General features: G+C 61.0%; 47 protein-coding genes and 1 rRNA gene. 36 read left to right on the top strand and 12 right to left on the bottom strand.

Annotation, left to right across the window (positions count from 1 at the left end; genetic code table 11):
* From rrf to OKC40_RS11905, 7 genes are all read left to right on the top strand, one after another.
* Positions 1 to 110 (top strand): 5S ribosomal RNA (gene rrf, locus OKC40_RS11935); the annotation flags it as partial.
* 183 nt (positions 111 to 293) lie between these two features.
* Positions 294 to 797, top strand: a complete 504-nt coding sequence (locus OKC40_RS11930) for an NUDIX hydrolase (RefSeq protein ID WP_182938159.1) — start codon at positions 294 to 296, stop codon at positions 795 to 797.
* A gap of 151 nt (positions 798 to 948) precedes the next feature.
* Positions 949 to 3,111 (top strand): AsmA family protein, encoded by a 2,163-nt coding sequence (locus OKC40_RS11925; protein ID WP_270795337.1) that lies wholly within the window; start codon positions 949 to 951, stop codon positions 3,109 to 3,111.
* A gap of 145 nt (positions 3,112 to 3,256) precedes the next feature.
* Positions 3,257 to 4,639: an ATP-binding protein gene (locus OKC40_RS11920; protein ID WP_182938157.1), complete on the top strand. Its 1,383-nt coding sequence runs from the start codon at positions 3,257 to 3,259 to the stop codon at positions 4,637 to 4,639.
* The gene (locus OKC40_RS11915) at positions 4,636 to 5,283 is read left to right on the top strand and encodes a response regulator transcription factor (protein WP_182938156.1); all 648 of its coding nucleotides are present in this window, start codon (positions 4,636 to 4,638) and stop codon (positions 5,281 to 5,283) included. The genes OKC40_RS11920 and OKC40_RS11915 overlap by 4 nt, the downstream gene beginning before the upstream one ends.
* A gap of 50 nt (positions 5,284 to 5,333) precedes the next feature.
* Positions 5,334 to 6,080, top strand: coding sequence for a DUF2861 family protein (locus OKC40_RS11910; RefSeq protein ID WP_232093571.1), 747 nt, complete (start codon positions 5,334 to 5,336; stop codon positions 6,078 to 6,080).
* A gap of 107 nt (positions 6,081 to 6,187) precedes the next feature.
* Positions 6,188 to 8,389, top strand: a complete 2,202-nt coding sequence (locus OKC40_RS11905) for a glycoside hydrolase (protein WP_182938154.1) — start codon at positions 6,188 to 6,190, stop codon at positions 8,387 to 8,389.
* A gap of 90 nt (positions 8,390 to 8,479) precedes the next feature.
* Here the strand turns inward: OKC40_RS11905 and glnE are convergent, their stop codons facing one another.
* The 3 genes from glnE to OKC40_RS11890 form a co-directional block, all read right to left on the bottom strand.
* Positions 8,480 to 11,353, bottom strand: a complete 2,874-nt coding sequence (gene glnE, locus OKC40_RS11900; protein WP_182938153.1) for a bifunctional [glutamate--ammonia ligase]-adenylyl-L-tyrosine phosphorylase/[glutamate--ammonia-ligase] adenylyltransferase — start codon at positions 11,351 to 11,353, stop codon at positions 8,480 to 8,482.
* A 158-nt stretch (positions 11,354 to 11,511) separates the two neighbouring features.
* Entirely contained in the window at positions 11,512 to 11,958 is a 447-nt protein-coding gene (locus tag OKC40_RS11895; protein ID WP_182938152.1) for a GNAT family N-acetyltransferase, read from the bottom strand.
* Positions 11,959 to 12,040: 82 nt separating this feature from the next.
* Positions 12,041 to 13,291, bottom strand: coding sequence for a methyl-accepting chemotaxis protein (locus tag OKC40_RS11890; RefSeq protein ID WP_182938151.1), 1,251 nt, complete (start codon positions 13,289 to 13,291; stop codon positions 12,041 to 12,043).
* Positions 13,292 to 13,392: 101 nt separating this feature from the next.
* Here OKC40_RS11890 and OKC40_RS11885 point away from each other — a divergent pair, with 101 nt between their 5' ends.
* The 11 genes from OKC40_RS11885 (at position 13,393) to OKC40_RS11835 (ending at position 27,439) form a co-directional block, all read left to right on the top strand.
* Positions 13,393 to 14,145 carry a potassium channel family protein gene (locus OKC40_RS11885; protein WP_232093570.1) on the top strand — a complete coding sequence of 251 codons (753 nt, stop codon included), beginning with the start codon at positions 13,393 to 13,395 and terminating at the stop codon, positions 14,143 to 14,145.
* 146 nt (positions 14,146 to 14,291) lie between these two features.
* Entirely contained in the window at positions 14,292 to 14,897 is a 606-nt protein-coding gene (locus tag OKC40_RS11880; protein WP_005335443.1) for a TIGR04211 family SH3 domain-containing protein, read from the top strand.
* A 324-nt stretch (positions 14,898 to 15,221) separates the two neighbouring features.
* On the top strand, positions 15,222 to 18,386 hold the full coding sequence (gene putA / locus OKC40_RS11875; RefSeq protein WP_270795334.1) for a bifunctional proline dehydrogenase/L-glutamate gamma-semialdehyde dehydrogenase PutA: 3,165 nt from the start codon (positions 15,222 to 15,224) through the stop codon (positions 18,384 to 18,386).
* A gap of 220 nt (positions 18,387 to 18,606) precedes the next feature.
* Positions 18,607 to 19,386 (top strand): NAD(+) diphosphatase, encoded by a 780-nt coding sequence (gene nudC, locus OKC40_RS11870; protein WP_270795333.1) that lies wholly within the window; start codon positions 18,607 to 18,609, stop codon positions 19,384 to 19,386.
* 182 nt (positions 19,387 to 19,568) lie between these two features.
* Entirely contained in the window at positions 19,569 to 20,636 is a 1,068-nt protein-coding gene (hemE, locus tag OKC40_RS11865) for a uroporphyrinogen decarboxylase (protein ID WP_270693499.1), read from the top strand.
* Positions 20,637 to 20,747: 111 nt separating this feature from the next.
* Complete coding sequence (locus OKC40_RS11860) at positions 20,748 to 21,677, top strand: ROK family protein (RefSeq protein ID WP_042062074.1); 930 nt, start codon at positions 20,748 to 20,750, stop codon at positions 21,675 to 21,677.
* A gap of 60 nt (positions 21,678 to 21,737) precedes the next feature.
* Complete coding sequence (epd, locus tag OKC40_RS11855) at positions 21,738 to 22,748, top strand: erythrose-4-phosphate dehydrogenase (protein WP_270693498.1); 1,011 nt, start codon at positions 21,738 to 21,740, stop codon at positions 22,746 to 22,748.
* A 61-nt stretch (positions 22,749 to 22,809) separates the two neighbouring features.
* Positions 22,810 to 23,973, top strand: coding sequence for a phosphoglycerate kinase (locus OKC40_RS11850; protein ID WP_270795331.1), 1,164 nt, complete (start codon positions 22,810 to 22,812; stop codon positions 23,971 to 23,973).
* Between the two features lie 115 nt (positions 23,974 to 24,088).
* Positions 24,089 to 25,168 carry a class II fructose-bisphosphate aldolase gene (gene fbaA, locus OKC40_RS11845; protein ID WP_042062080.1) on the top strand — a complete coding sequence of 360 codons (1,080 nt, stop codon included), beginning with the start codon at positions 24,089 to 24,091 and terminating at the stop codon, positions 25,166 to 25,168.
* 159 nt (positions 25,169 to 25,327) lie between these two features.
* Positions 25,328 to 26,632 (top strand): NAD(P)/FAD-dependent oxidoreductase, encoded by a 1,305-nt coding sequence (locus OKC40_RS11840; protein WP_270795317.1) that lies wholly within the window; start codon positions 25,328 to 25,330, stop codon positions 26,630 to 26,632.
* Between the two features lie 216 nt (positions 26,633 to 26,848).
* Complete coding sequence (locus OKC40_RS11835; RefSeq protein WP_270795316.1) at positions 26,849 to 27,439, top strand: hypothetical protein; 591 nt, start codon at positions 26,849 to 26,851, stop codon at positions 27,437 to 27,439.
* A gap of 54 nt (positions 27,440 to 27,493) precedes the next feature.
* On the opposite strand, the gene OKC40_RS11830 is transcribed toward OKC40_RS11835, so the two are convergent.
* From OKC40_RS11830 to cutA, 3 genes are all read right to left on the bottom strand, one after another.
* Positions 27,494 to 27,907 (bottom strand): hypothetical protein, encoded by a 414-nt coding sequence (locus tag OKC40_RS11830; RefSeq protein WP_182938147.1) that lies wholly within the window; start codon positions 27,905 to 27,907, stop codon positions 27,494 to 27,496.
* A 132-nt stretch (positions 27,908 to 28,039) separates the two neighbouring features.
* The gene (locus tag OKC40_RS11825) at positions 28,040 to 29,830 is read right to left on the bottom strand and encodes a protein-disulfide reductase DsbD (RefSeq protein WP_182938146.1); all 1,791 of its coding nucleotides are present in this window, start codon (positions 29,828 to 29,830) and stop codon (positions 28,040 to 28,042) included.
* The gene (cutA, locus tag OKC40_RS11820; RefSeq protein ID WP_139407258.1) at positions 29,827 to 30,144 is read right to left on the bottom strand and encodes a divalent-cation tolerance protein CutA; all 318 of its coding nucleotides are present in this window, start codon (positions 30,142 to 30,144) and stop codon (positions 29,827 to 29,829) included. The genes OKC40_RS11825 and cutA overlap by 4 nt, the downstream gene beginning before the upstream one ends.
* Positions 30,145 to 30,387: 243 nt before the next feature.
* Here cutA and OKC40_RS11815 point away from each other — a divergent pair, with 243 nt between their 5' ends.
* The gene (locus tag OKC40_RS11815; protein ID WP_005362699.1) at positions 30,388 to 30,744 is read left to right on the top strand and encodes a hypothetical protein; all 357 of its coding nucleotides are present in this window, start codon (positions 30,388 to 30,390) and stop codon (positions 30,742 to 30,744) included.
* A gap of 149 nt (positions 30,745 to 30,893) precedes the next feature.
* Here the strand turns inward: OKC40_RS11815 and OKC40_RS11810 are convergent, their stop codons facing one another.
* A complete protein-coding gene (locus OKC40_RS11810) occupies positions 30,894 to 31,340 on the bottom strand; it encodes a PACE efflux transporter (protein WP_182932906.1) in 447 nt (148 codons plus the stop codon).
* A gap of 128 nt (positions 31,341 to 31,468) precedes the next feature.
* On the opposite strand from OKC40_RS11810, the gene OKC40_RS11805 reads away from it, so the two are divergent.
* A complete protein-coding gene (locus OKC40_RS11805; RefSeq protein ID WP_042080104.1) occupies positions 31,469 to 32,350 on the top strand; it encodes a LysR family transcriptional regulator in 882 nt (293 codons plus the stop codon).
* A gap of 6 nt (positions 32,351 to 32,356) precedes the next feature.
* Here OKC40_RS11805 and ygfZ read toward each other — a convergent pair whose 3' ends face one another.
* Positions 32,357 to 33,265, bottom strand: coding sequence for a tRNA-modifying protein YgfZ (gene ygfZ, locus OKC40_RS11800; protein WP_182938144.1), 909 nt, complete (start codon positions 33,263 to 33,265; stop codon positions 32,357 to 32,359).
* A gap of 111 nt (positions 33,266 to 33,376) precedes the next feature.
* Here ygfZ and OKC40_RS11795 point away from each other — a divergent pair, with 111 nt between their 5' ends.
* Positions 33,377 to 33,646: an FAD assembly factor SdhE gene (locus OKC40_RS11795; RefSeq protein WP_033136300.1), complete on the top strand. Its 270-nt coding sequence runs from the start codon at positions 33,377 to 33,379 to the stop codon at positions 33,644 to 33,646.
* Positions 33,647 to 33,665: 19 nt separating this feature from the next.
* Positions 33,666 to 34,058, top strand: coding sequence for a protein YgfX (locus OKC40_RS11790; protein WP_270795339.1), 393 nt, complete (start codon positions 33,666 to 33,668; stop codon positions 34,056 to 34,058).
* A gap of 169 nt (positions 34,059 to 34,227) precedes the next feature.
* On the opposite strand, the gene nadB is transcribed toward OKC40_RS11790, so the two are convergent.
* Positions 34,228 to 35,835, bottom strand: a complete 1,608-nt coding sequence (gene nadB, locus OKC40_RS11785) for an L-aspartate oxidase (RefSeq protein ID WP_042062095.1) — start codon at positions 35,833 to 35,835, stop codon at positions 34,228 to 34,230.
* A 182-nt stretch (positions 35,836 to 36,017) separates the two neighbouring features.
* On the opposite strand from nadB, the gene rpoE reads away from it, so the two are divergent.
* The 11 genes from rpoE (at position 36,018) to cysQ (ending at position 45,749) form a co-directional block, all read left to right on the top strand.
* Complete coding sequence (rpoE, locus tag OKC40_RS11780) at positions 36,018 to 36,599, top strand: RNA polymerase sigma factor RpoE (RefSeq protein ID WP_042062096.1); 582 nt, start codon at positions 36,018 to 36,020, stop codon at positions 36,597 to 36,599.
* A gap of 22 nt (positions 36,600 to 36,621) precedes the next feature.
* On the top strand, positions 36,622 to 37,224 hold the full coding sequence (locus tag OKC40_RS11775) for an RseA family anti-sigma factor (protein WP_182938143.1): 603 nt from the start codon (positions 36,622 to 36,624) through the stop codon (positions 37,222 to 37,224).
* Positions 37,225 to 37,245: 21 nt separating this feature from the next.
* Positions 37,246 to 38,226, top strand: coding sequence for a MucB/RseB C-terminal domain-containing protein (locus OKC40_RS11770; protein WP_042657248.1), 981 nt, complete (start codon positions 37,246 to 37,248; stop codon positions 38,224 to 38,226).
* Positions 38,227 to 38,326: 100 nt separating this feature from the next.
* Positions 38,327 to 38,788 (top strand): SoxR reducing system RseC family protein, encoded by a 462-nt coding sequence (locus OKC40_RS11765; protein ID WP_058053241.1) that lies wholly within the window; start codon positions 38,327 to 38,329, stop codon positions 38,786 to 38,788.
* A 116-nt stretch (positions 38,789 to 38,904) separates the two neighbouring features.
* Positions 38,905 to 40,698, top strand: coding sequence for a translation elongation factor 4 (lepA, locus tag OKC40_RS11760; RefSeq protein WP_182938142.1), 1,794 nt, complete (start codon positions 38,905 to 38,907; stop codon positions 40,696 to 40,698).
* Between the two features lie 3 nt (positions 40,699 to 40,701).
* On the top strand, positions 40,702 to 41,625 hold the full coding sequence (lepB, locus tag OKC40_RS11755) for a signal peptidase I (protein WP_182938141.1): 924 nt from the start codon (positions 40,702 to 40,704) through the stop codon (positions 41,623 to 41,625).
* Positions 41,626 to 42,297, top strand: coding sequence for a ribonuclease III (rnc, locus tag OKC40_RS11750; RefSeq protein ID WP_058058543.1), 672 nt, complete (start codon positions 41,626 to 41,628; stop codon positions 42,295 to 42,297).
* Entirely contained in the window at positions 42,294 to 43,193 is a 900-nt protein-coding gene (gene era, locus OKC40_RS11745) for a GTPase Era (protein WP_005335393.1), read from the top strand. Before rnc ends, era begins: the two co-directional genes overlap by 4 nt.
* A complete protein-coding gene (recO, locus tag OKC40_RS11740) occupies positions 43,194 to 43,901 on the top strand; it encodes a DNA repair protein RecO (protein ID WP_182938140.1) in 708 nt (235 codons plus the stop codon). It abuts the gene before it with no gap.
* Between the two features lie 140 nt (positions 43,902 to 44,041).
* A complete protein-coding gene (gene pdxJ / locus OKC40_RS11735; protein WP_005335389.1) occupies positions 44,042 to 44,779 on the top strand; it encodes a pyridoxine 5'-phosphate synthase in 738 nt (245 codons plus the stop codon).
* A gap of 202 nt (positions 44,780 to 44,981) precedes the next feature.
* A complete protein-coding gene (gene cysQ / locus OKC40_RS11730; RefSeq protein ID WP_420000829.1) occupies positions 44,982 to 45,749 on the top strand; it encodes a 3'(2'),5'-bisphosphate nucleotidase CysQ in 768 nt (255 codons plus the stop codon).
* An 80-nt stretch (positions 45,750 to 45,829) separates the two neighbouring features.
* Here the strand turns inward: cysQ and OKC40_RS11725 are convergent, their stop codons facing one another.
* The 3 genes from OKC40_RS11725 to OKC40_RS11715 form a co-directional block, all read right to left on the bottom strand.
* Positions 45,830 to 46,126, bottom strand: a complete 297-nt coding sequence (locus OKC40_RS11725) for a YciI family protein (RefSeq protein ID WP_005335344.1) — start codon at positions 46,124 to 46,126, stop codon at positions 45,830 to 45,832.
* 24 nt (positions 46,127 to 46,150) lie between these two features.
* Complete coding sequence (locus tag OKC40_RS11720) at positions 46,151 to 46,714, bottom strand: septation protein A (protein ID WP_182938139.1); 564 nt, start codon at positions 46,712 to 46,714, stop codon at positions 46,151 to 46,153.
* 90 nt (positions 46,715 to 46,804) lie between these two features.
* The gene (locus tag OKC40_RS11715; RefSeq protein WP_182938138.1) at positions 46,805 to 48,328 is read right to left on the bottom strand and encodes an aminotransferase class V-fold PLP-dependent enzyme; all 1,524 of its coding nucleotides are present in this window, start codon (positions 48,326 to 48,328) and stop codon (positions 46,805 to 46,807) included.
* Between the two features lie 174 nt (positions 48,329 to 48,502).
* On the opposite strand from OKC40_RS11715, the gene trhA reads away from it, so the two are divergent.
* From trhA to OKC40_RS11700, 3 genes are all read left to right on the top strand, one after another.
* On the top strand, positions 48,503 to 49,138 hold the full coding sequence (gene trhA, locus OKC40_RS11710) for a PAQR family membrane homeostasis protein TrhA (protein WP_182938137.1): 636 nt from the start codon (positions 48,503 to 48,505) through the stop codon (positions 49,136 to 49,138).
* Between the two features lie 127 nt (positions 49,139 to 49,265).
* Positions 49,266 to 50,927, top strand: a complete 1,662-nt coding sequence (locus OKC40_RS11705) for a putative transporter (RefSeq protein ID WP_021229463.1) — start codon at positions 49,266 to 49,268, stop codon at positions 50,925 to 50,927.
* A 231-nt stretch (positions 50,928 to 51,158) separates the two neighbouring features.
* Positions 51,159 to 53,029: retention module-containing protein (locus OKC40_RS11700; protein ID WP_270795310.1), on the top strand; the 1,871-nt coding region annotated here is incomplete at its 3' end.

Below are 53,029 nucleotides of genomic sequence, written 5' to 3'. Positions count from 1 at the left end.
CGGCCATAGCGCCGTGGAACCACCTGATCCCATGCCGAACTCAGAAGTGAAACGCGGTAGCGCCGATGGTAGTGTGGCATTCGCCATGCGAGAGTAGGACACTGCCAGGCACCCAATCCAAGAAACCCCGCTCGATGAGCGGGGTTTTTTATTGCCTGATATTCAGAAAGTCGTCTGATAATTGACCTGTTTTACCCCTATTTCCCCTGAACTCTTTATCTTCCCTTCTGTTTTACTCATAAAAATCGGCGTTAGCGGCGTAAAATGGCGCTTTATTTCGTCGGAGATAGCCCATGTTTTGTCCAAAATGCGGCGGTCAAACCCTGCTGAGCATCAGTCATAAAGAGTGTCGTTGTGACTGCGGTTTTCATTTTTTCCAGAATGTTGCAGCGGCTGTGATGGTGGCGATCTGCTGGCAGGACGAGGTGCTGGTTGCGGTGCGCGCCCGCAATCCGGGCAAGGGGTTACTGGATCTGCCGGGGGGATTCGTCGACCCCGGCGAGTCGCTGGAAGTCGCGCTGCGTCGCGAGTTGCAGGAGGAGTTGGGGTTCGATATGGTCGGTCAGCCATGCCGTTATCTTGGCTCGTTCGCCAATACCTATCCCTATGACGGCATCATATACCACACCTGTGACACCTTTTTCGCCATCAGGCTGAGCGAAAAACCGGTTATCCAGCCCGCCGATGATGTAGCTGATTGTCAGTGGGTGAAGCTCGATACGCTCTGCTTGTCCCGTTTTGCTTTCACCTCGACCCGCTCTGCCGTGACGCTATTGCAGCAGTCTGCTCATCCCTGAACTTGAGGGCCTTCGGGGCCTCTGTTGAGCGCAGATGCCAGAGTTCGCGACTATCCCTGTCCGGTGCTCTCGTCCTTTTTGCCGCCATGCCCCCTCTGCATTGCCCCGGGTGATATAGTCACGGTCAGGATCCCTATTCAAGGAGTTCATCGTGAAGAAGATCATCTACATCTTGCTGGGCCTTGCCGTGGCGGCAGTGGTGGCCATTGTGGCGCTGGTCAGCCTTATCGACCCCAATCAATTCAAGCCCCAACTGGCTGAACAGGTGCGCAAGAGCACGGGCCGCGAACTGGTGATGGCGGGGGAGATTGACTGGCGCTTCTGGCCGAGTCTCGGTCTCTCGCTGGAGCAGGTCGCCCTGCGCAATCCGACCGGTTTTGCCGAGCCGGATCTCGTTCGTTTCGATCAGGGGGAGGCCTCAGTGGCACTGTTGCCGCTGCTCTCCCATCGACTGGAGATCGGCAAGGTGACCCTGAGCGGTGCCCATCTCTTTATCCAGACCAAAGCGGATGGCAGCTCCAATCTGAGTGGACTGATCAAGGATACCACTGCTGATACAAGCGAACCGGTCATCCCTGCAACCCCTGCGCCAGCCGCTGATAGCAAGCCTTGGCAGATCAGTTTGCAGGGTGTGGCGCTCTCCCAGGCCAGTGCGCTGGTGCAGGATGATCGCAGCGGCGCCTCGTTGCGGCTGGAGCGCCTCGATCTCGATATGGGGCAGCTGGCTACCGGTGAGTGGGTGCCCGTGACGCTTGCCGCCAAGGGGAGTGCCGACAAGCTCGCTTTCGATATCAAGGGACAAACCCAGATCAAGCTGGCGCAGGAGACCATGGCCAGCGAACTGAAAGATCTGAGCCTCAGTGGCAGCCTGAGTGACTCGTCCCTGCGACTCGAGAGTTTCTCCATCAAGGGAGACCGACTGGCCCTAGGTGAGTGGAGCAACCTCACGCTGGCACTCAAGGGGGCCAAAGGCGAGGGGCAGCAACCTTCACTGGCTGGTTCGCTGGAAGGAACGCTCAAGGGGCGGCTCGATAAAGAGATGAAGCTGGCCGAGCTCTCCGATATGGTGCTGACCGCCGCGTTGGAAGGTGATGCGCTGCCGCGCCCGCAAATGAAGCTGAAACTGGCCGGTTTTGCCCGTGCCGAGCTCGACAAGCAGTTGATTACCCTGAGCAAGCTGGTGATGAGTGCCGATGAGGCGCTGTTGAGTGGTGATGGAACCGTGCAGCTTGGAGCTGTTCCCGCGATCACTTTCGATCTCAAGGGTGAGAAGCTGGATCTCGACAGCTGGCACGCCAAAGCGACACCGACCACGACCGCACAGGCGAAAGAGAGCAAACCGGCGACCGGTGCCTCCAATGCCGCGGCAAGTGGCAATAAAGCAGTAAGCGGCAAGAGCGAAGCCCTCTCCGCGGTTGAACCGGATCTGGGCGCGCTCAAAGGGGTGGATCTGGATGGTCGGCTGCAACTCGGCAGCTTGCGCCTGAAAGGGCTGGATCTCGGCGCTGTCGATCTTCAGGTGGTTCTGGCCAAGGGGCTGCTCACGCTCAAGCAGTTCAGCGCGACCGTGGCTGGCGGTCAGGTCAACGCGAACGGGGTACTCGACGCGCGCCAGCAACCCGCCACCTACAAGGTGCACAAGCAGGTGGCCGGAGTGAACATTCGTCCCTTGCTGCAGACTCTGGCCCAGAGTGATCTGCTGGAGGGCAAGGGCGATCTGGATGTGCAGGTGCAGGGCCGTGGTCTCTCCGCGCTGGCTCTGCGCAACGGGATGCAGGGCAAAGTCACATTGAAGCTGAGCGATGGCGCCCTGCACGGCATCAACCTGCCGGAGATGATCCGCGAGGCGCGGGCTACCCTCACCGGCAAGGGGGCCGAGCAGGTGAAGGAGGCGCGCAAGACCGACTTCAGCGCCCTGACCGCCAGCTTCCAGATTGCCGACGGCATCGCTCGCAGCAACGACATCCAGCTCTTTGCCCCGGCCTTGCGGGTCAAGGGGGAGGGGCAGACTGCGCTGGTGCCGGAGAGCCTCGACTTCCTGTTCCTCACCTCCATCGTCGAGAGCAGCAAGGGGCAGGGGGGCAAGGATGTGGACGAGCTGAAGGAGATCACCATTCCGGTACGGATCGGCGGCCACTGGCAGGCGCCGAGCTATCAGCTTGACGTAAAGGCGCTGCTCAGCAACAACAAGCTGCTGGAGGAGAAGGCCCGCAAGGAGGCCGAGCGCGGACTCAAGAAGCTGCTGGGTGACAAGGCCGACAACGAGGCCGTCAAAGGGGTGGCTGACCAGCTGCTCAAGGGACTGTTCAAATAGGTGACGGTTCATATGGGCTGGCGCGAGCCGCGCCAATGCCGTTAGCGGTTGACCGGATGTCAGCGCCATTGAAAAATGGCGCTGACATTTTTTATGGCGCAGTGATCTGCTGTGCCTTGATCCGGAGTCATCTCGAGTTGAACCCATGCGCCTGATCCTGCTGCTCTGCTCCCTGATCTGCTACGGCATGGCTTCTCCCGTGCTGGCCGGGTCGCTGGCGGATCGCCTGGCGGGTGAGCTGGCCAAACAGGCACCCGAACAGGCGCTGCCTCTTGACGAGGTGCAGCGGCTCGACCGTCGCCTGATTGCTCCCGACTCCCTTCATCCTGCCTGGCAGAGCTACCCGCTGCGCCAGTTGCAGGCTATCTATCGCTATCAGCAGGAGTGCGGGACAGATAACGCCTTGCCCGCCGAGTGGCTGCCGCTGCTGGGGGCGCTTTGCAAAGAGGGGCCTGTGCCCTCGGCCAGCTGGTTTGCCGCTCACCCCGTCTATCCGCTGGGGGGAAGTAGCGCCGCCCGCTGGCAGGCTGGCCATCCGGCGGCTGGGCTCGACGCTCTGCTCCATGTGCGGGAGCGGCGCGATCAGCTGGGGCAGCTTGGCGAGCTTGATGATGACAACCTCGATGCCCTGCTGCGGGGTGAGCGCTGGTTGCTGCAATCCGGCCAGCTCTGGCTGCTCGCAGATCAGCAGTGGCGTCGTTACAGTGCCGGGCAGTGGCAACCGCTGGCCGAGCGGCTCGGCGTGATGCTGGATAGTCGGGTCGATGGCCCCTGTCAGGAACGGGTCGGCGCGCTCTGCATCAACGAGCGCCCAACGATCCATTGGCAGTGGCTGGCGCTGGCCAGCTCGCTTGGTTTCATCTCGCTGCTGGGGTGGGCCAGTTGGCAGCGCTGGCGTCTGCTGCAGGAGCGGCGCGTCGCATTGCAGATGCTGACCCACGAGCTGCGCACTCCCATCATGGCGCTCTCCGGCATCAGCGAGGAGCTGCGCCACGATTTCGACCGGCTGCCCCCTTCCGCCCAGCAGAGCGTGGGGCAACTGCTGGGCAGTGTCGCCCGTCTGCATCAACTGGCGCAGGCCAGTCGCCACTATCTGGCGGCAGAGGCTCTCGAAGATGAGCGGGTGGCGGTCAGTCTGGCCGAGTGGCTCACCCTGGCTTGCGGGCGCCATGGCGCCACCTTCTGCCTTGAGCGTGAGATAACTCTGGCGCTCCCCTTCTACTGGCTCGATCTCGCCCTCGACAACCTGCTGCGCAACGCCAGCCAGCATGGCCGCGCACCGGTTCGCGTCTGTGCCAGCTGGCAGGCGGGGCGCTTGATCCTCGCGGTCAGCGATGGTGGCGAGCTGTCGGGTTACCGGCTCGCCACCCTGCTGCGCCGCGGTGCCCGTGCCGATGGGCTGGGGCTGGGGCTTGCCATAGTGCGCCATCTGTTGCGCCGTCTGGGCGGGCACTTCACCCTTTCCGGCCCGCCCACCACCTTCACCCTGACGCTGCCCTGCCAACTCTGGAGCGACACCGAATCATGAAGACCATCCTGCTTGTCGAAGACGAGGCGCTGCTGGCGGAGAATCTGCAACGCTATCTGACCCGCGAGGGGTATCACTGCCTCTGGTGCGACACCCTCACTGCGGCGGAGCGACAGTGGCTGGCGGCGGATCTGGTGCTGCTGGATCGCACCATGCCAGAGGGGGATGCCCTCGACTGGTTGCCCCAGTGGCTGGCGCGCAAGGCACTGCCGGTGATCGTGCTGACCGCCCGGGTGGAGGTGAGCGATCGGGTGGCCGGGCTCGATGCGGGGGCGCGCGACTACCTCACCAAGCCCTTCTCCCACGACGAGCTGCTGGCGCGGATCCGGGCCCAGCTGCGCCAGTTGGGGGATGGCACTCAGGCGGTGGGCGGCTTGCAGCTTCATCCCGCCCGGATGCAGGCGAGCTGGCAGGCTGCGGAGGTGAGCTTCACCCCCACCGAGTTTGCCCTGCTCACCCTGCTGGTGCGGATGGCGGGGCGGGTGCTGAGCCGGGAGGAGATCCTCAATCGGGTGTGGGGCTATCAGGCGTTCCCCTCCACCCGCACGGTTGATACCCATATTCTGCAACTGCGCCAGAAGCTGCCCGGGCTGGCCATCGAGACGGTGCGCGGCATCGGCTACCGACTGGAGGTAGAGCAGTGAAGCGCGCAATACTGGCCGCGCTGCTGTTGGCTCTAAGCACTGGCTGCGTTATGGCAACTGAACGTGCCGATCCACTGCAACCGGCTACCCTGGCGCTGTTGCAGGGGGATAACCGGCACGCCTGGCAATCTTTGCAGCAGGCATGGCCTGCGCTCAACAGCGATGCCGAGCGCCGCAGCTGGCAGGGAATGCTGGCTGCGCTGAGTGCCCAGCATTGCGGCAAGGATTTCCCGCTCACTCTGTCTGATGGGGTGAGCGAGCTGCGCCTTGAGCTGATCCAGCGCGATGCGCCGCTGCTGCGGGATTATCGGGTGCAGCTGACTGGGGAGGGGCCCATTACCGCCGCTGAACTTATCGATCCCGCTGGTAGTGACCGACTGGCTGGCGCCCAGTGGGAGGCGGAGGAGAACTCCGGAGTCAGGGTCGTGGGGGCCGATCTACCGATGCCTTTGCCAGCTGGGCTCTATCAGCTGCGGCTGACGGTGGCGGGCCAGCGCTGGCAGGTGGCGTTGCCGCTGCCTGCGGTGCAGGATCTGGACTGGCTCTCCCGCTCGCCGCAGGCGGTAGCCAATCCTCCCGCCAATCCCGCTTCGTGCACTCCGCTCTGGCTTGAGCAGACTGTGCTGGCCCGCCCGCAATACTCACTGCTCTGGTGGCACCGGATTGCGCCTAATGAGCCGGTGAACTGGCCAACCGCCACGCCCGACAGCTGGCGCACCCTCTCGCTGGTGCAGACCAGCCAGCGTGGCCAGCTGGTGTTGCAGCTGAGTCACAGTCAGGCGGGGCCGGTGGATTAATGCGCATCGTGATAGGCAGTTGCACGCAATCCTGACATTGGCCTGACAATCGCAGGCCGCCGATCTGCTGAAATGGCGATTCCCGTTTTTATCAGGAATCACCGACCATGACTTCTTTCCCCGTGCTGGCGAGCCGGATCCGCCCGCTGCTGCTGTTGGCGCCGCTGCTATCTTTGCTCTCACTGCCTGCCGAGGCGCTGACCCTGGCCAACGATCAGTGGCGCATCGAGCTGGATCCCGCCACCCTAGCGGCCGAGGCTGTGCTGCCATCGGGCAGGCACCTTGCCATCTCTGCCCCCAGCCCGCGTCAGCTGGTTACCGCCTTGCAGCAGAAGGGGGAGCGTGCCAGCTGGCTGACCCGTGCCGATGGCGAGGTGCGAGCCTCGGCCCGTCTCGAGGGCAATCGCCTGATCCTCAGCTTGAGCCGTGCGAGTGCTGGCGAGCTGGTGTGGCCGCGGGTGCCGGCAGGGGCGCAGGCGCTGATGCTGCCGATCCACGAGGGTTTTCGCATCCCGGTTGATCATCCCGCGTGGCGCAAAGCGCTGGCTGGCGAGTATCAGGGGATCAACACCACCGAGGATCTCACTCTGCCGCTGGTCGGGCTGGATCACGGCGATCAGCAGCTGGCGATCCTCTTTGCCAATCCCTTCAACAACCGCCTCACCTTTGCCCCGAAGCAAGATGGCATTGCCCTCACCGCGACCCATAGCGTCAATCGTCTCAATCTTACCGCCCCCTATGAGGTGGCGGTGTCGCTGCAACCGGGCAATGACTGGCTGGCGGCGGGCAAGGCCTATCGCAGCTGGTTGCAGGAGCGGGGCGAGCTGGTCTCGCTCGAGAGCAAGCTGGCGGCGGTGCCGGATGGCAAACGGCTGATTGGCGCCTCTCACCTCTACCTCTGGGGCGAGCGACTGCTGGTGCCACAGGATGTGAAGAGCTGGCCCGCGTTGCGCCGCCTGATCCCTGCCGACTGGCTCAAGGGGGAGAGCAAGCGTGCGCTGCAAGCGTCCGATCTCGAGCGCAACCGCTACCTGCAAAATCTGGTGTTGGCCGGAGTTGAGCAGGCGCTTGCGCTGCGCCACCCGGGTCAGCAACTGGCCGATTTCACCGCCCGGCGTGCGCGGGCGGCCACGCAACTGGGCGCTGCGCTCAATGACCCGCAGAGTTGGGGGGATGGTAGCTCGGCCAAGATGATCGCCGCTCTCAAGCAAGCTGGACTACCAAAACTCTGGCTGGGTCTGCCCCAGTGGACGGCGGGCTTTGCTGCGCCAGAGGGGATTGAACTTGCCAAAGCGGCGGGCTATCTCATCGCACCTTACGACTCCTACGATACCGCGCTGCCGGAGGAGAATCGGCAGCAGAGCTGGCTCACCGCCCAGATGGGGCAGGATATCTACCTGCGCTGCGGCATCATGCAGGAGAACGGTCGGCGCAAGAGCGGTTTTCAAAGCAGCGGCGTCTACACCAATCAGGCCTGCGTGCGCCCGGTGATGGAGCAGCGAGTGCCAAAATTGCAGCAGGCGAGCCACTACAACAGCTGGTTCCTCGATGTGGCGGCGACCGGCATGGTGTTTGACGACTTCGACCCGGCCAAGCCAACCACTCAGGCGCAGGATGCGGACAACCGGATGGCGGGGATGGCGTGGATTGCCAAGAGTCAGGGTGTGCTGGTGGGCTCCGAGGAGGGCGGCGCGGTTGCCAACCGCACCGCGGCCTTTGCCCACGGCCCCCAGACCAGCGGTTTTGGCTGGCAGGATCCCGATATGCGCCGCAACAAGCGCTCTCCCTACTATCTGGGGGCCTGGTATCCCGACTATCAGCCTGCATTTTTCTTTCGCCAGAGCCACCTAAAACCTGAGTATCAGGGGCTCTACTTCGATCCGGCGCTGCGGCTGCCGCTGTTCCAGAGCGTCTTTCACGACAGCATAGTGACCACCCACCACTGGACGATAGACAGCCTGAAGTTCAGGGAGAGCCGTCAGGTCACCGAACTGTTGCAGCAGCTCTACAACGTGCCGCCCCTGCTCAACCTCAGTCTGGATAGCGCCAGCGTGCGCATTCCCTACCTCAAGGGGCTCGATGCCTTCTTCCGTCCGCTGCATGAGAGGCTCTACAACCAGCCGCTCACCGGTTTTCGCTGGCTCGATAAAAGAGGTGTGGTGCAGCAGAGCGAGTTTGCCGATAGCACTCGACTGATAGCCAACTTCGGCCCGGCCACCGAGCTGGCGGGGATCAAACTGGCCGCTCAAAGCGTGTTGGCGCTATTGCCCGATGGCAGGAAGTTGCAGTTTTTATCGCAAGCTGATTGATTGGCGGATCACTCATCGGCTCTAGCAGAGACAACAAGGGCCCGCCTGAATTGCTTCAGGCGGGCCCATTTTCATTGCTGTCGGCGGGAATTACTCTCCCAGCAGCTGTTGCCAGACGTTCAGCACATGGCTGCGTTCACTCTGCAGCTGATCGTCGCTCACCTTGCGGGAGATCTCCGAGAGGTTGAGGCGATGGCCGAGGTTGCGGATCTCCAGATAGGCCTGTTTCAGCCCCTCTGCCTGCTCCAGGGTCAGTACCCCTGCCATCACGCACTCATCGAAGATGCGCACGTTATCGGACCAGCGGGTGAGGGCATCGGGTTCGCTACAAGCGTGGGCCAGCACCAGATACTGGGCGATAAACTCGATATCCACCATGCCGCCGGGTGACTGCTTGAGGTCAAACTCGCCGGCACCCGCCTTGAGCAGGTGATCCCGCATCTTGTGGCGCATCTCGCGCACCTCGCCGGCCAGGGTCGGCAGCTCCCGCTCCTTGGCCAGCACATCGCGGCGGATGCGGGCAAACTCGGCAATGATGGCATCGTCACCATAGATGGGACGGGCCCGCACCAGCGCCTGATGCTCCCAGGTCCACGCCTCGTTTTGCTGATACTGCTCGTAGGCCGAGAGGGACGAGACCAGCAGGCCTGAGTCGCCGGAGGGGCGCAGCCGCATGTCGATCTCGTAGAGGATGCCGGACGGGGTGCGGGTGCTGAACAGGTGCAGGATCCGCTGGGCCAGGCGCAGGTAGAACTGGCGGCTGTCGATGGGTTTGCGACCGTCGGTGTAGCTGTTGGGGTCGCCGCCATGCAGGAACACCAGATCGAGATCCGAGCCGTAGCCGAGCTCGATGCCGCCCAGCTTGCCGTAGGCCACCACAGCAAAGCCGCGCTGGCCGCTCACCGCCACCTCGGGTGGCACCCCGTAGCGCTCGCTCATCTGGGCCCACGCCTGATTGACCACCTCCTCGGTGATCGCCTCCGCCAGCCAGGTGAGGTGGTCGCTCACCTTCATCAGCGGCAGGGCGCCGGCGATGTCGGCCGCCACGATGCGCAGCAGCTGCACCTGCTTGAACTGGCGCAGTGCCTCCATCTGCTGCTCCACATCCTCTTCGGGGATGCGCAGCAGGAACTGGCGCAACTGGGGCTTGTACTGATCGAGCGGGGTGGGGTGGTAGAGGTGCTGGGGATCGAGCAGCTCGTCCAGCAGGATGGGGTAGCGGGCCAGCTGCTCGCTCACCAGATGGCTGGCATCGCACAGCCGCACCAGCTGGCGTAGGGCGCCCGGGTTTTCCGCCAGCAGTTGCAGATAGGCGCTGCGGGTGAAGATGCGGGTCAGCAGCTCGCATACCCGCTCGAACAGGCGGGCGGGTTGCTCACTGGCCACCACCAGTCGCAGCAGCTCAGGCATCAGCCAGTCCAGCGCGATGCGCCCCTGCGGGCCCACCTGACGGCGCTTGTACTCCTCCTTGAAACGCAGCAGCGCAGCGCAGAGCGGGGCGGGCTCGGCCACCCCCTGTGCGGTCAGCAGTTTTTCCAGCTCGGCGGCGTCGAGCTCGGTGCGCCAGAGATCGAGCCAGAGCTGCTCCAGATGGGCGGGTGCCTCTTTCTCTTCCCCCACCACGGCGGCGAACTCCTGATGGACGGCGGCCATCTCCTCATCGAGATGAGCCATAAAGGCGCTCCAGTCGGCAAAACCCAGAGCCGCGATCAGCCGCTGGCGATCCCGCTCCTCGGTGGGCAGGGTCTGGGTCTGTTGATCGCCGATCTCCTGCAAGATGTTTTCGACCCGGCGCAGGAAGCGATAGGCATCCAGCAAGCGATCGCAATGGGCGGATTCGAGGGCGCCGCACTGGGCGATGGCGGCCAGCGCTTCGGGCAGGTGACGCACCCGCAGCGCCGGTTCGCGCCCGCCGCGGATCAGTTGCAGCGCCTGGGCGATAAACTCCACTTCACGGATGCCACCGGCGCCCAGCTTGATGTTGCCCTCCAGCCCCTTGCGGCGTACCTCGGCGGCGATCATCGCCTTCATCTGGCGCAGACCGTCGATAACGCCGAAGTCGATATAGCGGCGAAACACGAAGGGGCGCAGCATCTCAGCCAGTTCCACCGCGTGTTCGCACTGGGGGCCCAGTACCCGTGCCTTGACCATGGCGTAGCGCTCCCAGTTGCGGCCGTGATGCTGGTAGTAATCCTCCATGGCGGCGAAGGAGATGGCCAGTGGCCCCGCATCGCCAAAGGGGCGCAGCCGCATGTCGACCCGGAACACCTGACCATCCTGGGTGGGCTGGTGGAGGGCGTTGATGATGCGCTGGCCCAGCTTGATAAAGAACTGCTGGTTGGCGAGTTCGCGCCGCCCGCCGACCGTGTAGCCGTTCTCGGGGAAGGTGAAGATTAGGTCGATGTCCGAGGAGAAGTTGAGCTCGCCGCCCCCGAGCTTGCCCATGCCGAGAATGAGCAGCGGCTGCGGGTTGCCGTTGCCGTCCATCGGAGTGCCCAGCTCGCTGCACTGCTTGGCGTAGAGCCAGTCGCGGGCGGAGCAGATGAGGGCATCCGCCAGCTTGGTGAGGTGGATAAAGCTCTCTTCCACCGCCGCATGGCCCAGCAGCTCGCGCCAGGCGATCACCAGCATGCGGCTGCGGCGGAACTGGCGCAGGATGCGCTTGAGCGCCTCTTCATCGCTCACCTCGGCCAGCAGGGCGCTGAGGTCACTCTGGTAGGCAGGCCAGCGTTCGGCCCGTTCGAGATCCCCGGAGGCGAGCAGCTCGGTCAGCAACTCCGGCTGCTTGAAGAGGGAATCGGCGACAAAATCAGAGAGACCGAGCAGGGTCAGCAGGGTGTGGCGAATCGGTTCGGGCAGGTCGCCATAGTCGGGGGCCAGCTCGATCAGTCGCTGCCACTGACGTTCGGCCTGTTCTTGCAGCAAGGGAGAGAGAGCGGAGAAAGAGGGAGAGTGCTGGGCCACGGTTGCCGTCCTTGTGGTTCACGACAGCTGGTTAACGACACGGGTTAACGAAACTGCCGGTTCAAAATGGTGGCTGCCAATCTAGCATTGTCAGGCCCCCGCGTCACAGCGCAGGGGCGAGAAGCATGATCAGGCGGGAATATTCGGCAGCTGGCGGTTCAGGTGCGCTGGTAGATGGTGGGGTGGTAGATCTCCATCAGGCTGCCCGGGCTGGCGGGCGGCGCAAAGCCAAAACCGGCGTAGAGGCCGTGGGCATCGGAGGTCGCGAGGGCGAGGCGGCGTAATCCCTGCAACTCGGGATGGTCGACAATGGCCGCCACCAACGCCTTGCTGTAACCGCGGCCGCGATACTCAGGCAGCACAAACACATCAGCTAGATAGCCGAAGGTGGCCTTGTCTGTGATTACTCGGGCAAAGGCAACCTGCTGACCGCTTATATAGCCGCCAACGCAGAGGGAGTGGTTGATGGCCCGCACCACCGTACTGTGCGGAATGCCGCGACACCAGTAGGCCTCTTCGGAGAGAAAACGGTGGATCAGCGGCACGTCGAGCCGCCCTTTGTCGTCACTGATCTCGAGTGGTGGGTGCGTTGCGTTCTGCTGCATGTTGGCTCCTTGCCGTGCGCTGGAAATGAGAAAGGCCCCACAAGGGGCCTTCCAGTCTAACCGGATTGGGACGCGAAAACAGTCAGGCAAGCTTGAAGGAGTGGATCTGGCTGTCGAGATCCTTGCTGTGCTGCTCGACCAGCTCGGAGGCCTCTTGCAGCTCGCGTAGCACCACGACGGAGCCTTCGGCGATCTGCTTGACCTGTTCCAGATTGCCGCGCATCTCTTCGGCGACCGAACTCTGCTGCTCGGAGGCGGCGGCGATGTGGCGGTTCATGTCGGCCACGCCCTGTACTCGCTGCACTATGGTGGCGAGCTGGGTACCGGCCTGGGTGACCTGTTCCACTCCCTTGTCAGCCTGACGTACGCTCTGGGCCATCAGTTCGGCGGCCTGAGCGGCATTGCCCTGCAACTGCTCGATCATCTTCTGGATCTCGACGGTGGCAGCCTGGGCCCGGTTGGCCAGCTCGCGCACTTCGGAGGCCACCACGGCAAAACCACGACCCGCTTCACCGGCGCGGGCCGCTTCGATGGCGGCGTTCAGTGCCAACAGGTTGGTCTGTTCCGAGATGCCGCGAATGGTGTCGACTACCGAGCCAATGCGCTCGACCCCCTGCTCCACCTCGTTGACCACGGTGGCGGAGCGCTGGATGTTGCCGGAGAGGGTGTCTATGGTGCTGACGGTGTCGGCGACGCAGCGGCTCCCCTCTTCCGCCAGTTGGCTGGTCTCGGCGGTGGCGTGAGAGGCCTGATCCGCATGGGCGGCCACCTCGCGAATGGCGCCGACCATCTGGCTCATGGCGCTGGCCAGCTGTTCGATCTGGGTGAACTCTTCGTTGATCGCTTCGTTGGCCTCTTCCATGCAAAGGGTCACCTGGGAGGCGATGTCGTTGAGCTCCTTGCAGGCGGCGCGCTGGTTGCCAAACACCTCTTTGAGATTCTCCTGCGAGTGTGAGACCGCCTTGGCGATGTCACCGAATTCGTCACGAGACTTGAGCAGTACCTTGTGGCTGAGGTCCCGCTTGGCGAAGCGTTCCAGCAGGCCCACCAGATAGTGCACCTGCTTGACCATCAGGCGGGAGCCGGTGAGCAGCAGGATCACGAACAGCAGCCCCATGATGGCGGTCTCCATCAGACCGGTCCAGAGCAGGCGATTGGAGATCGCATCCGCCTTGGCGGGATCGAGCCCTTCGCTGAGCAGGGTCGCTTCCAGATTGTTGGCGTCAAACCAGAGTTTTGTCAGTAGCAGGAGGGTACTGAACACCATCAGCAGCACCACTTTGGGTACCAACCGGATGTTGCTCATTCTTTTCTCCAGCAGGTTCAGCTGCATTGTCATTCTCCTTTTAAAAGCCGTTTTTTCCTTTGCCCTCAGGACTATCGGCATTATCTTCTCTTTTATTAATTTGCACTGTGCTTAAAGTTGGAAAATGTATGCGACATCACTTAACTCATCTGCGGGCGATGGATCTGCTGATGGCATTTCTGTCGATTATCTCGGTTGTGCTGGTGACGGCCCGCTGGTGGGGCCATGAGAGCCTGACACCACAGACTCTGCAGCTCTTCTATGACCTCGACAGTCTGATCTGCTACTTCTTCCTCGCGCACTTTGCTTATGGCTGGATCCGGGCGCCCGATCGCAAGGCATTTTTCATGACCAACTGGATCTATCTGCCGGGTAGTCTGCCGATGGTGGAGCAGCTGCGCTGGGCCCGTCTGCTCCAGCTGTGGCGGGTCTATCAGTTGTTCAAGGAGCACCCGGATCTCTGGGCCATGTTCCGTCGCGAGCGCAACGAGACCACTCTCTCCGGCATCCTGTTTCTGTTCTTCCTGCTGCTGGGGGTGGGTTCCGGCGTCATGTACTGGATTGAGTCAGGCCAGCCCGGCAGCCAGATTGCGACACCCTATGACGCGTTCTGGTGGACGCTGGTGACCCTCTCGACAGTGGGTTACGGGGATCTGGTGCCCAAGACCGAGGAGGGGCGGTTTGTCGCCAGCCTGCTGATCCTGTTCGGGGTCGGTCTGTTCGGTGCCATCAGCGGTTTTATGGCCAGCCTGTTTTTGCAGCCCAACAAGGGGGATGGCGAGACCGACAAGTGGCGTCATCACTACAACAACCAGCAAGAGGAGCTGCTGCGGGAGATCCGCGCCCTGCGCAGCGAAGTGCAGGAGCTGAAAAACAAGTGAGGCCGCAGACGGGCAAGTTGCGAGTTGACTCGCAACTCTGCGCTCTTTAATCCGGGGGAGGTGCTTTTTCTTTGCTTGTCCTTTAACCTGCTGGCGGCTTAACATTCAACCTCTTGTCCAAACCTGAAAAAGAGAACCGATCGACCATGCGCGCCCTTCTCGGGATTTTGATCTGCTTGTGTGCCCAACAGGCACTGGCCGATACCCGTTATGTTTCAGACAACATCTTTACCTATATCCACAATGGCCCGGGTACCCAGTACCGGATCCTTGGTAGCGTCAAGGCTGGTGAACCGCTGGAGGTAAAGGCGGTGAACAGTGAGGCCGGTTTCACCCAGGTGGTGGACGGTCGTGGTCGCGAGGGGTGGATCAAGAACAGCGAACTGCAGAGCCAGATCAGCCTACGCGAGCGTCTTCCCCAGGTGGAAAAAGAGCGCGATGAGCTTAAAGATCGCCTGCAGAACCTTAACGGTGACAACGAGAAACGCTTCACCGAGAAGGATGGCCAGATCGCTGCCCAGAGCAAGGAGATCGCTGCTCTCAAGGCCCAGCTGGTCAGTCAGGGTGAGGAGATGAGCAATCTCAAAGAGCAGAATGATGCCCTGACCCAGAGCTACGACAACCAGGAGCACGACATGCAGATGGACTGGTTTATCCGTGGTGGTGCCATGGTGGGTGCCGGTATCCTGCTTGGTATCCTGCTGCCCATGCTGCCCCGTCGTCGCAGCCGCGGCGATCGCTGGATGAACTGACAATAGTTGTCTGAACGAATCGAAGGGTCGCCGTGGCGGCCCTTCTTTTTTATCCCGGTTTGCGGCCGCGTCGGTTGCCGCTGGCGGTGGGTCGGGAGGCGGGATGCATGGCGGCAGGATTGTATACAAAATGATGCCAGATGACCCTCGTCACAGTCGGCCAGGTGGCTCGCAGAGGGATCGCGGCGCAGAATTAGCGATCTTTGTTAAAGAGTGGCAACAAATTCATTTCATATAGGGTGCAACATTGTATACATTATCGGCGTTTCGGCGGCGCGTCCGCCTTTGTCGATATCAGCCCTCGGGCGTACAGGAAGACCCCCTATGTTCAAAGCTACTCAAGTGCTTGCTGCTGACTATATCCCCTCCGATCTGGCCGCCCTGCGCGAAGCCATCACTCAAAACTACGTGGTGGATGAAAATGCCTATCTGGCCGAACTGTCGGCCATGTTGCCGGGGGATGGCGCCGCGCTGGAGCAGGTGACCCAGCGTGCCCGTACTCTGGTGACCAAGGTGCGCAAGGAGAGCGGCTCCGGTGACGGTATCGACGCCTTCCTGCAGGAGTACAGCCTCGATACCCAGGAGGGGATCATCCTGATGTGTCTGGCCGAGGCGCTGCTGCGCATTCCCGATGCCGAGACCGCCGACGCCCTGATCAAGGACAAACTCTCCGGTGCCAACTGGTCATCTCATTTTCGCAAGAGCGACTCCACCCTGGTCAACGCCTCTACCTGGGGGCTGATGCTGACCGGCAAGATCATCAAGCTGGACAAGAAGCTCGACGGCAACCCGGCCAACCTGCTGGGGCGCATGGTCAACAAGCTGGGGGAGCCGGTGGTGCGCTCCGCCATGTACGCCGCCATGAAGATCATGGGCAAGCAGTTCGTGCTGGGGCGCGACATGAAAGAGGCGCTCAAGGCGAGCCGCAAATCCCGCGAGCTGGGTTACACCCACACCTACGATATGCTGGGCGAATCGGCGCTGACCTTGCAGGATGCCGACAAGTATCTGACCGATTACCGCAATGCCATCGAGGCGGTCGGTAACGAGCGCATCAGCGACGGCGGCCCGGCCCCCTCCATCTCCATCAAGCTCTCGGCGCTGCATCCGCGCTATGACGTGGCCAACCGCGAGCGGGTGCTCGGCGAGATGTGCGAGCGGCTGGTGGGGCTGGTGCGTCTGGCCCGCGACAAGGACGTGGCCATCAGCATCGATGCCGAGGAGATGGACCGACTCGAGCTGTCGCTGGACTTGTTCGAGCAGCTCTACCGCTCCGACGCCAACCGTGGCTGGGGCAAGCTCGGCATGGTAGTGCAGGCCTACTCCAAGCGCGCGTTGCCGGTACTCTGCTGGCTCACCGCGCTGGCCCGCGAACAGGGTGACCTCATTCCGGTGCGACTGGTAAAAGGGGCCTACTGGGACAGCGAACTGAAATATGCCCAGCAGGCGGGTCTGCCTGGCTATCCGCTCTTTACCCGCAAGGCGGGCACCGACATCTCTTACCTCGCCTGCGCCCGCTATCTGCTGAGCGAGCCGACTCGCGGCTTTATCGCCCCCCAGTTCGCCACCCACAATGCCAATACTGTGGTCAGCATTCTGGAGATGGCGGGCGATCGCCAGTTCGAGTTCCAGCGCCTGCACGGCATGGGGGAGGAGCTGCACAACGCCGTGCTGAACGACAATCCCGGCCTGCACTGCCGCATCTATGCACCGGTCGGTGCCCACAAGGACTTGCTGCCCTATCTGGTGCGCCGCCTGCTGGAAAACGGGGCAAATACCTCCTTCGTCCACAAGCTGGTGGACCCCAACACCCCGGTGGATTCACTGGCCGAGCACCCGCTGCGTACCCTCAAGCGTTACTCCGGCTTTGCCAACGACCGCATTCCGCAGCCGGTAAACCTCTTCAGCGACCGCAAGAACTCCAGCGGCGTCAACATGAATATCCTCTCCATCCAGCGCCCCTTCTTCGCCCGCTTGAAAGAGCTGGAGAGCAAGCAGTGGCTGGCGGGTCCCATCGTCGATGGCGAGACCCTCAAGCGCAGCGAGGCGCGCACCGTGCTGAGCCCGCAGGATGTGAGCCTGACTGTCGGCAAGATCCACTGGGCTGACGAACAGGCGGTGGAGCAGGCTTTGGCATCCGCTCACGCCGCCTTCCCGCGCTGGCGTGAAACCCCGGTGAGCGAGCGTGCTGCGGCGCTGGAGAAGCTGGCGGATCTGCTGGAAGCGCACCGCGAGCAGTTCGTCTCCCTCTGTACCCGCGAGGCGGGCAAGCTGCTGCAAGATGGCATCGACGAGGTGCGCGAGGCGGTCGATTTCTGCCGCTACTACGCGGTGCAAGCGCGCAGCCTGATGGGGCAGGCGACCCTGCTGCCCGGGTACACCGGCGAGCAGAACGAGCTGTTCCTGCAGGGGCGCGGGGTGTTCGTCTGCATCAGCCCATGGAACTTCCCGCTGGCGATTTTCCTCGGCCAAATCGCAGCTGCGCTGGCTACCGGCAACACCGTCATCGCCAAACCGGCGGAGCAGACCGGCCTTATCGCCCATCTGGCGGTGACTCTGGCCCATCAGGCCGGTATTCCGGGCGACGTGCTGCAGCTGCTGCCCGGTGACGGCGCCACCGTCGGCGCCAAGCTGACGGCGGACTCGCGCATCGGCGGCGTCTGCTTCACCGGCTCCACCGAGACCGCCAAGCTCATCAACATGACGCTGGCTAAGCGCGATGGCGCGATTTTGCCGCTTATCGCCGAAACTGGCGGCCAGAATGCCATGATCGTCGACTCCACCGCCCTGCCGGAGCAGGTGGTGCGCGATGTGGTGAGCGCCGCCTTCCAGAGCGCCGGTCAGCGCTGCTCGGCCCTGCGGGTGCTCTACCTGCAGGAAGAGATCGCGCCGCGGGTGCTGGAGATCCTGACCGGTGCCATGCAGGAGCTAAAAGTGGGCAATCCGGCCGAGCACAATACCGACGTCGGTCCGGTGATCGATGCCGAGGCCAAGGCCGGTCTCGATGCTCACCTCGCCTACATGATGCCGCGCGCTCGCCTGATCGCGCAGGCGCCGATGCCCGCCGCGACCATGGAAGGGCACTTCGTCCAGCCGACCGCGCTGGAGATCGGCTCCATCCGCGAGCTGGCGAAGGAGCAGTTCGGCCCCATCCTCCATGTGGTGCGCTACGCCACCCGGGATCTGGACAAGGTGATCAGCGATATCAATGGCACCGGTTACGGCCTGACGCTGGGGATCCATAGCCGCAACGAATCCCACGCCGAGGAGCTGGCGAGCCGCATCAATGTCGGCAACGTCTATATCAACCGCAACCAGATCGGCGCCATGGTCGGGGTGCAGCCGTTCGGCGGCCAGGGGCTCTCCGGCACCGGCCCCAAGGCGGGGGGCCCCCACTATCTCGGGCGGTTTGTTACCGAGAAGACCCGCACCATCAACACCACGGCGGTGGGCGGCAACGCCTCCCTGCTGGCGATGGGCGATGCCTGATCCGCGTCGATAGAGGCGGATACGGGATGCCGGATAACAGCGGGCCGCCTTCGGGCGGCCCCTTTATTTGCGCCATCCGTTTTTTACGAATGGGACAATCGGCCACAGCGGGGTCGTCAGCGACCCGTGCTGGTCGTAAGATGGGAGCCATTCGCGCGGCGCTTGCCCCTTGGCGGGCCCGCCGTAGCCAGGGTTTTGTTTTAACGAGAGTGTTTATCTGATGTCATTAACCGAACAAGCCCGCTGGTTCGTGCTGGGGGGCGATCATCTGGTACTGCTCGATCAGCAGGGAGAGGTGCCACAAGGAAGTAAAGCGTGCCTGCCCGCAGCGCTGGCTGACGCCCCTTTCGAGCGTTTTGACGAGTGGCAGGGGCTGCCCTGCTATCTGCTGGATCTGGGGGATGAGGCCGACACGAGCGCCATGAGCCCGCTGCGCCATCTGATGGTGGTGGGGGACGAAGAGGGCTTTCGCCTCGCAGGCCGCGCCTGGCAGCTGGTCACCTTCCGCCGTACCCACCGTTTCTGCGGCGAGTGCGGCGCCCCCATGACCCCGAAGGCGGGGGAGTGGGCGCAGGTGTGCCACCACGGCCACACGGCTTATCCGCGCATCTCCCCCTGCATTATCGTGGCGGTGCGCAAGGGGCCGGAGATCCTGCTGGCGGCCCATCGCCGTCACTATCAGGCCGACGATCCCATGTATACCGTGCTGGCCGGCTTTGTGGAGGCGGGGGAGAATCTCGAGCAGTGCGTGGCGCGGGAGGTGTTCGAGGAGAGCGGTATCCGGGTGCGCAATGTGCGCTACGCGGCGAGCCAGCCCTGGCCCTTCCCTCACAGCCTGATGATGGGTTTTACCGCCGACTACGAGAGCGGCGAAATCCGGGTGCAGGACGACGAACTGGTGGCCGCCGATTTCTTTGCCGCAGACCGGCTGCCGCGTTTGCCGCCCCACGGCACCATCGCCCGGCGCCTGATCGAGCGTTCGCTGGCGGGCGAGGGGTAACGAGGCGCTTATCTTTTCGCCAACCTTTTTGCACCTCTTTTTAAAAACGGGGCGGTCAGGTTTGCGCCCCTTCACATCTTTGCAACCGCGCGCCCATTTGCCACGTTTTGGGCAGTCCGCTCCGGTGGGCAAAGTGGTATTATGGCCGCCATTTTATGCGTGATACGAACTCAGGAACTGGGATGAAAGAGCTGAAGAACGATCGATACCTGCGCGCTTTGCTGCGTCAGGATGTGGACATGACCCCGGTATGGATGATGCGCCAGGCTGGCCGTTATCTGCCGGAATACAAGGCGACTCGCGCCCAGGCGGGGGATTTTATGTCCCTGTGCCGCAATGCCGAGCTGGCCTGTGAAGTCACCCTGCAGCCGCTGCGCCGCTACCCGCTCGATGCCGCCATCCTCTTCTCCGACATCCTGACCGTGCCCGATGCCATGGGGCTTGGTCTCTACTTCGAGCAGGGTGAAGGCCCGCGCTTCGAGCGTCCGATCACCTCCATGGCCGACGTGCAGGCGCTGCCCATTCCGGATCCGGAAGATGAGCTGGGCTACGTGATGAACGCGGTGCGCACCATTCGCCGCGAACTGAAGGGCGAAGTGCCGCTCATCGGCTTCTCCGGCAGCCCCTGGACCCTGGCCACCTACATGGTGGAGGGGGGCAGCTCCAAGGCGTTTACCAAGATCAAGCAGATGATGTACGCAGAGCCCATGACCCTGCATCTGCTGCTCGACAAGCTGGCCGACAGCGTAATCAGCTATCTCAACGCCCAGATCAAGGCGGGTGCTCAGGCGGTCATGGTGTTCGACACCTGGGGCGGCGTGCTCACCCCGCGCGATTACCGCGACTTCTCCCTGCAGTACATGCACAAGATTGTCGATGGCCTGATCCGCGAACACGACGGTCGCCGCGTGCCTGTCACCCTGTTCACCAAGAACGGTGGTCAGTGGCTGGAGCAGATCGCCGCCACCGGTTGCGATGCGCTGGGTCTGGACTGGACCACCGACATTGCCGACGCCAAGCGTCGGGTCGGTGACAAGGTGGCGCTGCAGGGCAACATGGATCCCTCCATGCTCTACGCCACTCCCGCTCGTATCCGTGAAGAGGTCGCCTCCATTCTGGCCGGTTTCGGTCAGGGCAACGGCCACGTCTTCAACCTAGGTCACGGCATCCATCAGGATGTGAACCCGGAGCACGCTGGCGTGTTCGTCAACGCGGTACACGAGCTCTCCGCCCAGTACCACGGCCGCTAAGGCCGGGGCGAGAGAAGAAGAGTTTGTTTGATATCCGGGGCCGCAAGGCCCCGTTTTACATTTAAAATGGCGCCGCGACGACGAGCGCGTGGCGCCAGCGCAGGAGGCAAGATGAGCAGCAAGTCACTGGATTGGGGTATCGATCTTGGCGGTACCAAGTGTGAATGTGTGGTGCTGGATGGCGACGAGGTGCTGCTGCGCCACCGCATCCCCACCGAGCGGGCTGGTGGTTATGAGCACATGATCGGCCAGATCGCCAAGCTGGTAGCAGAGTGCGCCGAGAAGATTGGCCAGCGCCCGACCGTCATCGGCATGGGCACGCCGGGGGCGCGGGATCCGCAGACAGGCCTGATGAAAAACTGCAACACCACCGAGCTCAACGGCAAGCCGTTCAAGGAAGATCTGGAGCGCAAACTGGGCGTGCCGGTACTGATCGCCAACGATGCCAACTGCTTCGCGCTGGCAGAAACCCATCTGGGGGCGGTGCGCCAGCACCATCCCGATGCGAAAGTGGTGTTCGGCATCATCATGGGCACCGGGGTCGGCTCCGGTATCGTCATCAACGGCCAGATCCTCAACGGTCACCACGGCATCGCCGGTGAGTGGGGCCATAACGTGCTCTCCCCCGATGGTCCCGAGTGCTACTGCGGCAAGCGCGGCTGCGTCGAGACCCTGATCAGCGGCCCGGCGCTGGAGGCCTGGTACGAGGCCAAAGCCAAGCGTCGCCTCTCGCTGGCCCAAATCGCGGCGGCCACCGCTTACGATCATGTGGCCAAGCTCACCATCGACCGGCTGCACCTGCTGTTTGGTCAGGCGCTGGCCAACGTGGTCAACATTCTCGACCCGGATGTGATCGTCATCGGCGGCGGGGTCGGCAATGTGCAGAGTCTTTACAGCGCCGGACGGCAGACAATTTTGCCCTTCCTCTTTAATCCCCGCTTCGCAACCCCCATTATTGCTCCTGCCCTTGGCGACAGTGCCGGGGTATTCGGGGCCGCACTGCTGGCCCGCGGTGAATTCAAGGAGGCCCTGCTGTCGTAGCCGGGGTTCCCGGGCGGCCGGTGTGCCGCCCTGTTGCTGGTTCAAGGAAACGGATTCTCGATGATCAAGATTGCCATCAATGGTTACGGGCGGATCGGTCGCAACGTGTTGCGAGCCCTCTATGAAAGCGGGCGCGACAAGACCATCAAGATCGTCGCCATCAACGAGCTGGCGGCCCCCGAGGCCATGGTGCACCTGACCCGTTACGATACCAGTCACGGTCGCTTCCACCATCCGGTGCAACTGGCGGGCAGCAGCATGCTGGTGGGGGAAGATCTCATCTCCCTGTTTGCCGAGCGGGATCCGTCAAAGCTGCCGTGGCGGGCGTTGGGGGTCGATGTGGTGCTCGATTGCACCGGGGTGTTCGGCTCGCGGGCCGATGCCGAGCTGCATCTGGCGGCGGGGGCGGGCAAGGTGCTCTTCTCTCACCCGGCCGATGCGGATGTGGATGCCACCGTGGTCTACGGGGTCAACCATCAGGTGCTGACCGGAGCGGAGCGGATCGTCTCCAACGCCTCCTGTACCACCAACTGCGTGGTGCCGGTGATTGAAACATTGCATCGAGAATTTGAGATAAATTGTGGTACTATTACGACAATTCATTCGGCCATGCATGATCAGCAAGTCATCGATGCCTACCACAGTGACTTGCGCCGAACCCGCGCTGCCAGCCAGTCCATCATTCCGGTGGATACCAAGCTGGCAAAGGGGCTGGAGCGTATCCTGCCCCACTTCGCCGGCAAGTTCGAGGCGATCGCGGTGCGGGTGCCGACCATCAATGTAACAGCGATGGATCTCAGTATTACTGTTCGTAAAAAAGTGACAGTTACTGACGTAAATCAAGCCCTGCAACGGGCATCCAGAGGTACATTACACGGTATTCTGGATTACACGGAAGAGCCTTTGGTCTCCGTAGACTTCAATCATGATGCACACTCCTGCATCATTGATGGTACCCAGACCCGGGTGAGCGATGCCAACCTCGTCAAGATGTTGATGTGGTGCGATAACGAATGGGGCTTCGCAAACCGGATGCTGGATACCACCCGGGCCATGATGGCCGCAGGCTGAGCCTGCCCCGGGCGAATAGGTTACTGTTTTTAACATTACCTGAAAATATAGAGGACTGAATATGTCTGTTATCAAGATGACTGACCTGGATCTGGCGGGTAAACGCGTTCTGATCCGTGCTGACCTGAACGTACCGGTAAAAGACGGCAAGGTCACCTCCGATGCACGTATCGTTGCGACTCTGCCGACCATCAAGCTGGCTCTGGAAAAAGGCGCCAAGCTGATGATCACCTCCCACCTGGGTCGTCCGACCGAGGGTGAATACAACGAAGAATTCTCCCTGGCTCCGGTTGTCAACTATCTGAAAGACGCTCTGTCCTGCCCGGTTCGCCTGGCCAAGGATTACCTGGATGGCGTAGAAGTCGCTGCCGGTGAGCTGGTTGTGCTGGAAAACTGCCGTTTCAACAAAGGCGAGAAGAAGAACACCGAAGAGCTGGCCAAAAAATACGCCGCCCTGTGTGACGTCTTTGTAATGGATGCGTTCGGTACTGCTCACCGCGCCGAAGGTTCCACCTATGGTGTGGCCCAGTTCGCGCCGGTTGCTTGTGCCGGTCCGCTGTTGGCGGGTGAACTGGAAGCCCTGGGCAAAGCCATGCTCAAACCCGAGCGCCCGATGGTTGCCATCGTTGGCGGCTCCAAGGTCTCTACCAAGCTGACCGTACTGGAATCCCTCTCCAAGATCGCTGACCAGCTGGTTGTCGGTGGTGGCATCGCCAACACCTTCATCGCTGCTGCCGGTCACAACGTCGGCAAGTCCCTGTGCGAGCACGACCTGATCGACACCGCCAAGAAACTGGCTGCCGAGACCAACATTCCTGTGACCACCGACGTGGTTGTAGGTGCCGAGTTCTCCGAGTCCACTCCGGCGACCATCAAGTCTGTTGCTGAAGTGACCGACGGCGACATGATCTTCGACATCGGCCCTGACTCTGCCAAGGCCCTGGCTGACATCATCATGAACGCCAAGACCATCCTGTGGAACGGCCCGGTCGGTGTATTCGAGTTCGACCAGTTCGCTGAAGGTACCAAGATCATCGCCGAAGCCATCGCTGCTTCTCCGGCCTTCTCCATCGCTGGCGGTGGTGACACCCTGGCTGCCATCGACAAGTTCGGCATCGCTGACAAAGTCTCCTACATCTCCACTGGCGGCGGCGCCTTCCTGGAGTTCGTAGAAGGCAAGGTTCTGCCGGCTGTTGCGATTCTGGAACAGCGCGCCAAAGCCTAATTGACCCGAGACGGGGGGCAAAAGCCTCCCGTTTCGTTTATCATGTGCCCGCTGTGCCGGTTCATGATGAACCCCCCATTTTTTATTAACGGCATACGAGACAGGACGATTAAACATGTCTAAGAAAATTTTCGACTTCGTAAAACCCGGCGTGATCACTGGTGATGACGTTCAGAAAGTGTTCGCCATCGCTAAAGAGAACGGCTTTGCTCTGCCGGCCGTAAACTGCGTTGGTACCGACTCCGTTAACGCCGTACTGGAAGCTGCCGCCAAGGTTAAAGCGCCGGTTATCGTTCAGTTCTCCAACGGTGGTGCCGTGTTCACCGCCGGTAAGGGTCTGAAGCTGGAAGGCCAGAAAGCCGCCATCCTGGGTGCCATCTCCGGTGCCAAGCACGTTCACGCCGTTGCCGAAGCTTACGGTGTACCGGTGATCCTGCACACCGACCACGCTGCCAAGAAGCTGCTGCCGTGGATCGACGGTCTGCTGGACGCGGGCGAGAAGCACTTTGCTGAAACCGGCAAGCCGCTGTTCTCCTCCCACATGCTGGATCTGTCCGAAGAGTCTCTGGAAGAGAACATCGACATCTGCTGCGAGTACCTGACCCGCATGGCCAAGATGAACATGACTCTGGAGCTGGAACTGGGTTGCACCGGTGGCGAAGAAGACGGCGTCGACAACAGCCACATGGATCAATCCGCTCTTTACACCCAGCCGGAAGATGTTGCTTACGCTTACGAGCGTCTGTCCAAGATCAGCCCGCGTTTCACCATCGCTGCCTCCTTCGGCAACGTACACGGTGTATACAAGCCGGGTAACGTCAAGCTGACCCCGTCCATCCTGGACGCTTCCCAGAAGTACGTTTCCGAGAAGTTTGGCATCCCTGCCAAGTCTCTGGACTTCGTATTCCACGGTGGTTCAGGTTCCACTCTGGAAGAGATCCGCGAGTCCATCTCCTACGGCGTAGTGAAGATGAACATCGACACCGACACCCAGTGGGCAACTTGGGAAGGTCTGCTGAACTTCTACAAGAAGAACGAAGCTTACCTGCAAGGCCAGCTGGGCAACCCGGAAGGCGCCGACAAGCCGAACAAGAAGTTCTACGATCCGCGCGTATGGCTGCGTGAAGGTCAGACTTCCATGATCGCTCGTCTGGAGAAAGCATTCTCCGACCTGAACGCCATCGACGTACTGTAATTCGTTACCGTACCTTGATTGCATGAAAAGGCGCCCTTCGGGGCGCCTTTTGCATTTCTGTGATCCGCGCAGGTTGGCGAGTGGGTGAAGAGGTGGGTATTATCGAAACAAATTTGCTTATTTTATTAAACAATTTGCCACCAAAGCAGGATGCTGAGTATGCAGGCAGGAAAGCACAACGGATATCAGGAGCACGTCGCCTCCTACTACGCGGCCACCCGCAACGATTCGCAACAGTGGCCCGAGCTGGAGGGGGAGTACAAGGCTGACGTCTGCATCATCGGGGGCGGCTTTACCGGTCTCAACACCGCCATCAATCTGGCGGATGCCGGTTACAAGGTCGCCTTGCTGGAGGCCAATCGCATCGGTTGGGGCGCTTCCGGGCGCAACGGCGGCCAGCTTATTCGCGGTATCGGCCACGACACCAGCCAGTTTGCCCGCTGGATTGGCGAGCAAGGAGTGCGCGAGCTGGATCTGATGGGGCTGGAGGCGGTGCAACTGGTGCGCGAGCGGGTCGAGCGTTTCAATATCGATTGCGATCTCACCTGGGGCTACTGCGATCTCGCGACCCGTCAGCGTCATCTAGCCGGTTTCGAGGAGGATCTCGAACATCTGGCGAGTCTGGGTTATGAGCACGAGCTGAGGCTGGTCCCGCGCGAAGATATCCATAGCGTGGTGGGATCGGATCGCTATATCGGCGGCCTCATCGACATGGGCTCCGGCCATCTGCATCCGCTCAATCTGGCGCTGGGCGAGGCGCGCGCCGCCGCCAGCCTCGGGGTCTCCCTGTTTGAACACTCCAGAGTGACCCATATCGACTACGGCAAGCAGGTCGAGGTGACCACCGCCCACGGCCGGGTCACTGCCGATTATCTGGTGATCGGCTGCAACGCCTATCTCAATGACCTCAATCCCGATCTGGGTGGCAAGGTGCTGCCCGCCGGTTCTTACATCCTCGCCACCGAGGTGCTCGATCGCCGCTTGCGCCAGCGACTGCTACCGCAAAACATGGCGGTGTGCGATCAGAATGTGGCACTCGACTACTACCGCCTCTCCGCCGACGGCCGCCTGCTGTTTGGCGGCGCCTGCAACTACTCCGGCCGCGATCCCCACGATATCAAGGCGTTTATGCTGCCCAAGCTGCTGCGGGTTTTCCCCGAGCTGGCTGGCACGGCCATCGAGTTTCAATGGGGTGGCATGATCGGGATCGGTGCCAACCGGCTGCCGCAGATTGGCCGCTTGAAGGAACACCCCAACGTGCTCTACGCCCAGGCCTACTCGGGCCACGGCCTCAACGCCACCCATATGGCGGGCAAACTGGTGGCCGAGGCGATCCGTGGCGAGAGCCGGGGTTTCGATCTCTTCGCCAGCGTGCCCCATATCACCTTCCCCGGCGGTCCGGCGCTGCGCTCCCCGCTGCTGGCCCTGGGAATGTTGTGGCACCGGATGAAGGATATCTTCTGACTCCCATTTTCAGCCTGCGCAGTGATGGCTGAGCGTGGCCCCCTTGCCAGCCCCTTGTTTATAGCGGCTTGGCACTATCATCCCGCCTGATAGACCAAAAGATGCATTCACGCCAATCCCTTCCGGTTGGCGCTATCTTTTAGGTAGGAGAGTGATTCTCTGCCTGGCGGACAAGGGCGGGTCCGCTGGCCAGAAAAGGAGTGAAGGAGGGCTGAGATGGAGATAAATGTGGTCGCGTCAGGTGGGCTCAGCCCATTTGCGCAACGGCAACGTTCTCCCGCTGGGCAGGTCGCGGAGAGGGCTACGCCGTCGTCATTGGCTGGCGGTGATAGCCGGATGGTGCGCGATCTGGGCTCTGTGCTGGCCAACCTCGGGCTGTCGCCGACAGGGGAGAACAGCGGCGGGAGCAGCATCTCAATCAGGGATTCAATGGAGGCGTTCATCAATACCATGATGGGAGCCCTGCAACAGCAGCAAGAGCAACAGCAAGCGCTGCAACAACAGCAGATGCAAGAGCAGGCACAGCGCAAGGCTGCCTTCAACACCGGTAGTGAGAGCCCGTTAAAGAGGGATGTAATGGGCCTGCTGGACAAGCTGGATCAACAGGGCGGGCAGGGAAAAGCGAGCGAGCAAGGAGCCGAGATCGAAGCGGTGAACCCCTTGCAGAGCCAGCTGACCAAGCTATTGGAGAGCAGCGGTGCGGCAGAGCGCGGGGTCACCCTCAAGGAGGTGCTGTCAGGGTTGGCCAGCAAGTTACCGAACGAACCCGCCGAGCGAAAAGGGTATCGGGTCGATACCCAGGTCTGATCTGGTTGGCAACGGCAGCCCCGTCGTTGCAGAGCGTAAGGGGCGGGAAGCCATTTATTGGGCCGGTTCGGCCAACCGCCAGCCCTGTTCGTCTTTCATCATCCACACCTCTGCCTCTTGCGGCAGCACCTGGCCCGCCTCGAACTCGCCATATTTACGCTCGAGCTCCATCAGACCCATCTCCTGCTGGAAGGGGCCAACCCGGTCGTAGACCAGATCCTCATCGTGCAACACCTGCAACTGATCGAGCCCCTGCTTGAAGTGCAGCTGGTAACTCACCTTGACCAGATAGACCCCCTCCATCCGCTCCTCCTTGCCGATGATGGTGAAGTCGCTGATCTCGAACAGGTTGGCGTCTGTCTCGGCCAGCAGCCTGGCGGTAACTTGGCTCCGGATATCCTCTTCACCGGGCCCTGCACTGCAGCCAAAAAGCCAGAGGGCTAGCAGGGGGATGAACCACTTTTTCATCAAAACTCCGGACGGGCGAGACAATCGAAGGGCAAATTTTGCCATGCTGCCGGTCATATACAAGGGATTGCCAGAAAAATCAGCGCGTAACGCATAAGGCGACCCCTGTCTGTCGACAAGGGGCGCCACTGGTCAGCGTAGCTGATCGAGCTTGCCCAGAAACTCGGTCGGCCCCATAAAGCCGGTGACCCGCTGGCCTGTCAGCTCTTTGCCCTCGCGGTCGAAGAAGATTAGGGTCGGCAACCCCAGTACATTGAGGCTGTTGAGCAGCTCGATATCGGCATCGTCGTTGGCGGTGACATCCGCCTGCAGCAACACCATCTGACCGAAGCGCTCCCGCACCGCGGGGTCGCTGAAGGTCTTGTGTTCGAACTCCTTGCAGGCGACGCACCAGTCGGCGTAGAGGTCGAGCAGCACCGGCTTGCCGCGGGCGGCGGCCAGCTGCACCTTGAGATCATCCAGCGTCTTGATGCGGACAAACTGCGGCGCCGTTTGACTGGCATCCGCCGTGACAGCAGCAGGGGCAGCCGGTTGCAGCAGATCCTTGCCCACCACCACGGCACTGATCATCGCCAGCAACAGCACGAAACCGCGCACGCTTTTGGCCACCGAGTGGGGCTGGTGCTGGTTGTGGTGATAGAGGTAGCCGCACAGCAGCAGACCCCAGCCGAGCCATGCGAGGGCCGCAATCTGATCGCTCCAGAGCCGTGACATCAGCAGGATCGGCACCGCCAGCAGGGCAAAGCCAAACAACTGCTTGATCACGTCCATCCAGGCGCCTGCCTTGGGCAGCAGTTTACCGCCCGAGGTGCCGAGTAGCAGCAGCGGCAGCCCCATCCCCAGCGACAGGGCATAGAGCGCCGCGCCGCCGAGCCAGAGATCGCCGCTCTGGGCCACATAGATCAGCGCCCCCGAAAGTGGTGCCGTGGTGCAGGGGGAGCAAACCAGCCCGGAGATCATCCCCATGATGGTGACCCCGACCACAGAGCCGCCTTGCTGGCGGTTGGAGAGGCCGGAGAGGCGGGTTTGCAGGCTGCTCGGCAGTTGCAGGGTGTAGAGTCCGAACATGGAGAGGGCCAGCAGCACGAACATCAGCGAGAGGCCGATCAGCACATAGGGGTGTTGCAGCGCCGCCTGAAATTTCAGACCCGCCGAGGCGACCACCAACCCCAGCAAGGTGTAGGTCACCGCCATCCCCTGTACATAGACCAGGGAGAGCAGAAAGGCGCGGCCGGTGGAGAGGTGATGACCGGCGCCGGCGATGATGCCGGTCAGGATCGGGTACATGGGGAAGACGCAGGGGGTAAAGGCGAGCCCCAGCCCCAGCGCGAAGAAGGCGACGATGCTGAGCCAGAACCCCTGATGGCCGAGGGCTGCCGCCAGCTGATCCTGCTGACTCACGGGGGCGACGCTTTGTGCCGTTTCAACCGTGGACGCTGTGGTTGCCGTGACCAGCGGGGTCACATCGATCAGCTTGTCGGTCGGCGGGTAGCAGAGGCCGTCGGTGCAGCCCTGATAGCGCACCCGCAGGGTGGCGCCGTCGCCCACTTCTTTTAGCGGTACCGCGATGCTTACCTGCTGGTAGTAGACCCGGGTCTTGCCGAAGAAGTCATCCTCGTGCTCGGTGCCTTCCGGCAGGGTCGGCTCGCTGAAGGTGAGGTTGTTCCCCTTGAAGCGCAGGCTGTGGCGATAGAGATAGTAATCGTCGGCGATGTGGAGGGTCAGCAGCAGCTGATCGCCGCGCTGTTCGCTCTCGATCTGAAAGGCCTCATCGACCTGCAAAAATTTGGGTTTGGCATTGGCTTCAATGCCCAGCGAGCTGAGCAGATCGGCGCCGCTGGCGTGGGCAGGAAAGCTGCCCACCGCTGTCATCAGCAGGGCACAGAGCAGCAACAGGGGAGAGAGCAAGCGGGCGAATGTCATGCGGTCTCCCCGTTTAGCCAGTCGAGATAGGCGGGCAGTCCGGCACTCACCGGCAGGGCCAGCAGCTCGGGCACCTCATAGGGGTGATGGGCTTGAATGCATGCCTGCAGCTCGGCAAAGCGCGACTGGCGGGATTTGATGATGAGCTGAATTTCGGTGGCGCGCTCCACCTTGCCTTGCCAGCGATAGACGGAGGTGACGCCCGGCAGCTGATTGATGCAGGCGGCCAACCGCTGGTTCAGCAGCTGTTCGCAGAGAAGGTCGGCACTGGTTTGATCTGGGCAGGTGCAGAGCACCACAATGGCGTCGGTCATAAAGCGGATCTTCACCTCGTTGGGGTAAACCGGGAGGCGCCCTTGCCGTGTCATCCCTCTCTTGCGGATGAAGGTGAAAAAGCGCCCGAAAATCAGCGGCTACTATACCCCAGAGCCGCTTCAAATAGCATCTGTAGCCATTTGTGAGCCAGCGCCAAAAATTAGTGGGGGGCATGAGATAGACGCTGTCATGGGGACAGGGCAGAATGAGCGGGCTTGTTCCCAATTGACGTAAGGAAATGTATGACCCAACAGAATGAGCAGCAGAGAAACCGCATGTTGAGCCTGCTGCGCGAAGGTGAGCGCCGCATGTTGGTTCAATTGGCCGGGCTGCTGCGCACGACCGCCGATGAAATCAATGCCGAGCTGGAGAAAGAGGAGCTGATGGCCACCCTGGAGCAGCCTATCACGGTGGAGTATCTCAACGGCGTGGTGCAGCACCATCTGTTCGAGCGCAAACACAAGGGCGATATGGCGGTTGCCCAGCAGATCCTGAGCGATTATCAGAGCGAACTGGAAGCGCTGCAGGCCGCCCAGGCGCAGCCTGAAGAGGCTGCCGCTGCCGACGAGAGCGGCGAAGAGCTCAAGGCCCAGGCATGAGTGACGGGCAGGTCTGAATCCTTACTTCTGAATCAGCCGGCCTGCCCCCGCTAATCCCTCTTGCGGCCCCATCATGTCTGCCATGATGGGGCCGTATTGTTACCTCTATTGACCTTTACTTCTTGGTTCCGGTCCACCCGATTCGCGCTTTAGCGGGCACCTTGCGGCATGCCGTTCGGCACTTCGCGGGGAATGGGGAAGATCTTGTCATAGCTCAGGTTGTAGACGAAGGCATAAACCAGATAGAAGATCGCAAAGCCGAGATCCAGGAAGAAAGCCTCCAGCAGTGTAATGCCAAGCCACAAAGACATAATTGGCATGGCGGCCAGCAATAACCCCCCCTCGAAACCAATCGCATGGATCACCCGTTGCCACATGCTCTTGTGGGTATGGCCCTGAAACTTCAGCAGCAGCTTGTCGACGCCGACGTTGTAGATGTAGTTCCAGACCGTGGCGAGGATCGAGAAGAAGATCGCCAGCGGTCCCATGTGGCTGAGATGAATGCCGGTCGCCCAGCTGGCCAGTGGGGCGGCGATGAACAGGCCGATCAATTCAAAGCCGATAGCATGGCGCAGTCGATCGTTACGGGTACGCATAAGTCACTCTCTCAATCAGGTTCATTCACGAATTGCAGGTTAATCTATAGAACTTTCGCGATAGATTCATGTTGGTATCCATCGCTAAAATAGATAGATGACAAGGTGGCTTGTTGGAGGGCCATAGGATGACGCCATCACTGGAACAATTGAGGATTTTGCTGGCGGCTGCCGAAACCGGCTCTTTTTCTGCCGCCGCCCGCAAGCTGGGCAAGGCGCAGTCGGTGGTGAGCAGCGCCATCGCTAATCTGGAGATCGATCTGGCGCTCACCCTGTTTGACCGCAGCGGCCGCTATCCGCAGCTGACGGAGGCGGGCGCTCGCATGGTGCAGGAGGCGGGGATCCTGCTGGCACAGAGTGAACGGTTGCAATCCATTGCCGGGGAGCTGGCGGCCGGGGTGGAGACGCGCCTCACCCTGGCCATCGATGATGATTCTCACCTTCCCTGGCTCGGCACCCTGCTGGAGGAGTTCGCCACCCGCTATCCGACCGTGGAGCTGGAGCTGCTCTTCCCGTTGATGGAGGATGTGACCGAGATGCTGGTGACCGGCCGCGCCCAGCTTGGCATCAGTTATCAGAAGGTGCACCCTCAGCGGGAGATCGTCGCCCGTTCGCTGGGGGAGGTGACCATGCCGCTGGTGGTGTCACCGGATCATCCGCTGGCCCGCAAGCAGCCGCTGCGGGAGGTCGATCTGCAGGGCGCGCGCCAGCTGATGGTGACCGGCCGACGGGAAGGGAGCGAGCGTCAGCGCTTTCGTATCTCGGCTCAGGTGTGGTGGGTCGAGGGGGATCTCGGGGTGCTGGAGCTGGTCAAGCGGGGCCTCGGCTGGTCCGCCATTCCGGAATTTCTGCTGCATCAGCCGCTGAAGCGGGGCGAAGTGGTGGTGCTGGAGCCGGACTTTATCGCCAGCCACGCGCTGGCGCTGGAGCTGCAGTGGCATCGCGCCCGCCCGCTTGGGCAGGCGGGGCGCTGGCTGAAGGAGGCACTGCTGGCACGCGTGCCTCGCTAGCCGACCTTACTCGGTCAGGGTGTAAGGCAGGGGTTGCAGGGTGAGGCGGGAGCCTTCGTCCTGCTTGAGGCGGAATTGGGCGTCAGCCTCGGTATCTTTCGGCAGCACGGCGGTGAGCCACACCTGCCCGGCCTGTTGCCAGGCGTTGAGCACCATACCGCTACGACGCCAGTTGTCACCCAGTTGCAGTTCAAGGGTATCGCCGCTGGCGACCGGCTCGCCGGTAGTGCCTGCCAGCAGAAACATAGCGCGGTTGTTGGCGCCGCGATATTTGGCGCGTGCCACCGTCTCCTGCCCCATGTAGCAACCCTTGTTGAAGCAGATGCCATCCAGCGCCTGCAGGTTGAGCATCTGCGGGATGAACTCCCCCTGATGCACTGCTTCCATGTGCGGCAGGCCCGCCTTGATCTCGAGCCCCCACCAGAGTGACTCGTCACCTTGCGGCAGGGCGTCGGCTTGCTGATTGCTCACCAGCAGCCAGCGATCCTGTTCGATCTTCACCGCCATGCCGCCGTCGATAAGACCGCTCTGCTCAAGGCCAAACTGCGCGGCGATCCACGCATCTGTGCCCTTGCCAGCCAGACCTGTGGCGTGGCGTTCGTCGGCGGCGATCTCGACCTTGGAGAAGACGGCAAATTTCTTCAGCTCCGGCAGCTGACGCTCCAGCACCGAGGGGCTGGTCAGCAGCAGCAGGCTGTCCTCGAGGCAGAGCAGGCGGAAATTGCTCCACAACTTGCCCTTGGGATCACAATGGCCACCCGGGGTCTGTTGCCCCGGTTGCAGGGCGTTGACATCACAGGTGATCTGACCTTGCAGATATTTGACGCGATCCTGGCCGCTGATACGGGTGATGGCCAGCTTGGTCAGGGGGAAGCGGGTCGGCTCGGCAGGAAAAACAGGTGGTTGCAGGCTCACGATGGTATTCCAGAGAGAAAGTATGTGAGCTGCATGGTAAAGACGTAACTAATGTTTGTCAGCCGGAAAATCCAGCTGGTACCATCCCCCGGTCTTTGTAAGGAGAGTGCCATGTTGAGCCCAGTTGAAAAATCCCGCCTGAAGTGGGCCTGCCGTCGCGGTATGCTCGAGCTGGATGTGATCTTTATGCCCTTTTTCGAACACGAGTTCGACTCCCTGAGCGACGCCGATCAGCAGACCTTCATCCGCCTGCTGGCGAGCGACGATCCGGATCTGTTCAAATGGTGCATGGGTCATGGTGTCCCTGCCGATCCCGCATTTGCCGCCATGATCCCGATGATCCTGGAGCGCAATCAGGCGCGCCACGACCGCCAGGGGTAATACCGTGGAGCGGGTGATCATGACGGTTCACCTCTCCCGCCATCAGCAATGTTTGCTGGTGGCCCTCTTTCTGTTGCTGCTCTGGCCGGTGGCGGGCCTGATTGCCGGTTGGCAGTGGGCGCTGTTGCTGCCTGTCTGGTTGGTGTCGCTCTGGCTGAGCTGGCGCGCGCTCGCCGAGCCCCCGTTCGAGCTTATCTGGGATGGCCAGTGGCTGCAGTGGCAAGGTCGCCGCTATCAGCTCGGCAAGAAAAGCCGCATTCTGCCCGGCGTGCTCAGACTGGCGCTTTGCCCCGAGCCGCAAGAGAGTGAACCAGTGTCGCCACGGCAACTGTGGCTCTTCTCCGACGCCCTTCCCCCCGAACACTACCGCCTGCTGGCGCGAGCCATCCACTTTCTGCCGTCCCGGCGCTGACACCCGTTTCCCGTGATGATCATGCGCTGATTTATCGTGGTGAGCGGCGGCCATATGGCTGGTGGCACTATTTTTGTTGCTGAAAAAAGTGGCTGTAAAAAATCGGCTGAAAAAAGTGACCCCGCCGGGGCGGGGTCACTGATTGCTGTAATGCTTGGCGGGAAGGGGATTAATCCCGCTCCGGGGTCAGCACGGTCGGTTTGGAGTCCGGCAGCATATCCGGATGATCCAGGTTGTAGTGCAGGCCGCGAGACTCCTTGCGCTGCAGGGCGCAGTTGACGATAAGCTCGGCCACCTGCAGCAGGTTGCGCAGCTCCAGCAGGTTGTTGGAGACGCGGAAGTTGGCGTAGTACTCCTGCACCTCCTGTTTGAGCAGGTCGATGCGGCGCTTGGCGCGGGCCAGGCGTTTGTTGGTACGCACGATTCCCACGTAGTCCCACATCATCAACCGCAGTTCGTGCCAGTTATGCTGGATCACCACCAGTTCGTCGGAATCTTCCACCTTGCTCTCGTCCCACACCGGCAGGTGCGGCGGCTCCACGCTCATCGGCAGCTTGGCCAGAATGTCGGCCCCCGCCTGATGGGCATAGACCACGCATTCCAGCAGGGAGTTGGAGGCCATGCGGTTGGCGCCGTGCAGACCGGTATAGGTCACTTCGCCGATTGCGTAGAGGCCGGGGATGTCGGTCTGGCCGTTGTTGTCGATCATCACGCCGCCGCAGGTGTAGTGAGCGGCAGGGACGATGGGCATCGGCTCCTTGGTGATGTCGATACCGACCGCGAGGCAACGCTCGTAGATGGTCGGGAAGTGCTTGATGATGAAATCGGCCGGTTTGTGGCTGATGTCCAGATACATGCAATCCGCCCCGAGCCGCTTCATCTCGTGGTCGATGGCGCGGGCGACGATATCGCGCGGTGCCAGCTCGGCCCGCTCGTCAAACTCCGGCATAAAGCGGCTGCCGTCCGGGCGGCGCAGATAGGCCCCCTCGCCACGCAGCGCTTCGGTCAGCAGGAAGTTGGGATCATCGGGGTGGAACAGGCTGGTGGGGTGGAACTGGTTGAACTCCAGGTTCGCCACCCGGCAACCGGCCCGCCACGCCATGGCGATGCCATCGCCAGAGCTCACATCCGGGTTGGAGGTGTACTGGTAGACTTTGGAAGCGCCACCGGTGGCCAGTGCCACGAAACGGGCGCGGATCACCTCGACCTGCTCGGCGTTGCGGTTCCAGACGTAGGCACCCAGCACCTTGTTGCCCGGCAGATTGAGCTTGCGGGTGGTGATGAGGTCGACCGCGTTGAAGCGCTCCATCAGCTGGATATTGGGGTGGGCACGGACCTGATCGATCAGGGTGAGCTGCACCGCCTTGCCGGTGGCATCCGCCGCGTGGAAGATGCGGCGATGGCTGTGGCCCCCTTCGCGGGTCAGGTGATAGTGGGATTCACCGTCGGCGTTCTCCTCCTGATCGAAGGGGACGCCTTGCTGAATGAGCCACTGGATGGATTCGCGGGCGTGGCGAGCGGTGAACTCTACCACTGCCGGGTCACACAACCCGGCGCCAGCGTTGAGCGTGTCGCTCACGTGGGATTCGATGCTGTCGGTTTCGTCGAAAACGGCAGCGATGCCTCCTTGCGCATAGAAAGTGGCCCCTTCACTGATGGGCCCCTTGCTCAGAACCAGGACTTTGGCGTGGTCTGCCAATCGCAACGCGAGGGACAGACCAGCGGCACCGCTGCCAATGATCAGTACATCGCAAAGGTATTCAACACTTGCTTTCATAAGTATCATTAGCCTGGATTAAGAACTGGCACCATGGTAGCCCAAGCGAGGGCGAGGATGCAGCCTGCATCACATTTTTTTCAATTGAAGCGAACTTTCTCTGATTCTCCCTGTCTGAACTTGTGCGCTTAGGAAGGGCCGGAAAAGAAGAACGATAACCTGATGGGGGTTTTACGGCTCTGATGAGCGACCAGAATCTACTGGACGAACAGCTGGTTGAACGGGTCCAGCGCGGCGATAAAGCAGCTTTCAACCTGTTGGTAAAAAAATACCAGCAAAAGGTGGTCAACCTGGTTGCCAGGTATGTCAACAATCCCGGTGATGTGCCCGATGTGGCGCAAGAGGCCTTCATAAAAGCCTACCGTGCATTGCCGACATTCCGTGGCGAAAGTGCTTTTTATACCTGGTTGTACCGAATTGCCGTGAACACGGCGAAGAATTATCTGACCTCCCAGGGGCGCAGGCCGCCCAGCAGTGATGTGGAGGCTGACGAAGCGGAGTCTTATGGTGGTGGCGAAGCCTTGCAAGAGGTCTCAACCCCCGAAAACCTGGCGCTGACTGACGAGATCAAGCGCACGGTGTTTTCAGCCATAGAGGCATTGCCGGAAGACCTGAGGACAGCTATCACCCTTCGCGAACTGGAAGGGCTGAGCTACGAAGAGATTGCCGAAATCATGGATTGCCCAGTGGGTACGGTCAGATCCCGTATCTTCCGGGCGAGGGAAGCAATCGATAAAAAGCTGCAACCTCTGATCGAGAATTAACTGGGGAAAGACGGGTTAACTTATGGCAAATAAAGAGCAAATCTCTGCCCTGATGGATGGTGACCTGATTGACGCAGAGGTACTGAACGAGCTGGAGATGGACTCCGACTTGCAAGCTACCTGGGGTCGTTACCACCTGATCGGCGATGCCATGCGGGGTGACCTGCCGGTCAATCTGCAACTGGATCTCAGTGACAGCATCATGGCTGCGCTGGAGGATGAGCCCACCATACTGGCACCCAAGCCGGTTGAGACGGCTCCTGTGCAGCAACCTGCCATTGCACCGGTCAAGACAGATTCCAATGTGGTTCCGTTGTTCCGCCGGGTCGGTCAGCAACTCGGTCAATATGCCATTGCGGCATCCGTGGCTGCTGCCGTTATCTTCGGCGTGCAGCAGTATCAGGGACAGGATGGCGTTCCGGCCAATCCGGTGCTCAATACCATCCCTATCGGTGGCAGTGCGGCGCCGGTGAGTGTTCACTATCCGCAACAGGATGGCGCCCGTGCCCGTCAGCAAGGGCTGACCGAACAGCAGATGCAGGAGCAGCGGGAGCGGATCAACGCCTTCCTGCGTGACCACCAGTTGCAGCAGCGCCTGTTGCAAGACAGGCAGATCCAACAATAACGAATTGTCAGGGATACAAACGTGCGCCAGTCCAGCCGTATTTTGCTGGCCTCTCTCCTGCTGATCAGTGCCAAGGCCTCGGCCGACGATAAGTCGGCCGAGGCCTTGTTGCAGCAGATGCAGAGTGCCGTGCAGCAACAGAATTTCGAGTTGTCCATGGTCAAGGCCCGTCAGGGGCGTCTTGAACCGATCCGGATCAGCCATGCCGTGATCAACGGCAAGGAAGTGGCCCACCTCAGTTATCTCGATGGCAAGGCGATCGAGTATCTCCAGCGCCAGAACGAATACACCTTCTTTGAAAACAGCCACGATCCCTACACCCTGAAGGATGCCCGCTTCCCCGGCATCTGGTCGACCCTGGTGAAGATGCCGCTGGCCCAGGTGCTGGAGAGCTATGATCCGGTGCTGGCCGGTCGCAGCCGGGTCGCCGGTGTGGTGGCGCAGGTGGTAAGGCTGGTGCCTAAAGAGGCCGACAAATATGGTTTCGTGCTCTGGATTGACGAGCAGAGCCACTTACTGCTGCGGATCGACATGGTCGAGCGGGAAGGCAATCTGGTGGAGCAGGTACTCGGTGTCGAGCTGGATCTGCAGAGCAAACCGGCCCCCTGGCTGGTGAAGCTGGCCAACAGCAAGCAGCCTCCGGCGCTGGCGCTGGAGGATGCCTATCCGGCGCCGCAGCAGGCGCTGAACTGGCAGATCACCTGGCTGCCCGATGGCTTCAAGGTGCTGTCGCAAGACCGGCACCAGCTGGTGACCACCAGTATGCCGGTGGATTACATGATGCTCTCTGACGGGCTGGTGGATCTCTCTGTCTATGTCTCCCGGGTGGATCCCAAGCAGGCGGTGCGCCAGCAGCTGATCCGCCAGGGCGCGACCTCGCTGGTGAGCTATGTCAACGAAGTGGGGGTCGAGATCACAGTGGTCGGGGAAGTGCCTGCCGAGACCGCCAAGCGCATCGCCGAGTCGGTCCAGCCGCTGGCCCGCAACGAGGCCGTGCAGTGAGTCCATGCTCTGGGCTGACTGTGGTGCCCAGCTTGCCGCAGACTGCAAGTCGTGTTCAGATCCTGCCATTGCATGAGCACGAGGTGTTGCCGTGAACGAGATGAGTGAAGAGCTGGCGACCGTGGTGGCCATTGAGGGTGACCATGCCTGGGTGGAGTGCGAGCGGCGCTCCGCCTGCAGTGGCTGCCAGCAGCAATCCAGTTGCGGTACCGGCACCGTGGCCAAGGCATTTCCCCTGAAAGCTCCCCGCTTGCGGGTCAGGCTGACCGTCGAGGTGCGGATTGGCCAGCAAGTGAGGCTCGGCATCCCGCAGGCGAGTCTGCTGCGCGGGGCGGCGCTGGTCTATGTGCTGCCGCTGTTCTGCTTGCTGGTGGGGGCCCTGTTGGGGCAGCTCTGGCTGGCGCCGCTGCTCTCGGGCGGGGAGGGGATCACCATTCTCTGCTGCCTGCTGGGGGGCGTGCTGGGCTTTTTACTGGTTCGTTACTTTTCCAACCGCCTGGATCAGGGGCGCTACGGCCCGCAGATGCTTGGCGTGGTGGTTCCTGTCCGCATCCTCCCCTGACCGAACAGGCGCTATTTCACTGGCGCTGGCGACTAAAGAATGGCCGTCAGCCGGGTTATCCAGTAAAATCGCGCCTCCATAACTGACCTTAACCAATTTTGAGTGACTCTTGCTCGATGAAACACATTCGTAACTTTTCGATTATTGCGCACATCGACCACGGTAAATCGACCCTGTCGGACCGTCTGATCCAGACTTGCGGTGGCTTGTCCGACCGCGAGATGCAGGCTCAGGTGCTTGACTCCATGGATCTGGAGCGCGAGCGCGGCATTACCATCAAAGCACAGAGTGTGACCCTGAACTACCAGGCACAAGACGGTAACACCTACCAGCTGAACTTTATCGACACCCCGGGCCATGTGGATTTCTCCTACGAGGTCTCCCGCTCTTTGGCGGCCTGTGAAGGGGCGCTGCTGGTGGTGGATGCCGGCCAGGGGGTTGAGGCACAGACTCTGGCCAACTGCTACACCGCCATGGAAATGGAGCTGGAAGTGGTGCCGGTGCTGAACAAGATTGATTTGCCTGCGGCAGAACCGGAGCGGGTTGCCGAGGAGATCGAAGATATCGTCGGCATCGATGCGATGGACGCGGTACGCTGCTCCGCCAAGACCGGCCTCGGTGTCGATCTGGTGCTGGAAGAGATCGTTGCCCGCATCCCGGCACCGGAAGGTGATCCGGATGCCCCGCTGCAGGCGTTGATCATCGACTCCTGGTTTGACTCCTATCTGGGCGTCGTCTCGCTGGTGCGGGTCAAGAACGGTTCGCTGAAGAAGAACGACAAGATCAAGGTGATGAGTACCGGCCAGGTATGGGGTGTCGATCGTATCGGTATCTTCACGCCCAAGCAGGTGGATACCCAGGGTCTGGGTTGCGGCGAGGTAGGTTGGGTTGTCTGCGGTATCAAGGACATCCACGGCGCGCCGGTGGGCGATACCCTGACCCAGGCCAAGAACGGTGCCGACAAGGCGCTGGCCGGTTTCAAGAAGGTGAAGCCGCAGGTTTATGCCGGTCTGTTCCCCATTTCCAGCGATGACTACGAGTCGTTCCGTGACGCCCTCGACAAGCTGTCGCTCAACGATGCCTCCCTATTCTTCGAACCGGAGAGCTCCACTGCGCTGGGCTTCGGCTTCCGTTGCGGCTTCCTTGGCATGCTGCACATGGAGATCATTCAGGAGCGTCTGGAGCGGGAATACGATCTGGATCTGATCACCACGGCGCCGACCGTGGTCTATGAAATCGAGCTGAACAACGGCGAGACCATCCACATCGATAGCCCGTCGGCGATGCCTGCGGTCAACAATATCAAAGAGATGCGTGAGCCGATCGCCGAGTGCCATATCCTGTTGCCGCAGGAGTATATGGGCAACGTGATCACCCTCTGTATCGAGAAGCGTGGCGTGCAGACCAACATGGTCTATCACGGCAAGCAGGTGGCACTGACCTATGAAATCCCGATGGCAGAAGTGGTACTCGACTTCTTCGACCGCCTGAAATCCACCAGTCGCGGTTACGCCTCGCTGGATTACGGCTTCAAGCGCTTCGAAACCTCTGACATGGTCCGTCTGGACATCATGATCAACGGTGAGCGGGTCGATGCGCTGGCCATCATCACCCACAAGGAGAACGCCCAGTATCGCGGTCGCCAGGTGGTTGAGAAGATGCGCGAGCTGATCCCGCGCCAGATGTTCGACATCGCTATTCAGGCCTCCATCGGCAACCAGATCATCGCCCGCAGTACCGTCAAGGCGCTGCGTAAAGACGTGACCGCCAAGTGCTACGGTGGTGACGTGAGTCGTAAGAAGAAACTGCTGAACAAGCAGAAAGAAGGTAAGAAGCGGATGAAGTCCCTCGGCCGTGTCGACGTGCCGCAGGAAGCCTTCCTCGCGATTCTCCACGTCGGAAAGGATTAATAGATGGCAAGCACGTTTTCCCTGATCCTGGTGGTGGTCTGCGCGATCACCGGTGTTATCTGGTGTCTGGACAAGATGATTTGGTCCAAGCAGCGCGCCGCCAAGATTGCCGTGGCTCGTGCCCATGGCGGTGCCCACCTGGATGAGAAGACCCTAGCCAAGGTGGCCCCTGTGCCGGTCTGGATTGAGCAGACCGCCGGGGTCTTCCCGGTCATCACCTTTGTGCTGATCCTGCGTTCGTTCATTTTTGAACCGTTCCAGATCCCGTCAGGTTCCATGATGCCCACCCTGCTGGTGGGCGACTTCATCCTGGTGGAAAAATTTGCCTATGGTCTGCGGGACCCGGTGACCAACACCAAGTTCCTCGAGACTGGCGAGCCCAAGCGCGGCGACGTGGTGGTGTTCAAGTACCCCCTTGAACCGCGCGTTGACTACATCAAGCGGGTGGTCGGCATGCCGGGTGATCGGGTTATCTATCGCAACAAGGAGCTGATGATCCGGCCCAAGTGCGAGGAGCAGGAAGGGAAAACGTGCCCGGGCTTCAAGAAGCTCGACGTCAAGTTTGAACAAAGAGGCGAATTTACCCAGATGGGGATCCCCCTTGACCGCTATACCGAGCAGTTGGGTGATGTCTCCCACGAGACCCTGCGCAATCCGCTGATGCCCGACATGGTTGGCCGTTACTATCGCCAGCCCGGCACCTACCCCGACGAATGGGTCGTACCGGAAGGCCAGTATTTCGTGATGGGCGACAACCGCGACAACAGCACCGACAGCCGCTTCTGGGGCTTTGTGCCCGAGCAGAATCTGGTCGGCAAGGCGGTCGCTATCTGGATAAGTTTTGAATTCGAGCGCGAAGAAGGCTCCCTGCTGCCAAGTTGGATACCGACAGGTGTGCGCTTCAACCGCATTGGCGGAATCAAGTAAATGAATATCAAGATGAACAGACTGCAGTCCCGTCTCGGGCATGTTTTTGCGGATCTGGAACTGCTGACCCGTGCGCTGACTCACCGCAGCGCCGGCTCCCGTCACAATGAACGACTGGAATTTCTGGGTGACTCGATTTTGAGTCTGGTGATTGCCGACGATCTCTTCCACCGCTTCCCGCAAGCGGCGGAAGGGGATCTCAGCCGGATGCGCGCCACCCTGGTGCGCGAGAAGACCCTGGCCGAACTGGGCCGGGAGTTTGACCTCGGGGATCACCTGATCCTCGGTCCCGGCGAACTCAAGAGCGGCGGTTTTCGCCGTGAATCCATTCTGGCCGACACGGTCGAGGCGGTGATCGGTGCCGTCTATCTGGATACCAATCTTGAGACGGTGCGGACACTGCTGCTGAGCTGGTACGCCAGCCGCCTGGAAGAGATCAAGCCGGGCATCGAGCAGAAAGATCCCAAGACCCGTCTGCAAGAAATTTTGCAGGGAAGCCGCAAATCCCTGCCAACCTACACTGTGACCAACGTCAAGGGTGAGGCCCACAACCAGGAGTTCACCGTCCAGTGTGACGTGGAAGGTCTGGATGGTCCGATCAAAGGGGTCGGCACCAGCCGTCGCAAGGCCGAACAGGCCGCTGCGCAGCAAGCATTGGAAAAACTGTCATGACAGATACTACCTACTGCGGCTTTGTTGCCATCGTGGGCCGACCGAATGTGGGCAAGTCCACCCTGCTCAACAAGCTGCTTGGCCAGAAGGTCAGCATCACCTCGAAGAAGCCCCAGACCACCCGTCACCGGATTTTGGGGATCGACACCGAGGATAACTACCAGACCATCTATGTCGACACCCCGGGTCTGCACATTGAAGAGAAACGGGCCATCAACCGCCTGATGAACCGTGCCGCCACCAGTTCGCTGGGTGATGTGGCCATGGTGGTGTTCATGGTCGACGGTACCCACTGGACCAAAGACGACGAGATGGTGCTGGGCAAGCTGCGCAATCTCAAGTGCCCGGTGGTGCTGGCGGTCAACAAGATCGACAACGTCAAAGAGAAAGAAGATCTGCTGCCCCACCTCGAGTGGCTGGGCCAACAGATGAACTTCGCCCATATTCTGCCCATCAGTGCCGAAAAGGGCACCAACGTGGAGAAGATCCGCGAGTGGGCCAAGGATCTGCTGCCGGAAAACGTCCATTTCTTCCCGGAAGATTACGTGACTGACCGCTCCTCCCGCTTTATGGCCTCCGAAATCATCCGCGAGAAGCTGATGCGCTTCACCGGTGAGGAGCTGCCCTACTCGGTGACGGTGGAGATCGAGCGCTTCAAGGTGGAAGAGAACGGCCTCTACCACATCCACGGCCTGATCCTGGTCGAGCGCGATGGCCAGAAGAAGATGGTCATCGGCAACAAGGGCGAGAAGATCAAGACCATCGGCACCGAAGCGCGCCTCGATATGGAACGTCTGTTCCAGAACAAGGTGCACCTCGAGCTGTGGGTCAAGGTCAAGTCGGGCTGGGCTGATGATGAGCGCGCCCTGCGCAGCCTCGGGTATGGTGACGACTGATTGCTGACCCCGGCTTTCGTCATCCACAGTCGGCCCTATCGGGAGACCAGCCAGCTGGTCGAGGTCTTCACCCAGGATAGTGGCCGATTTACTCTGGTGGCTCGCGGTTCTCGCGGGCCACGTTCCCCTCTCAAGGGGCTGTTGCAACCCTTTACCCTGCTCACCATCGCCTGGCGCGGCAAGGGCGATCTCAAGAACCTCACCCAGGTCGAATGCCCGGATCACTCCCTGCGACTCGGCGGCGATCGCCTCTTCTACGGCCTCTATCTCAACGAGCTGGTTTACTACCTGCTGGAAGCGCACACACCGTTCCCCGAGGTGTTCGATGCCTATGCCCGTGCCATCATGGCGCTGGCCGATGGCGAGATGCCGGAGCTGCCGCTGCGCCGCTTCGAGTTCCTGCTGTTGCAGGCGCTCGGCTATGCGGTGGATTTCGAATACACGGCGGACGACGAGTCGCCCATCGAGCCGACCCTGCTCTATGGCTTCGAGCGTGAATTGGGCTTTGTTGCTTGCGAGCGGGCGCCGGATCCCCGTACCCTGTTTCTCGGTGCCCACCTGCTCGCCTTTGCCGAGGGACGTTTCGATACCCCTCCCTTGCTGCAGGCGGCCAAACGTTTCAGCCGACTGGCACTGCAACCCTATCTGGGCAAGCGCCAGTTAAAGAGTCGGGAGCTGTTTTTAAAACGCCGCAATAGCTTGGGTTAACCGTCCTGCTGCGTTACCCGGCACGGTAAGAATGTTACCTACGTCCGATTACGCTGCGCTAATCGAACCTACTAGCTGATATATGGATATCCGCGCGGTAGCCGCGCAGTCAACAGATGAAGCTTTTCAAGGAGTTCTCAATGAGTGAAATCTATCTGGGTGTGAACATCGACCATATTGCCACCCTGCGTAACGCCCGTGGCACCCAGTATCCGGATCCGGTGCAGGCCGCTTTTGTTGCTGAACAAGCAGGGGCCGATGGTATCACCGTGCATCTGCGTGAAGATCGCCGCCACATCACCGACCGCGACGTGGAGATCCTGCGCCAGACTATCCAGACCAGAATGAACCTGGAGATGGCGGTGACCGAAGAGATGATCGGCATCGCCTGCCGCATCAAGCCCCACTTCGTCTGTCTGGTGCCTGAGAAGCGCACCGAAGTGACCACCGAGGGCGGTCTGGACGTGGCCGGTCAGCTGGACAAGGTGACTGACGCCGTTGCCCGTCTCTCCGCGGTGGGGGCCCAGGTATCCCTCTTTATCGACGCCGATCCCATCCAGATCGATGCGGCTGCCGAGAGTGGTGCCCCCTTTATCGAGATCCACACTGGCCGTTATGCCGATGCCACCACAGATGCCGAGCGCAACGCCGAGTTCAAGCGCATCGCCGCCGGTGCCTCCTATGCCGCTGGCAAGGGCTTGAAGGTCAATGCCGGCCACGGCCTGCACTACCACAACGTCAAGGCTATCGCTGCTATCCCCGAGCTCTATGAGCTCAACATCGGCCACGCCATCATCGGCCGTGCCGCCTTCGATGGTCTGGCCAAAGCCGTGAGCGATATGCGCCTGCTGATGCAGGAAGCCCGTCAGGGGATCTGAGTTGCAAAATAGGCCCGCGGCCTGAGACCGGTCGCTAGAAATAACAAGGGACGCCACGGCGTCCTTTGTTATTTCAGGTGTTGTTCAAGTGAGGGCAATGGGCTGGCGGCCACCGAGCTGTAATAACCCAGCACAATCGGCTATAAGCAGTTGATGTCAAAAGGGTTACACTGGTTGACCCTGTGAGTTGGACGAGATTGTTATGGATCATCCCCTGTACCACCCCGATATCACCGAACTTGAACCTGTCGCCCGCGCGGCGGGAGCGGCCATCATGGCCATCTATAGCCAGCCCTTCGCGGTGGAGTACAAGAGCGACGAGAGCCCGCTCACGGCGGCCGACAAGGGGGCTCATGAGGTGATTGTGCAGGCGCTGGCGCGATTGACCCCAGACATCCCCGTATTGTCAGAGGAGTCGGGCCCCGAGGTGATGGCGGCGCGCCACGGCTGGTCCCGCTACTGGCTGGTGGATCCCCTCGACGGCACCAAGGAGTTTGTCTCCCGCAACGGCGAGTTCACCGTCAATATCGCGCTGATTGAAGGGGGGGCGCCGCGCTGGGGGCTGGTCTATGCCCCTGTGCTGGACAAGCTCTGGTATGGCGGAAAGGGTCTCGGTGCCTGGCGCATCGCCGATGGCAAGCGCGAGCCTATCCAGACCCGGCCTCATCGTGAAGGCGAGGCGTGGCGAGTGGTGGGCAGTCGCAACCACCTGTCGCAGGAGACCCTCGATTTCTTGGCTCCTTTTGGCGAGATCGAGCTGGTCTCCATGGGCAGCTCCCTCAAGTTCTGCATCATTGCCGAGGGGGGCGCCGAGCTCTATCCACGTCTCGCCCCCACCTGCGAGTGGGACACCGGTGCGGCGCAGGCTGTGCTGGAGGGGGCGGGTGGCAGCGTCACCCAACTCGATGGCTCATCCCTTGCCTACAACAAGCCCGAGATCCTCAATCCCTGGTTTGTCGCCAAGGCATAAACGAGATATCGGGATGCAAAAAGGCCTGACTGGAATGAACTTCCAGTCTGGCCTTTTTTATTTCGCTATTCGCTTTGTGGTCAGAAGACCTTTTTGAACGGCTTGATGGTGACCTTGGCGTAAACACCGGCGGTCACATAAGGGTCGGCATCAGCCCAGGCTTTGGCGTCCGCCTGCGAGGCAAACTCGGCGATGACGGTGCTGCCGGTAAAACCGGCATCGGCCGGATCCTCTGCATCGATGGCAGGATTAGGACCCGCGGTCAGCAGGCGACCTTCATCCTGCAGGGCTTGCAGGCGAGCCAGATGGGCAGGGCGAACCTGCTTGCGCAGTGGCAGGCTATCGGGAACATCTTCTGAGTAGATGAGATACCACATGAGACAATCCTTTTCTGATGAGGGTTATTTTTTTGGTTCGTCTTTTTGCTGGGACAACTGCTCGGCAGGGATGTGGCGATAGAGATAGACGCCGCTCAGCAGGGTAAAGACCAGCGTCATCCCCAGCAGGCCGAACACCTTGAAGTTGACCCACATCTCTTGCGGCAGGTTGAACGCCACGTAGAGATTGAGCAGGCCGCAGACGGCAAAGAAACCGGCCCAGCCGAGGTTGACCCGATCCCAGATGGCGTCGGGTGCCTGCAGCTCTTTGGCCAGCATCTGCTTTATCAGATTCTTGCCAAAGCCATACCGGCTGATGAGCAGACCCAGCGCAAACAGGGCGTTGATGACGGTCACTTTCCACTTGATGAAGGTGTCATCGTGGAAGAATACGGTGAGACCGCCAAAGAAGCCGACCAGCAGGAAGGTGAATAGCTGCATCTTCTCGACCTTGCGATAGCGGATCCAGCTGTAGGCGAGCTGCAGACCGGTGACCACCACCAGGGCGCCGGTCGCCATGTAGATGTCGTAGAACTTGTAGACCGCAAAAAAAACGATAAGTGGAATAAATTCAATAAATTGCTTCATTTCTGACGCCTAGTCCTCAAAGATGGCCTGCAAATTTTGCCCAGTCTACCTGCACGGTGGACAACGGCAAATGAATAAGACCGCTCATTTTTACGCCGGTTCCGCGCTGCCGCCAAACAGTTGGCGAGCAATGGAGATCCCCAGTCGCTGCTGATCGGCCAGCAGGTCGCGGATATGGCGCTCTTCAATCAGGGGGTTGAGCAGCACGGCGCGCAGCAGGGTGAGGGGTTGGGCACCGTAGCGCACCACGGCGCGCTGGGTACGGGAGACAAAGCTGTGCCCCTCGGCGCGCTGGGCTTTTTGCAGCGCTACGTTGAAGTCGTTGATCTGCTCGTTGGCCGCTTCATCCAGCACCTTGCCCTGCAGATGGGGCGGGATGCAGCGATAGGAGAGCAGGTTCATCACCGGAGCAGACATCAGCTCGAAGGCCGGATTACTGGTGATGAGCTCGGCCATCAGTCGGGCCCGGTCGTAGTTGGCCTCGATGAGGTCGGCATAGCCTTGCTGGCCGAACAGCTGGAAGGCGGCATCCAGATAGAGGGCATTGGCCGGGCGGGTGCCCTCAAGCGTAAAGCGGCCCTGATCAAACGAGGTGGCACGAATGGCGTAGGGCGCCTCCCGTTTGACCGCCATCATCAGGTCGGGCTGGCGGCAGAGCAGCATGCCGGTACCGAGCGGCACCAGCAGCTGTTTGTGGCCATCCAGAGTGACGGTATCGGCGTGCTCGATCCCGGCCAGCAGGTTTTGATAGCGGGGGGAGAAGAGGGTAGGGCCACCCCAGGCGGCATCCACGTGGAAGTGGATCTGCTCGCGCTCGGCGATGGCAGCCAGCTCCGGCAGCGGATCGATGGAGCCAAAGTCGGTGCTGCCCGCCACGCCGACCAGCGCCAGCACCTTCAATTTCTGCTCTTTGCACTGGAGCAGCGCCTGTTCCAGCGCAGCCAGACTGAGCCGGTTCTGCTCGTCGGTCTCGAGGCGCCAGACGCTGCGAGCGCCCAGCCCCAGCAAATCCATCCCCTTGTCGAAGGAGTAGTGCATCAGCCGTGAACCTAGAATGACGGCGCCGCGATAGCCCTGCTCGTAGAGGGCGAACAGGTTGTCGCCGCAGGCGCGGTTGCGGGCCAGCCAGAGGGCGGTGACGTTGGCGATGGTGCCGCCGCTGGTCATGACGCCGAGGGCGGCATCCTTGGCATGCATCTGTTCGCCGTAGAAAGCATCGTCCATGCCGTAGATGAGGCGGTGCAGCTTGGCCAGCACCTCCCGCTCCAGAAAGCTGAGCAGACGGGAGGACTCCATCTTCATCGGATTCTGGTTGAGCATCACCACCAGACGGGAGAGCTCGGCAGTGAAGGCCGGCAATGGTGCCGTCATATGACCCATGTAGCGTGGCGAGGTGAGGTGAGAGGCGCCGGGTACCAGAGTAGCCAGCCGGGCGAGATAGGCCTCGGTCGAGCAGCCGCTGGCGGGCATGCTGGACTGGTCGAGCTGATGGGTGAACAGGTCGCGCTGGTAGGGGGCCTGACTGTCGTCGGAGTGGTGGAAGGTCTCCAGCAAGGTGCTCATCGCCTCGCCAAAGGCGGGATCCGCTTGTGCAAACAGCTCAGTCAACTTCATCAGGTTCTCCAGACCAGGTCACCGGGGTAGGTGTCTATGCCGCTTCTGTCGGGCATCGGCGGCAGAGCATACACCAAAGGGGGGCGGGTGACAGCCACCCCATTTTTTAAGCGAACACTTGTACTCTGAAATGGTGCTGGGTAGAGTGTCGCCAATGATGACGGAGTGAATGTTATGAGTGGTGTGATGGATTACTCCCCCCGGGAAGAGCTGGCCAACCGGCTGAGCCACGGAGCGGGATTGTTGCTGGGTATTGCCGGGTTGGTGCTGCTGCTCATCAAGGGGTGGGGGCAGGGCACGCAAGCGCTGGTGAGCTACAGCCTCTATGGTGGCAGTCTGGTGCTGCTCTATCTCGCCTCGACCCTCTACCACAGCATGGCGGAGGGCAAGGCGCGACGCTGGTGCAAGGTGTTTGATCACTGCGCCATCTATCTGTTGATCGCCGGTACCTATACCCCCTTCCTGCTGGTGGCGCTCGATACGCCGCTGGCGCGCGGGCTGATGGTGGTGATCTGGGGACTGGCGCTGGCCGGGGTGGTGTTCAAGCTGATATTCATCAACCGCTTCAAGAAGTTGTCGCTGTTCACCTATCTGATGCTGGGCTGGCTGTCGCTGGTGGTCATCTACCAGCTCTATATCCATCTGGTCGGTGAGGGGCTGCTGCTGCTCGGGCTTGGCGGCCTTATCTACAGCCTCGGGGTCATCTTCTATGTGGCCAAGCAGATCCCCTATAACCACGCCATCTGGCATCTCTTTGTGCTGGGTGGCAGCGTTTGTCACTTTATGGCCATTTACGGCTACGTCGCCTAACGTCTTGCAACTAGCCCTTAATTGGTATTTTTGGCGCGTAAAAGGATAAATTCGTGCGGTATCACACAGTTGGCATCAGCGTTTGCTGACAAGCTAGGGCCAGTTCAATTCGCAAAGGATGCACGAAATGAGTGAAATCGCGCTTTCCATCAGCATGTTGTCGCTGGTGGCAGTGCTAGGACTCTGGCTGGGAAACTGGCGAGTCTATGGCGTTGGCTTGGGAATAGGGGGGGTGCTGTTCGGCGGCATCATAGTGGGTCACTTTGCAGGCGCCTCCGATCTCGCGCTGGATGCACAAACGCTTCACTTTATTCAAGAATTTGGCCTGATCCTGTTTGTCTATACCATCGGCATCCAGGTCGGGCCGGGTTTCTTCTCGTCATTGCGCAGTTCGGGTCTCAAACTCAACGCGTTTGCCGCTTTGCTGGTCATCCTTGGCTGCGTGGTGGCCGCTGGCTTGCATCAATTTTTCGATGTGCCGTTGCCGGTCATTCTGGGGGTCTTCTCCGGTGCCGTCACCAATACGCCATCCCTCGGTGCGGGCCAGCAGATCCTGGCCGAGCTGGGCGCCGCGCCCGGTTCTACCGGCCTGATGGGGATGGGATATGCGGTTGCCTATCCGTTTGGCATCTGTGGCATTTTGCTCACCATGTGGCTGGTCAGGGTCTTCTTTCGCATCAAGATCGACGATGAAGCCGCCCAGTTCGAGCTGCAAACCGGTAAAACCAAGGAGAGCTTGCAGACCATCAACATCGCGGTACGCAACCCCAACATGCACGGCCTGATGCTGAGCGAGATCCCGAGTCTCGACGAGTCTGATGTCATCTGTTCACGGCTCAAACGGGGCGACGAGCTGATGGTGCCACGGCCGGAATCCCGTATCGAACTGGGTGACTTGTTACATCTGGTGGGTGAGCGCCACGCGCTGCACAAGGTGTTGCTGGTATTGGGGGAGGAGGTGGAGACCTCGCTCTCGACCCGCGGCACCGATCTGCGCGTCGAGCGGGTAGTGGTGACCAACGAGCAGGTTCTTGGCAAGAAGATCCGCGATCTGGACATCAAACAGCGCTATGACGTGGTTATCTCCCGTCTCAACCGTGCCGGTATCGAACTGGTGCCGACCAGTCAGACCAGCCTGCAGTTTGGCGATATTCTCAACCTGGTGGGGCGCCTCGATGCCATCGAGGCCGTGACCAATGTGGTCGGCAACGTGCAGCAAAAACTGCAGCAGGTGCAGATGTTGCCGGTATTTATCGGGATTGGCCTTGGCGTATTGCTCGGCTCCATCCCCTTCTATCTGCCCGGTTTCCCGGCCGCTCTCAAATTGGGTCTGGCGGGTGGGCCGCTGGTGGTGGCGCTGATCCTGTCGCGGATCGGCAGCATCGGCAAGCTCTACTGGTTCATGCCCCCCAGTGCCAACCTGGCGCTGCGGGAGATCGGGATCGTGCTGTTTCTGGCGGTGGTCGGCTTCAAGTCCGGTGCCGGCTTCGTCGATACCCTGATCAATGGTGATGGCCCGGCCTGGATGCTCTACGGCATGGCGATCACCCTGATCCCGCTGCTGGTGGTCGGTGTGTTGGCGCGCCTCTACGGCAAGATGAATTATCTGACCCTGTGCGGCTTGCTGGCCGGCTCCATGACAGACCCTCCCGCGCTGGCCTTTGCCAACGCAATGCACCCGACCAGTGGCGCCAGTGCGCTCTCATACGCCACTGTCTACCCGCTGGTGATGTTCCTGCGGATCATCTCGCCACAGCTGCTGGCTATCATCCTCTGGGCGGGTGTATAGGGTTAATCCTGACGGGAGCATGCTTTGTCATGCTCCCGTCATTACTCTGTAATTTATTGATAATTTTAGTTTTTGCCATTCTCGCAACCTCGTTTTATACACTTCTGTCTGGCTGAACAGTTCAGCCTCAAATCGGTCTATCCTTTCGAATTTTCGAGCTGGTTATTTTTCCCCTCAGTCTGCAAAGTAGGCTGTGGCTTATTGCATTCAAATCAGGATTCAGGAGAGAACATGATCACCAATGCCGTTACCTTGGAACAGGGCGTAACCGTAACCCAACTTAAAGGACAAATTTATCTGGTGGCCGCAGATGGCAGCCGGAAGCTGTTAGCTGAAGGTGATGTGCTGCCGAAAGGGGCGGTGATCATGTCGCCGGATGGCGCCAGTTTCATGGGCGGCGGACAGTCGTTCACTGTGCAACCGGCCAGCGAGCAGAGTGAGCCTGCCGAAGAGGGGGATGCTCCCCAGCTGGCGCAAAATGGTGCCGCTGGCACTCCTGATGATATCAATGCCCTGCAACAGGCCATTTTGGGTGGCGCTGACCCGACCCAGGCCTTTGAAGCCTCTGCCGCAGGCGGTGCACCGGCCGCCGGTGGTGGCGGTATTGGAGGCGTCGCTGGTGCCAGTGGCAACGGCGGTTTTGTCACCATCGACCGTACCGGTTCCGCAACCATTGCTGAAGCTACCTTCGATACCACCTACAACACCAATGGTGAACTACCGCTTGGTGCTGCTGGCGAGGATGAAGTATTTGACCTGACTCCGCCCACCATTTCTGTGGTAGCGCCAGACAATACCAATGACACCACTCCGACCCTGACCGGAACCACGGATGCTCCCGTTGGCAACATCGTCACCCTGCTGGTTACCGATGCAAACGGTAATCAACAAACCCTGACCGCTACCGTCACACCCGCTGGCACCTTCACCGTAGATGTGGTTACCCCACTGGCCGAGGGTTCTTATACCGTGACCGCCACAGTGACAGATCCTGCGGGTAATTCCGGAAGTGCGACTGATTCAGGGAGTGTGGATGTAACAGCTCCAGTGATCACTGTCGATGCGCCTGACAATACAAATGACACCACACCGACTATCACAGGTACTACCAATGCGGTTCCAGGCAGCACTGTCACTCTGGTCGTGACCGACGCCAATGGCACTCAGCAAACCCTGACTGTCACCGTGCAGTCGGGTGGTGGTTACAGCGTGGATGTGACCACCCCGCTGGCGGAAGGCTCTTATACCGTCACCGCCACTGTGACCGATCCGGCCGGCAACACAGGTAATGCTATTGACCAAGGTAGTGTTGACCCTACGACCATCAAAGAGGTGGCGGTGAACAACGAGGGCGCGAAAGCCGAAGAGGGCCAAGACCTGACCTTCAAGGTGGCCCTGAGTGCGGCGAGCGAGCAGGCGACCAGTCACAGCTTCAGCCTGGCGGGCGTGAGTGCGGGTGAGGGTGACTTCGACCGCAGCAAGGTCACCTTCAGCAACGGCGTGACCCTGAGTGCGGATGGCAAGAGTGTGCTGGTGCCGGCCGGTGTCAGCAGCTTCACCGTGACCGTGCCGACCATCAACGACAGCGTGGATGAAGCGGACGAGACCCTGAAGCTGGCCGTCGGCGGCAAAGACGCCATCGGTACCATCGTCGACAACGACGCGCTGCCGACCATCAAAGAGGTGGCGGTGAACAACGAGGGCGCGAAAGCCGAAGAGGGCCAAGACCTGACCTTCAAGGTGACCCTGAGCGCGGCGAGCGAGCAGGCGACCAGTCACAGCTTCAGCCTGGCGGGCGTGAGTGCGGGTGAGGGTGACTTCGACCGCAGCAAGGTCACCTTCAGCAACGGCGTGACCCTGAGTGCGGATGGCAAGAGTGTGCTGGTGCCGGCCGGTGTCAGCAGCTTCACCGTGACCGTGCCGACCATCAACGACAGCGTGGATGAAGCGGACGAGACCCTGAAGCTGGCCGTCGGCGGCAAAGACGCCATCGGTACCATCGTCGACAACGACGCGCTGCCGACCATCAAAGAGGTGGCGGTGAACAACGAGGGCGCGAAAGCCGAAGAGGGCCAAGACCTGACCTTCAAGGTGACCCTGAG

This window comes from Aeromonas sp. QDB11 (assembly GCF_027705265.1).
Lineage (GTDB): Bacteria > Pseudomonadota > Gammaproteobacteria > Enterobacterales > Aeromonadaceae > Aeromonas > Aeromonas allosaccharophila.
Note: the sequence above shows the minus strand (reverse complement) of the source record. Positions and strands in the feature narration are given on the sequence as shown.

Bases quoted from the DNA above. Each gene is read 5' to 3' on its own strand.
- OKC40_RS11765 (WP_058053241.1), top strand. From the start codon at position 38,327: ATGAGTGAAGAGCTGGCGACCGTGGTGGCCATTGAGGGTGACCATGCC.
- OKC40_RS11835 (WP_270795316.1), top strand. From the start codon at position 26,849: ATGGAGATAAATGTGGTCGCGTCAGGTGGGCTCAGCCCATTTGCGCAA.
- pdxJ (WP_005335389.1), top strand. From the start codon at position 44,042: ATGAGTGAAATCTATCTGGGTGTGAACATCGACCATATTGCCACCCTG.
- OKC40_RS11705 (WP_021229463.1), top strand. From the start codon at position 49,266: ATGAGTGAAATCGCGCTTTCCATCAGCATGTTGTCGCTGGTGGCAGTG.
- nudC (WP_270795333.1), top strand. From the start codon at position 18,607: ATGTCATTAACCGAACAAGCCCGCTGGTTCGTGCTGGGGGGCGATCAT.
- OKC40_RS11905 (WP_182938154.1), top strand. From the start codon at position 6,188: ATGACTTCTTTCCCCGTGCTGGCGAGCCGGATCCGCCCGCTGCTGCTG.
- OKC40_RS11890 (WP_182938151.1), bottom strand. From the start codon at position 13,291: ATGCAGCTGAACCTGCTGGAGAAAAGAATGAGCAACATCCGGTTGGTA.
- OKC40_RS11715 (WP_182938138.1), bottom strand. From the start codon at position 48,328: ATGAAGTTGACTGAGCTGTTTGCACAAGCGGATCCCGCCTTTGGCGAG.
- OKC40_RS11930 (WP_182938159.1), top strand. From the start codon at position 294: ATGTTTTGTCCAAAATGCGGCGGTCAAACCCTGCTGAGCATCAGTCAT.
- era (WP_005335393.1), top strand. From the start codon at position 42,294: ATGACAGATACTACCTACTGCGGCTTTGTTGCCATCGTGGGCCGACCG.
- rnc (WP_058058543.1), top strand. From the start codon at position 41,626: ATGAATATCAAGATGAACAGACTGCAGTCCCGTCTCGGGCATGTTTTT.
- cutA (WP_139407258.1), bottom strand. From the start codon at position 30,144: ATGACCGACGCCATTGTGGTGCTCTGCACCTGCCCAGATCAAACCAGT.
- OKC40_RS11775 (WP_182938143.1), top strand. From the start codon at position 36,622: ATGGCAAATAAAGAGCAAATCTCTGCCCTGATGGATGGTGACCTGATT.
- OKC40_RS11805 (WP_042080104.1), top strand. From the start codon at position 31,469: ATGACGCCATCACTGGAACAATTGAGGATTTTGCTGGCGGCTGCCGAA.
- rpoE (WP_042062096.1), top strand. From the start codon at position 36,018: ATGAGCGACCAGAATCTACTGGACGAACAGCTGGTTGAACGGGTCCAG.
- lepA (WP_182938142.1), top strand. From the start codon at position 38,905: ATGAAACACATTCGTAACTTTTCGATTATTGCGCACATCGACCACGGT.
- OKC40_RS11860 (WP_042062074.1), top strand. From the start codon at position 20,748: ATGAGCAGCAAGTCACTGGATTGGGGTATCGATCTTGGCGGTACCAAG.
- epd (WP_270693498.1), top strand. From the start codon at position 21,738: ATGATCAAGATTGCCATCAATGGTTACGGGCGGATCGGTCGCAACGTG.
- nadB (WP_042062095.1), bottom strand. From the start codon at position 35,835: ATGAAAGCAAGTGTTGAATACCTTTGCGATGTACTGATCATTGGCAGC.
- trhA (WP_182938137.1), top strand. From the start codon at position 48,503: ATGAGTGGTGTGATGGATTACTCCCCCCGGGAAGAGCTGGCCAACCGG.
- OKC40_RS11885 (WP_232093570.1), top strand. From the start codon at position 13,393: ATGCGACATCACTTAACTCATCTGCGGGCGATGGATCTGCTGATGGCA.
- OKC40_RS11810 (WP_182932906.1), bottom strand. From the start codon at position 31,340: ATGCGTACCCGTAACGATCGACTGCGCCATGCTATCGGCTTTGAATTG.
- OKC40_RS11895 (WP_182938152.1), bottom strand. From the start codon at position 11,958: ATGCAGCAGAACGCAACGCACCCACCACTCGAGATCAGTGACGACAAA.
- putA (WP_270795334.1), top strand. From the start codon at position 15,222: ATGTTCAAAGCTACTCAAGTGCTTGCTGCTGACTATATCCCCTCCGAT.
- cysQ (WP_420000829.1), top strand. From the start codon at position 44,982: ATGGATCATCCCCTGTACCACCCCGATATCACCGAACTTGAACCTGTC.
- fbaA (WP_042062080.1), top strand. From the start codon at position 24,089: ATGTCTAAGAAAATTTTCGACTTCGTAAAACCCGGCGTGATCACTGGT.
- OKC40_RS11850 (WP_270795331.1), top strand. From the start codon at position 22,810: ATGTCTGTTATCAAGATGACTGACCTGGATCTGGCGGGTAAACGCGTT.
- hemE (WP_270693499.1), top strand. From the start codon at position 19,569: ATGAAAGAGCTGAAGAACGATCGATACCTGCGCGCTTTGCTGCGTCAG.
- OKC40_RS11880 (WP_005335443.1), top strand. From the start codon at position 14,292: ATGCGCGCCCTTCTCGGGATTTTGATCTGCTTGTGTGCCCAACAGGCA.
- OKC40_RS11790 (WP_270795339.1), top strand. From the start codon at position 33,666: ATGACGGTTCACCTCTCCCGCCATCAGCAATGTTTGCTGGTGGCCCTC.
- OKC40_RS11830 (WP_182938147.1), bottom strand. From the start codon at position 27,907: ATGAAAAAGTGGTTCATCCCCCTGCTAGCCCTCTGGCTTTTTGGCTGC.
- OKC40_RS11915 (WP_182938156.1), top strand. From the start codon at position 4,636: ATGAAGACCATCCTGCTTGTCGAAGACGAGGCGCTGCTGGCGGAGAAT.
- OKC40_RS11825 (WP_182938146.1), bottom strand. From the start codon at position 29,830: ATGACATTCGCCCGCTTGCTCTCTCCCCTGTTGCTGCTCTGTGCCCTG.
- OKC40_RS11725 (WP_005335344.1), bottom strand. From the start codon at position 46,126: ATGTGGTATCTCATCTACTCAGAAGATGTTCCCGATAGCCTGCCACTG.
- OKC40_RS11840 (WP_270795317.1), top strand. From the start codon at position 25,328: ATGCAGGCAGGAAAGCACAACGGATATCAGGAGCACGTCGCCTCCTAC.
- OKC40_RS11720 (WP_182938139.1), bottom strand. From the start codon at position 46,714: ATGAAGCAATTTATTGAATTTATTCCACTTATCGTTTTTTTTGCGGTC.
- OKC40_RS11815 (WP_005362699.1), top strand. From the start codon at position 30,388: ATGACCCAACAGAATGAGCAGCAGAGAAACCGCATGTTGAGCCTGCTG.
- OKC40_RS11795 (WP_033136300.1), top strand. From the start codon at position 33,377: ATGTTGAGCCCAGTTGAAAAATCCCGCCTGAAGTGGGCCTGCCGTCGC.
- OKC40_RS11910 (WP_232093571.1), top strand. From the start codon at position 5,334: ATGGCAACTGAACGTGCCGATCCACTGCAACCGGCTACCCTGGCGCTG.
- lepB (WP_182938141.1), top strand. From the start codon at position 40,702: ATGGCAAGCACGTTTTCCCTGATCCTGGTGGTGGTCTGCGCGATCACC.
- OKC40_RS11920 (WP_182938157.1), top strand. From the start codon at position 3,257: ATGCGCCTGATCCTGCTGCTCTGCTCCCTGATCTGCTACGGCATGGCT.